Origin of the sequence: Streptomyces sp. AV19, assembly GCF_015999245.1 — a bacterium.
Taxonomy (GTDB): domain Bacteria; phylum Actinomycetota; class Actinomycetes; order Streptomycetales; family Streptomycetaceae; genus Streptomyces.
Map to the genome: position 1 here is coordinate 1 of NZ_JAEAMR010000005.1, position 56,038 is coordinate 56,038.

Below are 56,038 nucleotides of genomic sequence, written 5' to 3' on the forward strand. Positions count from 1 at the left end.
ACGCGTTACGGAACGGGGCGCGAAAGCGGCCGCGGATTAGATCTGCGTTCCGTTTCATACCGATCAAACGAAACGAAACAGAACTAAACTGGTTTTGGTTCCGTTCCGTTTTTTCTTCACGAAACACCGAGATGGGGAACGGAACGTTGGTACGCTGTGCCTCATGACGGAGACGTTCAGTTCCGAGACGAGGGACGACAGCGCAGGCGAGGGCGCCGAGCGCGGGATGCGGAAGTGTGCCCGGGACGGCTGTACGAACTTCTTCACGCCGGCGGCTACGGGGCGGCCGCGCCTGTACTGCTCGCAGGTGTGTCGTAAGAAGATGTGGGACGCGACCGAGGCCGTGAAGAACGACGGCCGGGAAGGTGGGGCCCCGGCGGCGACGGCGGACACGGTCGAGGAGCTGGTACGGCTGATTGCCGGCGCCTCGCAGCTGGTGGGGATGCTGCACCGCGAGCGGCAGGAGCTCGACCCAATGTCGGTGCGGGCCAAAGTCGCCAAGGCCGAGGCCGAGGCGGTCGAGGCGAAGGCCCGGCAGAACTCCCTGGAGGCGTCCCTGAGCGCGGCGGTCGAGTCTGCCGAGGCGGCCGAGGAGGCTCGGGCCGAGACTGAGCGCCAGGCGGACGAGGATGCTCATGCGGCGGCACGGCGGATCGAGGGGGCGGACGAACTCGCTGCGGAAGCCGAGCGGTTGCGGCGGGCCGCGCAGGCTGAACGTGACGATGCCCTGGAGACAGCGGCCGGGTTCGAGCGGGACGCGAAAGAAGCCAGGGGCGTGCGGGACACCGCGCTCAGGGGGAAGAGGGCCGCGGAGGAGGCGTTGGAGGCCGAGCGGGACCGCACGCGCGCGCTGGAGCAGGAGCGGAACCAGGCGCGGGAGGCGGCGGCCGCGGCGAAGGCGCTGCAGGAAGCAGCTACGGACGAGCGGGACCGGGCCGTCGAGGGTCTGGGGAAGGCCCGGAAGGAGCACCAGGACGAGCGCGACGCTCTGCTGAGCGAGGTACAGGCGGCCCACCACCAGCGTGACGAGGCGCGTCGAGAGCAGAAGCGGACCGCCGAGCTGCACGCCACGGCGGAGCGAGAGCGAGCCGCTATCGCGGCGGAACACGACGCACTTGTGCGCGAGATCGAAGCCGTGCGGCAGCGCCTGGCCACCGCAGAGGAGTTGCTGAAGGCCGATCAGGGTGACGGAAAGCCGGAGGGGAATACCGCCAAGCGTGCCGCCGAGGACGCGGCTGCTGAGCACATCCCGGGGCAGATGCGCGTACCGATGCCGGGCGTCGAGGGCGCCGAGGCCGAGCTGATCGAGGCGTTCGTCCAGGGTGGCAGGGGACTGTCTCGGCCCGCGTACCAAGTGTTGTTCGACCTTCAAAGGGCCCTCAAGAGCCGGTCAGACCTCGCTGACCTGTCCGGACGCCGGGATGCGGTGCTCAAACTCGCACGTCAGCGACGGCTCCGCATCCCGCACGGTCCCGAGGGTGAACGGCTGCGAGCCGCGCTGGACGCCTACGCCGCAGCGCACGCCGAACCGCCGCACGACGCCGGGTCGGGCGAGTAGCGTCGGTTCCATCAACCTACGGAGGTCACCGTGACCGCACAGCCCACCGAACACCGCCCCCTGCCTGAGCCGCCGCCCATGCGCACCCTGCGTGAGCTGCGGGCGGCCCTGCGGACCCATGGCTTCCCGGGGGATCCCGAGGCGTTCGAGCGGGAGTTGGACGCGGCCGAGCTGGACGACCTTCCCCGGGTCCGCGAGATCACGCAGGCCTACCGGCACCGTGTGCTGCTGCGGCTCGACCCCGAGGGGACGGCCGCCGTGGAGCGGACGGCCGAGGACGTCGAGGCCGAGCTGCGCCGCAAGCTCGCCGGCGGGGCGGCCGCCCGGTGACGCACGCCTTCTACGCCGACGCTGCCGAGAAGGCCCTTCTCGATCTGACCCGCGGCGAGCGTGCCGCCGTCGAGAGCGTCCGCGTCTCCCTGGAGACCGACCCCCGGCAAGGCCGCAGCCTGCCCGACACTGACTCCCGGGTGGTGGAGGTCCTGCCGGAGACCACCGGCGGCCGCGGCATCAGCGTCGTCTGCCGGTACAGTGCGGATCTTGACGCCGCCCTCATCTCCTGGTTGATCGCAGGCCCGTAGCCCCTCCGGCGACCCACTCTGCCCGGGGCGCTGCCCCCGGACCCCGCCAGCGCCCCGGCGGCGCTGGACCCGCCACGTTCGTGGGAGGGCACCTCTGGCGGTGCCTCCTACACCCCCGCTGCCGCCCGCCCTCAAGTGCTCGCGCTGCGCGCTTGAGAACGGTTGTCCTTGAACCCCGGTGTGCCGCCGTTGCCCGCAGGGCGATCGGTCGTTGACCCTGGTATGGATCGCTTGGCCGGGGCGGGGGCGCCGGGCGTCGAGGAGCTGGCCGAGACGTTGGCTGACGCCGCCTGCCACCTGCACGATGCCGTGACCGGGCCGGGCGCCTGGAGCCGTACGGCCGTCGAGGACGCGGCGGAGAGCATCGAGACCACCGCGCAGGCCCTGACGAGCGCGCACCCGGAGGCCGCAGCAATCCTCGCACCGGTGCACACAGCCCTAGCCGTCCTCCGCGAGCGGCTGGCCCTTCCCTCAGCCGACCCGAGCGCCAAGGGGAAGCCGGCTGCGGACGGAGCGGCCCGCGGCCGGGGGCGTCGGCGGGGACTCGGTCACGGGTGGCAGGGCATACGAGTGCGCGAGGGCGGTACGGTGCCGGGATGGCGGCCATGAGCACGGCCGTGACACGGTCTCGGGCCGTCACTACCGCCGCACCCGGCCGCGCGGGTTCGCGCCGTGGCGGCCGCGGCCGGCGACGCTGCGGCTGATCGAGCAGGTGCAGGCCATCCTGGACGAGTACCGGGACCATCTGCCGATGTCCGGGCGGCAGATTTTTTACCGCATGGTCGGGTTGTACGGTTATGAGAAGAAAGAGCGGGCGTACGACCGGCTGACCGAGCACCTGAACCGGGCCCGCCGGGCCGGCCTGATCCGCATGGAGGACATCCGGGACGATCGCGCCGTGGTGATAGGGCCCGGCGCCGGCTACGACGGCCCGGCCGACTTCTGGCGGTCGGTGGCCGCCGCAGCCGAGGACTACCACTGTCCGCTCGCCGAGGGCCAGCCGCGCGCGGCCGAGCTGTGGGTGGAGAGCGCCGGGATGATGCCGATGGTGGCCCGCGTGGCCGCCGGGTTCGGCGTGACCGTCTACGGCTCCGGCGGGTTCGAGTCGGTCGGCGCCAAGCACGAGGCCGCCTGCCGGATCGCCCGCCGCGCGCTCCCGACCACCGTGCTCAGCCTCGGCGACCTGGACCCGTCGGGGTGGTCGATCGTGGACGCGGCCGCGGACGACGTGGCCACGTTCGTGGAAGAGATGGACGCCGAGCCGCCCGCCGTGCGCCGGCTCGCCGTCACCGTCGAGCAGGTGGCCGCGTACGGGCTGGAGACCGTGCCGCAGAAGGAGACCGACCGGCGTGGTGAGCGCATGCCCGCCACCGTCCAGGCCGAGGCCCTGTCCCCCGACCAGCTGACCGGCATCGTCCGGGCCGGTCTCGCGGCCGTCGTCGACGAGCGGGCCCTACAGGCCGTCCGCGAGCGGTCCGAGCGCGAACGCGCGGAACTGCGCGCAGCCCTGGACGCCTACACGGCGGCGCACGCCATGGGCGACGAGGCCGACACCGTATAGTCGAACGTATGAGCGAGAATGTGCCGAGTGATTCCCTACCGCCCGATATCGAGCGGCTCCGGGTGGTTCGGGCATATCTCAGCTACGAACTCGCGCGGGTTGACGCCCGGATCCGGCGGTTGGAGGAGCAGGCCGCCGGGCGGGCCGCCGCGCCGCCCCGCGAGCGCCGTCCGGAACCGGCCCCCACCGGCTCTGCAGCCGGTGGGGAGCTGAAATGGTGGCGGTTCGTTCCGGCTCGTGGTGACCGTGGTGGCGGGATGGTGCACCGGGGGGACTGCCAGGAGGCGGCCGGTGCCCCGCTCGGGCAGACGGAGGCCCGCATGATCCTGGACGAGGACGGCGTGCAGCCCTGCCCCCGGTGTCGGCCGGAACTGCGGCTCCGGTCACCGGCACAGGACGCCGGGCGCCCGTGATCCTCGGGGCTGGGGCCGGGCTGGCAGGGCGTTGAGGAGCGGGCCGAGACGCTGGCCGACGCCGCCTGTCACCGCACTGCGCTTGGACAGGCCCACGGTCGGGTGACCTTCTCGGGGGGTGAGCGCCCGGCCCGGGAGACTGCCGGTATGGGTGACGCGTGCGACTACGAGAGGCTGATCACCCGGCTCATGCCGGTGGCCATGGACCCGGCCGCCGTGGGCCGGATCGTGACGGCCGAGAAGCTGACGGGTGCGCAGATTGGGCAGCTGATCGCCCGCCTCGGCGTCCGGTATGACGAGATCGGGATGGGCATCCGCATGTGCGACGCCATCACCGAGGTGATCCGCGACGAGAACCGGTGATGGCCGCCCCGGACGCCCACAGTGCGTCGTCACGCGCCCGGTCCGGCTGGCTCTTGATAAGTTGCCTTACCACGAGTCAGCGGCGCCGGGCGAGAAGTTGTGGTGAGCATGTCAATTTCTTCGAACCGGTATCCCGCCACCCGCTTCTGACGGGCCGGCGGCCGCCCGCCGCACCCACCCCGCCGCCGGCGGGACTACCTCCGGGAGAGCCGATGGACGCCACCACCGCACAGCGCACTGTCATCCGCTACGCGCGCCCGGACGGCGCCCCCCTCACCGACGCCGACTTCGACACCCTGCACCGCATCGCCCGCGCTCACCGCACCCCGGCCCCCGGAGGGGACCTCATGGACGACACCACCACCCCGCGCCGCGTGCTCACCGAGGAGGAATACCAGGAGGCATGCCGCCGCGCGCACACGGCCGGCCGCCTGCGCGGCGACGGCGCCGCCCACGTCGTGGCCGCCGTCCTGGCCGCCGCCGGCGTGCTCACCCCGCCGCCCCGCCCCGACGCGCTGGACCCCGACACCTGCACCGCGCTGTTCCCGGACGATCACGGCTACTGGCTCCAGTGCCAGGAGGACCCCGGACACCCCGGCCACCACAACGACGGCGAATTCGACTGGACCGACGCGCACCCCGACGCCGTCCCCCCCGCAGGGCTGAGACGCCGATGAGCACGACGGACACCCCGCCGCCGACGGCGGAAGCACCCGCCGTCGGCGGCGCCCTGGACGTCGAGCCGCTCGACGGCCCGGCGGTGCCCGCCGCCCGCTCGGGTCTGTCCGACGCCGCCCGCGAGGCGGTCGCCGCCGGCGTTCCGGAGGAGACCGCCCGAGGGTACGACGGCGACTGGCGCCGGTTCACGGCGTGGGCACTCGCCCTCGGCCGGAGCCCGAAGCCGTGCACCGGCGACACGCTTACCGAGTACGTCACCTGGCTCACCCTCACCCCCCGCCCCCGCACCGGCCGACCCTACAAACCCGCGTCCATCGACCGCGCCATGGCGTCGATCGCCGTTGCGCACCAGGCCGCCGAACTCCCGCCGCCGCACCAGAAGGGGGCCCGGCTGGTCCTGCGCGGCTACGAGCGGCGGCTGAAGGAGACCAAAGACCCCCGCGGCCGCCGGCGAAAGGCCACCGCCGCCACCCCGCCCGTCCTGCGAAAAATGGTCGGCGCCCTGGACCGCACCACCCCCATCGGCATCCGCGACGCCGCCGCCCTGCTCACCGGATTCGCGCTCGCCGCCCGCCGCGGAGAGGCCGCCCTGCTGAACTGGGAGGACCTCACCGAGGTGGAGGAGGGGTTCGAGGCCGAGCTCTACCGGCCCAAGGTGAACAAGGAGCAGCCGCCGGGCGTGCCGTACGGCAGCAACCCCGCCACCTGCCCCGTCCGCGCCCTGCGCGCGTGGCGGACCTGCCTCACCGCCCACGGCCGCACCCCCACCGGCCCCCTCTTCGTGCGCATCGACCGGCACGGCCGCATCGCCCACCCCATGACCCGCCACGGCCGGCCGATCGGCGATGCCGACGGCCGCATGACCGGCGAGGGCATCGGCGACATCGTCACCCGCGCCGCCACCCGCGCCGGCCTCACCCCGCCCGCCGACCTCCTGCCCGACCTCCCCGCCCGCTGGACCGGCCATAGCCTGCGGCGCGGGTTCGCCACCGCTGCCCGCAAGGCCGGGAAAGACATGATCGAGACGGCCCGGCACGGCGGTTGGGTGGATGGGTCGAAGGCTCTGACCTCGTACTTCGAAGAGGCCGGGCGATGGGACGAGAGCAATCCGCTGTACGGCATCGGCCTGTAACGGGGTGTGAGCGATGACCCGGCCGCGTTCAGTCTCGGCCCTCGGCCGCCGCCATGGCTCCGGCCTTCACGCCGTCCAGGAACGACCAGGCGTCGGCGAAGTGCATCGGACCGTTACAGGTCAGGCTTCGCATGCCGCGGACGGTCAGATTGAAGCGCACCGTGCCGTACACGAGCCGGTCTACGCGCTCGCCGGGGATGCCGCCGTGGTCGGTCACCTTGATACGCAAGCCGGTCGCGAGTGCAACGGCCTCGGCGTGCCACCGGAGTTGTTCGATCGGCTCCCAGCTTTCGTCGAAAGCCGGGCTGTGGCTGCCGTTCTCGTTCTTCACCACGTCCATCTTGGGCTCCTGTTCGGGGGTAAAAATTGCGAGTCGTCCGGGTATCGGGCGACGATGGGAGGCCGTGAAGGACTACCCTGGACCGCCGCCCCGCCCCCCGCCGGAGGCGCCGCTGATGGAACGGGCGCCGAGACGACCGGCATGAGCGGGCCGCGGCGGGATCCGCCGGGCACGACGTCCGGGCGGAGTGCGAGAGACTGCCTCCGTGACCACGACTCCCCCGCCCCGCGTCCTCGGTAAGGGCCTCGGCGCCATCTACTCCCACCTCGCGGCCGACGACGAGCACCAGGAGCCCGCCGCCGACATACCGCCGGAGGACCGCGGCGAAGACGAGGTGGACGCCGTGCTGGACATCCTGCGCAGCGTGGCCGTGCCGGCCGGCCTGGCCCAGGCGGCCGCGGCCCTGCTCGACCAGGCCGCCGCCGGGCGCCCGTTCACCGAGGCACGCCGCACGGCCGCGGCCACCGTCGCCGAGCAACTCCGGGCCGCCGCACGGTCCGCAGACTGAACCCCCGGCCCCCGACCCTCACCAGCGCGGGGACGGCCTCCCGGACACAGGCCGGCCGGGCCGGGGTGCGGTGCCCGCAGGCAGCTTCAGCGGGCCGGGCCGGGGACGCGGGCGGGCAGCGCGTCCGCGAGGTCCTGGAGACGCTCACCGGCCCCCGGCGCCCCGTCGGCCAGCGCGGCCGCCGCGCGGAACAGACCGCCGAGGGGCCCCGCCGTGGCGTAGACGACGACGTCCGCCGCGTCCCGGTCCGGCAGCGTCCCGGGGAGCGTGGCCAGGCCCAGCACGCCGAGCGCCGCCGCGGTGCCGCCGGACCCGGCCAGGGTGCGGCGGGTCTCGCCGGCGGTGGTGGCCAGGACGCCGTCGGCGGCGAGGACCGCGCGCAGCAACTCCGCCCCGGGGCCGGGAGCCCCCTCCGGGGCGGCGGGGTGCCGCGCGAGGGCATCGAGGTGACGGCGGGTCAGCGCGCCGCCGGCCTCGGCGACGACCTCGGCGGCCACGTACTGGCCCCGGGCCAGCGCGGCGGCCCAGTGGACCAGGCGCCGGGCGAGGACCTCCGTCGGCCGCCGGTCCGCCGCCTCCCGCCGCAGCCGCCGGACGGTGGCGTCGCCGGTGTCGCCCTCGGCCGCCGGCGGCAGCTCCTCCCCCGCCTCCCAGGTGACGGATACGAAAGTGTGCGCCTCCCCGTAATTGGTGACGTCGACGTCCACCTGGGCCACGGCGAAGGGCGGGTGGCCGGACATCTCGGCCCGGACCAGGCACCGGTCCGGCGCGGCGGGCACCTCGCCGTCGCGGGCCGTCGGCACCCAGCCGGAGAGCTGCATGTCTCCGTCGGAACCGTATGGGCGGAGCTCCGCACCGGTCAGCTCGACCGGGATCGGCCAGCGGCCGAAGAACAGGCGCGCGACGCTCGGCGTCATGACGTCCTCTCTGTCTCGTCCGGGCCGAGGGTGCACGGACGGCCGGTGCCCCCCGGCCGCGGGCATAGGTGATCGGCGGTGTGCGGGGGTGCTCAGACGGTCGGTCAGCCACCCGGGCAGGTCCAGGACCGGGGCGTCGCGGACGACGGTGTACCGGAGGCCGTTGACGACGGAGCCGGGACCGATGAGATATCCGCCGGTGCGACGGCCCGGCCCGCGGGTGTCGATCCCGGGACCGAGGCCGGCCCGTCCGCCCGACGTGCTGCCGATGATCCGCCCAGCGGGGGCCCGGAAATAGAGGTGACGGCCCCCCGGGGTCCGCACCGTCAGGGTGGCGGGGACCGGGTGGCCGCCGACGGCGCACAGGGCCGCGAAGGACGCGATACCCTCCGGGCCGTCCAGGTCGAGGCCGACCACGTCGGAGGCCCGACACCCCACGCCGATGTTGTGGCCCGGAGGCCACGATTCGCGTACGCGGGCGGCATCGTGCAGGCACCGGCCGTGCCACCCCGGACCGGCGGGACGCCGGCCGCCGGGCGGCAGCGGGAAGACCGCGACCCGGTACCGCTCGACGAGCGCGGCCACCGCGCCCGGAGTCGGGCCCGCCTCAGCACACACAGTGGTACTCGTGGTCGGCGCCGCAGTCGCAGCAGTGGAAGCCGGAGCCGTACCAGCCGCACTCGCACTCGTACTCGCGGACCTCACCGGTGGCGGCGTCCATCTCCTCCTGGTACTCGCTGTGGCGCCAGCCAGAGCACTGGTCGTTGTAGCAGCCGCAGCCGGGGCACTCGGGACAGACCATGCTGTTCGTCCAGCCGCAGGTCTCGCACAGCAACTGATTGCCGGGGTCCTCAAGGATCGCGACAGCGGCGTCCACCGTGCGCACGTCCCGGTCCTGAGCCATCACCTCTTGGATCCGGTCCCGCTCGGGGTGGTCCAGGATCGCGACGGCCACATGGTGCTTGATCCCGAGCTCTTCCTTGAGGGCCGCCAGGTCCTCCTTGCGCGCGTGCTGCCTCGGCATGTCGGCTCTTCCTGCGGGCGGCGGCGATCCCAGACTCACCGGCCCGCACGAGCGAGGCCAGAGGGTGACGGCGAAGACTTTGGTGACGGCTCGGCGCGAGGCACCTACGGCGGTGTCCGGTCTGGGCCGGATCCGTGCCGGGCCGCGAGCCGGGCCCACGGCCCACTGACCGCACGTCACACTGTAGCGCGCGGCGCGGCGGTGCCGGGGGCTTTCCGGCTGCGGGGGTGGACCGGATCTGAGCCGACTGTCGGCCCGTCCCCGAACGGGCCGTGCCGGGTCGCGGATCCCCCGGGGGTGCCTCAGCCGGCGGCGCGGTCGGTCGTGCGGCGCCACCGCGGACGGCGGGGGCGGGCGCCGTCCAGGACCGGGGTCCCGCCGGTATTGCTCCAGGATTGAACGCTAAGCTTGTTCTTTTTCTTCTGGTCTCGAACGGTGTCCCGAACACGGTCACTCACCTGGGCATTCGCCGGACATGAGGGCGGCCTTCGTCTGATCCTGTGCTCCGTCACGAGGAGAACCAGTCGAAGGCCGTTGTCATGAGTGTGGTGTGCCCGGATGCCCGGCGGGAAGCGTTCGCGGAAGCGTCACGCTTCCGGGCAGAGTTCTACGAGTGTCTGACCGCCCGGCGTGACGAAATATTCGAACTGGCCGACGCGCTGTTGTGCGTCGACGGGCCGGTCACCTCACCGGTGGACCTGACGATGGTGCCCGAGCACCGGCGTGGGCACGGCGCGTTGTACGGAGCTCTCAGCCGGGGCCGGATCGATGTCGGGAGACTGCGGACCTTGCTCGCCGGGCTGCCGTTGCCTCGGTTCGAGGGCGGGCGCCTGGTGCTGGCGGTCGACGTGTCGCCGTGGCTGCGCTCGGACGCGCCGTGCTCGGCAGACCGGCTGTTCTGCCACGTCTACGGCCGGGCGAAGTCCGCCTCCCAGTTCATCCCGGGCTGGCCGTACTCCTTCGTCGCCGTCCTCGAACCGGGAGCCACCTCGTGGACCTCGATCCTGGACGTGGTCCGGCTCGGACCCGAAGACGATGCGACCGCCATCACCGCCACCCAACTCCGAGCCGTGGCCGAACGGCTCATCTCAGCCGGCCAGTGGCGGCCCGGCGACCCGGACATCACGATCGTCATGGACGCGGGTTACGACGTCACCCGCCTGGCCTGGGTCCTGCGGGACCTTCCTGTCGAGCTGGTCGGGCGGATCCGCAGTGACCGGGTGATGCGGCTGCCGAAGCCCTCGCTCAAGGAGTACGCCCTGGCCTACCCCCAGGGCGGCAGGCCACCGAAGCACGGCAAGGAGTTCCGCTTCGCCCAACCCGAAACCTGGCCCGAGGCGGCGATCACCACCGTCACCGACACCACCAACTACGGCAAGGCCGAGACCCAGGCGTGGGACCGGGTCCATCCGAGGCTGACCCACCGCTCGGCCTGGCTGGAGCACGACGGTGAACTCCCCATTGTCGAGGGCACCTTGGTCCGGTTGAAGGTCGAGCACCTCTCCAAGGAACGCGAGGCCCCACCGGTCTGGCTGTGGTCCTCCAAGACCGGCGCTACCCCGGCAGACGTGGATCTGTGGTGGCAGGTATTCCTCAGGAGATTCGATCTTGAGCACACCTTCAGGTTCACAAAGCAGACGCTCGGCTGGACCACCCCGAAGGTCCGTACCCCCGAGGCCGCGGACCGCTGGACGTGGCTCGTGGTCGTCGCCCACACCCAGCTCCGCCTCGCCCGACCGCTGGCCGCCGACCTCCGCCGGCCCTGGGAGAAGCCGACCAAGCCCGAACGCCTCACCCCGGCCCGGGTCCGCCGGGGGTTCAGGAACATCCGAGCCCACCTGCTCTGTCCGGCCCGTGTTCCTCAACCACGCGGCACCGGCCCCGGGCGCCCGCCCGGCACCAAGAACAAGCACCGGGCACCCCGCTACGACGTCGGCAAAACCGTCAAACGCCCCGAGACCCTCAAGGCCATCGGCAGACCCGGCCGATCTTGGTAGAAAAAGAACAAGCTCAGGATGTCGATGAGGGCGACGGTGCCCCACTTCTTGCGGATCGCCTTCTTCAGCCGGCGGAGGTTCTTCGGCTCCTTCTGCGGCTCCGGCTCGGTGAACTTGATCGCCCCGCTCTTGCGCTTGCCGTCGATGGTCACCCACGGCAGCTTCGGCAGGGCCGCATCCAGGGCGGACAGGGCCTGGCGCATCTCGTGCTTGAGCTGGGCGGTGAAGACCTTGCCGTCGCGGGGCTTGTTGAGCTTCTCGTAGTACTCCGCGCGCCGGGTCTCGAAGTCGGTGGGCAGGTCCTCGTCGGGGTTGCGCCATTTGTCGGCGCCGACGACCCAGATCTCCTTGCAGCGCAGGCGGTCGCGCAGGGCCTGGAAGACGCACGCCTCGTACACCGTGCGCACGACGCGCTGGGGGCCCTTGGCGGGGGTGTGGACGGCGAACTCCCTCCAGTCCTTGCGTACGACGCCGTCGAGGGGGATGTCCGCGCCGATGGGCAGGTAGGTGGTGGAGGCGTCCTTGTGCTCCTCGATGAGCTTCAGCGCCTTGATGACGGGCTTGTGCGTGTCGTTGGAGGAGCGGAACTGAAGCACGCCGAGGAGCTTCATCAGCCCGCGCCGGTAGTGGTTGCTGTAGGAGGACTTGAACACCTCGCGCTTGGAGCGGGCGAAGGCCGCGTTGGTGGCCTTCATCTCGGCGACCAGGTCCTTGAGGGTCTTCTCCCCGCCGGCGGCCGGGAAGACCACCTCGCGTACGGAGCCGTCCGGGGCGCCCAGAGAGGCGGTGGCGATCTTTCCCAGCAGCCCGGCCTTGCCGCGCACGCGGGTGAACTCGGCGACGAATGCCTCGGTCACCTTCTTCTCCGCGCGCGCGTTGATGCGGTGCACGGTGGAGTTCAGCAGCTCTACCAGGGTGTCGGTGATCTCGCGCTGCCGCTGGAAGAGCAGCGCGGCCAGCAGTACCTGCCGCACCGCGGGGGTAAAGCGCCGCAGGTGGCTGGGCGAGGAGGCTGACGCGCGGGCCCGCCAGGCGCTCACCACCTGTACGCCGATCCCGGCGAACGCCTTCTCCGGGACAGCCACGGCGCGGACCTGCAAGAGCTTGGCGATCTCGTCCAGCAGCGAGGCGAGGCTGACGTTGCCCGGGTGGGCCTTGATCTGCGCGAGCACCGCCTCCACCGGGTCGTCCTCGTCCTGGTCCTCGTCGGTCTCGGCGAGGTCGTCCTCCGCCGCTTCTGCTCCAGGCAGGCCGGTGAAAACGAGCGCGTCCAAGCGGCGCGGGCAGCCTTCAGCCTCGGCCAGGTGGGCGGCGACCTCGGCGATGGCCCGCTCGTCGGCCTGGTGCAGCGCGGAGCGGACGATCGCGGCGGCCTGGTCGGGGGTGGGCGGCTCGATCAGCTTTTCGCGCATCTGCCGGTACAGCTCGGCCCGGACCTGCTCAGGCCGGCGCTCGTCGTGCCAGATCTCGTCGACCAGGGCAGAGGCGAGCTTGATCTGGTCGGTGACCGAGCACTCGTGCCAGCCGGTCAGCTCCCGGATCTCGGTGCGGTGCCGCTTGGCCGTACGCGAGGTGAAGTCGTACAGCGCCATGTCGGCCGCCGGGATGCCGACCTGGTTGGCCACGTGGGCGACCGCGTCCGCGGGCAGCTCGATGCGGGTCTTGGGAAAGCGGCCCCGGAAGGGCAGGAACTTCAGCTGGACGGCGAAGCCCAGGCGGGTGGCCCCGCTCTTGTTCCGCAGCCAGTCCAGCTCGTCGCCGATCAGCGTGAAGTGCTCGACCACCGCGTCCAGCCCAAGATCCCGCCCCACCGGGCCCGCCCCTCTCCGTGCCGTCCGCCGCACCCGGAGCCGGCGGCACGTTGCCGTCGGCGTGCCGTGTGCGGCGTTCACTCGTTCAGCCCAACGAGGTGATCCACTTCCGGGCAACGGGCGGACATGATCAGAGATGAAGGGGGCCTTCTTCCGGGTCGTGACCGGCCGTCCCCTACTCGGCGAGCGTGTCCGTGCTGGTCAGGGGGCCGACGGCGCTCTGTACCGGCGAGTTCGGTGTAACGCCTTCGCGGAGGGGCTTCCCCGGACCGGCGCGCGCGGTGTGCCGCGACGCGGCAGGCCGGCCGGTCGAAGATGGCGTCGCGGCGGTGTCCGCGGCCTGGCAGAAAGCGGCGGCCGCACACGGGGCAGCGCACGGCGATCGAGTCCGGGCCGTTGAGGATCATGTGCAACCCGATCGCAGCTCCCGCGCCCCACCGGCGCCGGTCACGTCGCGCCCGTCCCGCACATGAGGGGCCGCAGTACACCGCGTCCGCGCGGGCTGCCGCCCGGATCGGTTCCCGGCACCACCGGCACCGGCGCACTCGACCGGCCATGTCCTCAGCGTACGCCGGGCTGCCGGTCCCGCTCGGTGTCCAGGACGGCGGCGCAGGTCTGGGCCGGGTCGCCGGTGTAGGTGATCGCCTGCTCGTGGGGGGCCGGGGGCTCGAAGCGGGCGAAGAAGTCGTCCAGCGCCTCGGGGCTGACTATGAGCGCGTTGGCGTCCTCACGCCGGTTGCGGTCGGCCAGGCGCCGCAGGAGCTCGTCCCGGTCGACCGGCAGGTAGACAAGCCGCCACCGACCGCCGACGGCCTCGACGAGCTTCTTCCAGGCGTCGCGGTCCGCCTGGAGCCACAGGCCGTGGTCCAGGACGACGTCGTCCCCGGCCGCCAGGTGCTCGGCGAGCTGTTGGCGGATCGCGTCGACGACGGGGCGTTCGCGCTCGAAGTAGGTGTCCTCGGGGTAGTCGACGCCGTAGCGGCCGTGGAGGCGATGGACCTCCTCGTCCACGGACAACCGGACCATCCCCCGGTCGGCGAGCGCCTGGGCGAGGGAGGTCTTGCCGGAGCCGGTGATGCCCACCAGCAGCACCGCCACCGGCTCGCGCGCGATCACGTCCACCTCTCCCCTCTCAGCCGGGCCTGGCCTCCATTCTCGCCGACCAGGGCCGCCTACCGGCGGGTGTTCGCGGCAGGTGGGCGCCAGCGGGTGACGATGGTCCGGGCCTCGTCCGCCCACCCGGCCGGCAGGCCGTCGAGGGTGACGCGGCGGAAGCCGAGGCGGGGGTCGGCGACGTCGATCCGGCCGTGGTGCCGGTCGATGTGCTCCAGCAGGCGCCCGGCCTCGTCCCGTACGGCCGGGGTGTGCTCGGCCCAGGCGCCGGAGGTGAAGTTCTCCACCCTGCGCCGCAGGTCGTCCAGGACGCCCGCGCGCCACTTGAAGTGGTGCACGCAGGCGAGGGTGTCGGGGTCGGGCTTGTGGCCGGGGGCCCGGTGGTTGCCGGAGGCCACGGCGGTGCCGGACCGTGCGAGGACGATCTTGCGGGGGTCGCCGTGCAGGAGCCGGTGGGTGAGGTGTCCGCCGAGCGGGAACGCACGGTCCAGCCCGGTCACCGGCCGCCAGTGGGCCAGGCGCCCGTCGGGGGCGACGCGGTCGAGCATCAGCCCGCCCACCACCGGCCGCCCCGCCGTCTCCGCCGCGGCGATCACCTCCGTGAGTGGGGCGGGGTAGGTGTGGAGCTCGTCGGAGTCGGCGAGGAGGTGCCAGCCGGGCCCGGCCTGCTCGCGCAGGGTGTCGCGGAGGCCGGTGTTGGTGTGCTCGTGCCACGGACCGGTAGTGACCGTCGCCGGGGGGACGCCGAGCTCGTGGGCGGTCGCCAGCAGCTGGACCCGCCAGGCGGCGGGGACGTGGTCAGGGAAGTGGAAGGCGAGGCGGAAGTCGGTGATGCCGAGCGCGCGGTAGTGGGCGGTCCAGGCGGTCAGCAGGGCCGGTTCCACGGGGCCGATCACCGCGACCAACACGGGCGGGGCGGGCGTCATCGCAGCTCCTCGATGAGGCGGGTGTAGGTGGTGGTGAGGAAGGCGGCCTGCTCGGCCGCCGTGGCCATGCCCACCGCGGCCGGGGCCTCCGGCCCGGGACGCTCGGGTGGCTCGGAGGCGAGGCTGTCGAGGGCCGCGGCGAGGGCGCTGGGGCCTCCGGCCGGGAACAGCCGGGCCCACGGCTGCCCGGCGATCCTGCTGGTGAGGGCGGGGTCGTGGTCGGAGAGGATCAGGGGGACGCCGAGGCGGGCGGCGTCCATGACCAGCCCGGATTCCTTGCCGACCCCGGGGCGGCGGGTGACCAGGGCTGCGTCGGCGGCGGCGTAGACGAGGCGGAGGACCTGCTCGCCGACCGGGCCGGGCACCGTGTGCAGGCGGACCTGCGGGAGCTGGTGCCAGCGGGCCAGCGTCTCCTCGTCGAGCGGGGTGCCGGTGACCACCAGGTGCAGCGGCCGGGTGAGCCGGGCGAGGGCGGCGTCGACGGTGGCGATGTCCTTGTAGGGCCACCAGCCGCCGACCAGGCACACCGCCGCCGCGTCGTCGGGGATGCCGAACGCGGTGCGGGCGCCGTCCCGCTCGGCCCCGGTGAGCCGGTGCCCATCGTCGACCGCGAAGGCCCGTACGGCCCCGGCCAGGCCGGGGAAGGCGCCGGCGAACTGGTCCCGGACGGCCTTCGTCGGGTACAGCGCGATCACCCGCCGCTCGCCGCGGCGGGCGAGCCGCCCGAGCAGCCGCACCGGCGCGTCCTCGGTGGTGATGGCCTCGTGGATGAATCGCAGGTGGGGTTGTCCGCCGAGGAGGGCGGTGGCGCCGTGCAGGGCCTCGCTCGCCGTGAGCACCACCACCGCCCCCGGCTCCCGGACCAGATGCCGGGCGGTCCGCAGGCACGCGGCCTCGGTCAGGCACCGGGCGATCAGCGTGACCTGGTGCGGGGATCGCCGCAGCGCGAGCGGCCACCGCCGGGAGGCGAACAGCCGCTGTCCGGCCGCTGAGACAGCGCTCGCCCACTGGGCGGCGGCCAGCAGCACCGCTGCAACCAGCCCCTGGGCGCCAGTGATGAGTCGGGCGCCAACCTGGCGGAGCGGAGCGGGGTCGGCGGCGCCGTACGGGGCGATGACCACGCTGCCGCCCCGTGCGGCGGCGAGCGCGGAGAGGGTGCGCGGGTGGTGCCCGCCGAGCCGGTGGGCACCCGGCTCGATGAGCACCAGCGGCTGCTGGCCGGTCATCCGGCGACCGCCTGCTCGCCGTGCGCCGCCGTGAACCGGTCCTTCAGCCACGCGGGATCGTTGAGCGCGTCGAACCGGGCCGTGTCCCGTGCGGCCTCACGGGCGAAGGCGATGCCGTCGCGGGCGCCAGCCGCCGCGTACGAGGCGAAGTCGCCCTCGCGGCTGGTCGTCCAGGCGTCGAGGCGGGCCTGGGCGTCGGCATCGGCCATGCCGTACTCGCTGCCGCGCGCGAGCATCGCGCACTCCCTGAAACCCGCCTTCCAGGCATGGTACGGACTCTGGTTGAACCGGGTCGTTCCGGCCGTGTCCTCGCAGAACTCCACCTTGCCCGGGAGCGCGGCGAGGACGTCGACGGCCTCGCCCATCTCCCGCAGCGCGTCCCGCCGGATCAGCTTCAAGCCGCCGTAGCCGTAGGTCAGCCCGTTGACCGGGTTGACCGCCCGCCACACCCGCATCGAGATCCCGCCGCCCAGCGGCTCGACGTCGGCGGCGGGGAAGCGGGTGTCGATGGAGAAGTCGCCGTCGGCGAGGAAGAACTGCTCGGTGTCGGCCAGCTCGGCCGTCAGCCGGTAGGCCCGGCGCATGCCCCGTACGCCGTGCAGGCGCTTGACCGTGCCGCCCAGCACCCGGCCGAGCCGCCGGTGCAGGGCGTTGGCCATCGGCTCGTCGTAGGACAGCAGGACCGCGTCGAACCCGGTCATGCGATCGCCTCCAGATAGCGGGCGGCCACGGCGGCCGGGGCGAAGTCGGCGGTGGAGGCGTGGGCGCGCTTGGCGTGGACCCGGTAGAACTCCGCGTCGGTGGCCAGCCGGCGGGCGATCTGGACGGCCTGGTCGTCGGTGTCGAAGAGCAGGTCGTCGTCGATGTGCTCGGCCAGCCATCCGGTGCGCGGGGCGAGGACCGGCAGGCCCATCCCCTGGCAGTCCACCACCGACATCGACCACGGGCACCCGGGCCGGAAGGGCGCGATCCCGAAGTGGGCGCCAGCGAGCAGGTTCCGGTAGCGCACCCGGTCACCGCGGTCCGAGGCGATCGTGACGCCGTCGAGGGCGGCGAGTTCGTCGCGGTGGCGTTCGGGGCTGGGGTCGAGGCGGACGCGCTCGGGGCTGCGGTTGCCGAACAGATCCATCACCGTCAGCTCCACCGGCGCCTCGGCGGTCAGGTGCCGGGCGAGGGCGGTGAAGCGGGCGGTGCCGTAGTGCGCGTAGAGGCGGTGGTTGTAGACGCCCGTCGCGCGGCCGTCCGGCGGCAGGGTGTCGGCGGGGTCGCGGACCAGGCGCTCGTCCCTGGGGGCAGGCACGACGTGCAGCTTCTCGTCGAGGTCGACGCCCATGCGGTCGGCTGCCGCCGTGGTCCAGGACGCGGCCGTGGCGGAGTGGACGAGGACGCGGTCGCAGGCGGCGAGGCCGGCGGCGAAGGACAGCAGCACACTCCGGCCGAGGCCGCCGTCGTCGAGGGACGGGTCGAGTGCGAGGTCGCCGTCGTCGGTGAAGGAGAAGGGCAGGTAGTGGCAGTACCCGGCGATCCGCGTGTCGGTTCCGGCTTCGAGGAGGGCGGCGCGGATCGCGGGGGCGGCCTCGATCTGGTTGGCCACCACCACCTCGGGCCGGACCCGGCGGACGAGCGCGACGAGGGCGTCGAGGCCGGGGTCGAGGCGGGCCCGGTACTTCGTGGACGGCGAGAGCGTGGGGGCGAAGCCCACCCGCTCGTCCCCGGCGGGGGCCGGGGCGGCCACGGTCACGTCCACCCCGGCGTCGGCCAGGGCCGGGGTGAGCAGGTCGGCGAAGGTGAAGCCGGAGTCGGCCGAGAGCCGTCCGGGGTTGGAGATGTTCAGCAGGTACAGCAGCCGCACGGCGGTCTCCCTCCCGCAGGGCCCGGGTCGTCCAGGCCGGTTGAAGGGAAGGAAACCGGGGTCAATGACGGTGACGGGATGGTGAACTGGCCTCACTCACGGTTCACTCACGTTCGTCATCAACCAGCCAGCCGGGCGGGGGCCTTGATGGAGGAACAGCACGATGCGATGACCACAGAGCAGGCGGCCGAGGCGTTCGCGGCCGAGACCGCCTACTGGCGCGAGGTGCGGGGCCTGTCCAAGCGGGCCCTGGCCTGCGCGATGGGCTTTGATCCGTCGTACGTCAGCCATGTGGAGTCCGGGCGGCACAAGCCGACGGAGGACTTCGCCCGCCGCGCGGACGAGGCGCTGGGCGCCGGCAAGGCCATCTGGAAGCGGTGGTGCGACTACGAGGCGGCCAAGGCCCGAGGCGGCCGAGCGGCAGCGCCGCCGGCGCCGCGCGCGGTGGGCGAGCAGCCGTACGCGACCGGCTCCGCGCTCGTCGTCGAGCACGACGCCGCTCGGCTCGACTACGACGGTCGCCTGTACCGGCTGACGATGCGCCGGCTTCTGCGGAACACCGGCTCCGAGCCGGTCACCCGCTACCTCATCCGCATCAGCGTCGACCGCTACCCCGGCGAGCCCGAGCGGTCCAACGCCCACTACCGCACCCACCCACTGACCTGGGACGAGCTCGCGCTGAGTGCGACGTGCCGGGGCGAGGCGATGCGCTGGGAGGCCAAGCACGACCGCGACGCCTTCAAAGAGGTGTGGCTGCTGTTCGAAAACAACCAAGGCCGCTTCCCGCTGTACCCCGGCGAGTCGGTGTGGATCGAGTACGCCTACTCGGTGGGGGACGAGAAGTGGGGCCGGTGGTTCCAGCGGGCCGTACGGCTGCCCACCGAGCACCTGGAGGTCCAGCTCGCCTTCCCCGCCGCCCTCGACCCGGTCGTGTGGGGCACCGAGACCTCCATGACCGCCGAGGCGTCCCCGCTGCGGACCGCCCCCGTGCGGCGGGACGAGAACGGGACGCGGTTGTTCTCCTGGACGACCTCCACACCGCCCCTGCACGCTCGGTACCGTTTGGAGTGGCGCTTCCGAGCGGCCCGGCCCGAACCCCAGACGAGCGACAGGGAGCTGACGTGACGACGGTGCGGCCCAGCGAGCAGATGCGAGACCTCGGCGTCGTGCAGTACGGCGCCCCCGTCCTCGCCGACGTCGCCCGGCCCTTCGCCCTGCCCGCGGAGAAGGACACCGCCGAGCAGACCGTCGAGACGCTGTTCGCGGCGATGGAGCGGATCGCGCGCGTGCACCCCTTCGCCAAGGGCATGGGTATCGCGGCCCCGCAGATCGGCATCGGCCGGGCGGCGGCCGTCGTCCAGCCCGCCGACCCCGCCGCCGCGGCGATCGTCCTGCTCAACCCGCGCATCACCGCCCGCTCGCAGGAGATGGACGAGCAGTTCGAGGGGTGCCTGTCGTTCTTCGACGTCCGCGGCATGGTTCCTCGCCCCCTGACGATCACGGTGGTGACCACCGCCCTGGATGGCACCGAGGTGACCGCGGTGTACGAGCGCGGCCTCGCCCGGCTCGTCGCCCACGAGATCGACCACCTCGACGGCCTGCTCTACACCGCCCGCATGCGGCCCGGCGTCGAGCCGATCCCGGTGGAGGAGTACCGGCAGACCGGCCGTTCGTGGGCGTACGACCAGTAGCCCCGTCGCCCGTGCCCTGTGCCCGACTGGGCTCGTTGCACCTTTTGTGACCGACGAGCTGAGCGCCACAGCACAGCGCACCTGGTCGTTCTCCACCATCGCCACTCCGCGGATGCGGGTCGCTGAAGTCGTCCACCAGCCCGGCCCCGACGCCTACAGCGACCTCGTCCGTGACGCGCTGGCCTCCGGGTTCGCCTGGGGCAGCGGGACGATGCCCGTGGTGACCGCCGCCGTGCACGTGGTCGGCGGCTGCTTCCACGCGCTGACGCTGACCGGCACCACCACCGTGGTGGCGCCCGCCGAGCCGGTGCCGCTGTCCTCGGCCTGGCTGAAGGCCGCTCTGGACTCGCTGGAGGCGGTGGTCATGGTGGTGCCGCCCGGCACCTTCGACGAGGAGATGCCCGAGCAGGCCGACCGCACCGACGACCCCGGCGCCTGCGCCGCCCACCGCACGAAGCTCAACGCCGTACGGACCGGCGGCCACCTGCTGTGGGCCGCCGCCCGCATCCGGCTCGACCAGCCACCGGTCGGTGCGTCAGCCGCCGGGCCGGGGGTGTGACGGGCCCTGGCCCGGTTCATCCCCGCGCTCCTCGGCCTCGGCCTCGTCTCCGCCGTACGGCCCGAACGGGCCTTCCTCGCCCGGCTTCGCGCCCAGTTGCCGGGCGCCTCCCTTGGTCCGGTGATAGCCGGGGATCACCGGTTGCCGCCTTCGAGCTGGGCGGGGATGCGGCTGGCCCGCAGCTCACGCAGGTCGGGGATGTGGTTGTAGAGCGTGCCCGGGGAGACGCCGAGCATCTTGGCGATCGCGGTGATGGAGTGCTCGGGGTTGGGCAGCAGGTCCCGGGCCATGTTCAGGATCTTCTCGTCGACCACGGTGGGCCGGCCGCCGACCTTGCCGCGGGCCCGGGCGGCGGCCAGGCCCTCGCGGGTGCCGGAGACGATGAGTTCGCGGATGAACTCCGCCAGGGCGGCGAAGACGTGGAAGACGAGCCGGCCGCCGGGGGTGGTGGTGTCGAGGTTCTCGTGCAGCGAGGTGAAGCCGATCTCGCGGCGGCGGAGCTCGGCCACCATGTTGATCAGGTCCTGGAGGGAGCGGCCGTAGCGGTCGAGGGCGGGGACCACCAAGGTGTCGCCGGCGTCGAGGAAGGCGTGGCATGCCTTGAGCTCGGGGCGGAGGTCGTTCTTGCCGGACTTCTTGTCCGCGAAGATCTTCCGGCACCCGGCCGCCTTGAGGGCGTCGAGCTGCCGGTCGAGTTTCTGTCCGCCGGTGGACACGCGTGCGTATCCGATGCGGATCTCGGTGCGGACGGCAGGCTCGGCGGCCAGCAGTTCGAGAGCGTCAGGCTCAAGGGGCGTGTTCACGCCCGGAATCCTGTCAGAAAACGGTCCTCTGGGGTTCTTGAACCACCCAGGTTATTGAAGGAGTTTTTGAAGGCCCTGGGGGCCTTCCGGCGACCCGCCCGACGATCTTCATTAAACGTTGGTTTTTTGAAGGCGGAGACGGGTCTCGGGCCGCACAGTCGCACCGCGGGCGCAGGCCCGAGCATCACACTCAGCTACTTGTCACTTGGTCGGCTGCTCGTTAACGGCACCCCACGAACGCGGAGCCGTTGTCGACATAGACCGACTCGGGGACCCCGCGGGCGGCGAGCGCCGGCCGCAGGGCGGCGGCGAGGCGGACGGTGTCCTCGGCGAACCCGAACCGGTGCCCCACGATCGCGCGCGAGTGGTCGTCGATGAACGCGAACAGATAGGTTTTGCGCCCGCCGATCTTCGGCCCGTGCAGAGCGTCACCGGTCCACAATTCGTTGCCGCGGGTGGCCTCGAACCGGCCGAACACCCCCTTCTGCCCGCCCTGTTCACCGCCGGTCAGGCCGGCGGCGACGAAGTGCCGCTGCAAGGTGCGGTCGGTCGGCGACCACCCCTGCGTGGTCCGCAGGATCCGCTGGATCTGGGCGGCCGTCCGCTGCGGGTTCTCCCGCTTCAGCGCGGCCGCCAGTTCCAGCACCTCCGCCGGGGTCCGCGGGACCGCCTTGCGCGGCTCGGGCACCAGCGCGGCGAACCCGCCCCGCCGGTAGTCCCGCGTCCAGCGGTCGATCGTGCCCCGCGAGACACGCACCTGTCTGCCGAACGGATCGGTGTGCTCCCGCCCGGCCAGCTCCCTCGCGAGCCTCCCGCGCTGACGCGTACTCAGGGACGGATCCAGCAGGTCCTGGACCAGGGAATAGCGGAACAGGCCCACCTGCCGGGCCTTCTCCGCCCGGCGGCGGTCCTCTTCCTCAGGCGACGCCATCAAGCACTCACACCCCTTCTCGTCTCGACCGCCCGACCGGTCGCGGGCAGACGCGGTCAAGACTGGAGCCACCTCCCCACCCCGCCCAGAGGCGGCACGTGTTGATCAACTGGACGAAACCGGGCAGGCCAGCAGCCGTCCGGCTATCACCCGGCCGGCGAACGCCCACCGCGACACCGTGTTCACCGCCGGCCACTTCCCGGCCGCCGCCCCATGGACAGCCGTGACGGCCGCGACCGCGTCGGCCACCGGCGACCCGGACGGCTCCGGCATCACCGGGTCATCGGCGATCGCGACCAGGGCCACGGTGAAGTGCCGGCGGACGTCCTCGGCCCGCACCACGAACCGGCGGATCCAGCCCCGGACCGTGTCCTCGGCCCGGCCCAGACGCGCGGCGACCTGCCGGTGCCCCATCCCCAGGGCCGATATCTCCAGTCCCGCACCGATCACTTCGGCCGCATCCGCCCGCCGCGGCCACATCACCTCGGCCAGCAGGACATGCGTGACCCCGCACCCCGAACAACGCGTCCGGCGCGGACGGAAGAACAACCGGGCCCCCAGAACACCCCGGACGACCCGCGGCCGGCCATGCCCCCACGGCGCCAGAACCGCCCCGCACCCCGGACAAGCCAACCGGCCATCACGCAACTGCTGTTCGACCAGCAGGACATCGCAGTCCACGACGAGCACCGAGCACCTCCGCCTCGTGCACACCACGTCGTCGCGCACGAAACAAGATCAGGATGCCCAGGAAGATCACACCTCATACCCACCGCGAATGTCGCAAACCCCCACCTACATGCTCATGCAGAGAGTCGTCCAACAGGCCCCCGCCACAGTTCGTCAATGGGAGGGGTGCCATAGGTTTCCGGCGTCGACGGGTGTGACCTCCCGGCATCGCCAACGGCCGGTTCTCGCAAAGCGGTTGACTGCGAGTTATTGGGTACCCAATAATCAGTGGTGTCCCCCTCGCTCCCCTTGGAGGCCGACCCATGCAGCTCGACATCACGCCCGCCCTCGTTCATGACCTCTTGGAGTCCCCCCGGGCCGCCCTCCGACCGGAGAGCACCGGCATCGTCCTCGGCCCCGACGGCTGGACCGTCGCCGTCTGGCCCGAGCAGGCCCCCGACCCGGGACTCATCGCGTTCACCGCCGAGGACGCCCACGCGTGGGCCGACGAGGACGGCGAGTTGGACGACGACACCGTCACGGCCCTGTGCACGCCGGCGGACCCCGACGACGGGGCCGACTACCGGATCCTTGGCGAGAACGGCCGCCGTACGCCCGGCGCCGGCACCCGGTGGCAGGTCATCACCGCGACCACCGACCACGCCGACGAGGACACACCCGGCTCCGCCTCCTGGTCCGTCGCACGGCACTGGCGAGACGCCGTTTGGTTCGACCAGGACGGTGCCCGCGAACTAGTCCAAGCGGACCCGGCGGAGGCCCGGACGGACTCGCGTGACCGTACCGACGCGCTGTGGCTGACCAGCGGCGGCCGTTACCTCCTCTACCGCCGGTCCGCGTCCGTCACCGAGATGCCCGAAGAATGGGAGGAGTGCACCCTGAAGCAGGCGGTGCTGTACACCTACCGGGCCGCCGGGCACCGTGTCACCGCCGAGCTCCCCCCGGCCCTGGCCGCCGCCCGGCACGCGCGCGCTCTCGCCGACGAACTGACCGCCCCCCGGGTCCGGCTGGAGGGCGACCCCGAGCTCGCCCGCGGGGCCGCCCGCCGCGTCCTGGACGAGGCCGCTGAGACCGTGCACGCCACCAAGGCCGTCTCCGAACTCCTGCGCTCCCAGGTACTCGCCGACCTGCGGCAGCAGCGTGCCGCCACCGCCCGCGTCGTCGAGCAGGCACACGACGATCGCCAGGCCGCCGCCGACCACTTGGGCATGAGCTACCCCACCCTCTCGAACCTGATCAACTACGGCTGAGAGCCCGAAGCGCCGCGACGCTCCCGAGTACCCCACGGAGAAGACCGCGATGACCACCACCCCGCGCATCCTGACCGATGCCGAGTACGACGCCGCGTACGCGCGACTCACGGACGCCGCGTACCGCCACGGCAGCCGACTCGGCACCAACGCCGCCCACGACGTCCTCACCGAAACCCTCGCCGCGGTCGGCCTGTTCGCCCCGGCCCCCGAACCCGACCTCGACACCTGCACCGCCCAGTACCTGCCGACCGACATCGATCTGTTCGGCCCCGACCTCCTCGGCCAGTGGCAACAATGCACCGACGAGCCCGGCCACGCCGACCACCACGACAGCATCGACCTCGTATGGGGCGACGACAGCCCCGGTGCCCTGCCCGCGCGGGCCTAACAGCCCCACTCACCTCGGAGGAAAACCACCCGTGGAACCCATTGGTACGAAGCTGAGGCCCCATTCATGGGACAGCGAACAGTCCGTGGCTTACGAGGCCGCCGTAGAGGCGGCCAATGCTGTGGTCGGCGCGCTTAGCGCGCTCATCGCGCGGGAGGAAGCGAAGCCGGCGGCCGAGCGGGACGAGGGCGCGATCAGGATGTGGGAGGACGAGCAGGCCCGATGCCACCGAGTGCGTGAGCAGCTGGACCCTGCCAACACCTCCGAGGTTGCCCGCCTCCGGAGGCACTTTGCCGAGCGTGCCCAGGTGCTGCGGGGGCCGGCCGGTGACTGATCCCGAGGCCCTGCGGTACAAGCTTTCGGAGGCCGGGAGCCGCCGGATTTTCGAGCGACGCATCGTGCCTCAACTCCTGTCAGCGGCGAAGCCGCAACAAGAGCCCGTAGCCGTCTTCCTGGTAGGTCAGCCTGGTGCCGGCAAGACCCGAGTGTCGCACTTGCTGGCCGAGCGCCTCAACGAGCGTGGCGGGTTCGCCGACATCGACAGCGACTTGTACAAGCCGTATCACCCCGAGTACGCCCGCCTTCTCGCCGAAGATGACCGGCTGATGGCCCTCTACACCGGCCCCGACGGGCGGGAGTGGATGCGGCAGGCGCAACAGTACGTACGCGAGAACCGGATCAATGCCTTGGTCCAGGAGATAGCAGACCGAGGCGAAGAGTTCATGGCGGCCCAGATGCGGGCCTACCGGGAAGCTGGATTCCGGGTGGAAGTCGTCGCCTTGGCGGTCTCGGAACCTCTGTCGTTGCAAGGAATTCTGAACCGCTACCACGAGCAGGTGAAAGAGCGCGGCAGCGGACGCCTGACGGTGCCCGAGAAGGCCGCTGCCTCCTACGTCGGCATCGTGCGCACAGCTGCCATGATCGATGCCGAAGCCGCCGCCGATTACGTCGCCGTCTACCGCCGCGGCGAAGCCGAGCCCCGGTACAGTAACAGCCGGGGAACCGACGGGCAGTGGCGACGGCCGCCGCAGTTCCGACAAGCGATCGAGACGGAACGGGCCCGGCCGTGGACGCCGGTGGAAACTCGCGACTTCCTCACCGTACAGGCGAAGCTGTACCGCGAGATGAGCGCGGATTTCCGACCGCAGATCCAACGAATCGACACCCTCGCCCGGTCCTTGCTGGACGCCACAGCCTCCCGGCCAACTCACCAGGTTGACGAGCAGGCAGCGGAGGCCACCCGCCTCGCACGCCTGGCCTTCCCAGGCTCTGCTGAACAAGCGCTCCACGACCCTCCGGCTACCACGTCGCAACAGCCGCCCACAGACCGTGAAGCCCGACCGGAAATCGAGCGCTGAAACGCCGCACCTACGAGGGCGCGCACGCCGTATCTCGCGTGCCGAGCACCGGCCGGACTCGTCCAGGCCGCCCGTCGCGCGTGACGGGCGGCTGCCGCTCGGGATATACCGAAACGCACCCGCAACCACGGTGCCTACAAGCATAATCCGCTCCATGGCCCACCCACCCAACCGCTATCCGGGGCCGTGCGCCGAGTGCGGGGTACATCTGGCCGCCGGGGCCGGTGAACTCCGGCCCGTCCAGGGCCGCCGACGAGCCGTATGCCGCGATCACGACGACCGCCCCGCCACCCCGCTGGACACCGTCCCCCGCCGCGCGCACGACGAGCCCGAGCCCCCGCCGCCCACCGAAGTCCGCATCACCGGCACCGACGCCGAACGCCTCGTCGTCCTGGACGCCCTCCGCACGACCCAGGGAATCCACGTCGACCACCGCTCCCAGCCCCACCCGCGGCGCGACCCCGACGACCCCCGCGCCTCCATCTACGTCCGCCTACAGATCAGCCCTGACCTACTGGCAGTAGCCCAGCGCGACCTCACCTAAATTCACCAAGGAGGTACGAAATGCCGACGGCGCAGACCGTGGCCACCCAGCCCGTCGGGCGGCACGAGGGACTCCCGCTCTACACCGGCCGCACCGCACCCGACGACCTGTTGACGCAGCGGCAGCTGACCGCCCGGCGGCTCAGGCTCGCCGAGGGCCAGAAACCTCGGGCGTACGTGCGCGTCAGCATGCCGTACGGAGGCGGTCCGGTGGCCCTGTACCGGCCGGACGAGGCCGTCGCCATGCGACCCCTGTCGCCCCGTCAGCAGGCCGCCATGACCGCCCGCCGCACCTGCACCGTGTGCAGCACCGCCGGGACGGAGGTCCTCCCCGAGCGCCGCGGGCCCTGGCTCCCCCGGCCCGGCCGCGTCTGCCGCGACTGCGACCGTGCCCTAGAGGAGCGGTACCGCCGCACCTGCCGTCGCTGCGGCACCGAATTCCAGGACCCCAGCAGCGTCAACGCCGGCCGGTGCGGGGCGTGCGCGGAGTGGGTGTCTCGCGCCGAGGACGTCGTCCGTCGGCTGGCTCTGCGGCACTGCCCGGGATGCGCGGTGCAGACCGCCACCCGCGAGGAGATAGCCACCGCCGACCCGGCGGACGTCGCGCTCGATTTCCCGGTCACCTGCCGGGGGTGCCGTGCTGCCGAAGAGGAGCGGGAGGCGGCGGCCCGCCGCCAGGAGGAGCGTGATCGCTGGGACGAGCTGGGCCCGGTCCGCCGGTGGGCCCAGCAAGTGCTCGCCGCCCCGCACAGGTTCGCGATCGTCGATACCGAGACGACCGGGCTTGAATCGGACGCGCGAATCGTTGAGATCAGCATCACCGACGGCGCTGGCCGCACCCTGCTCGACACCTTCGTCAACCCGCAGACTCCTATCCCCGCGGACGCCACCCGCATCCACGGCATCACCGACGCCATGGTCCGTAACGCGCCGGTGTTCGGGGAAGTCCTTCCCTGCATCACCCAGGCTCTCAGCGGCCGGCGCGTCATCATCTACAACCGGGCCTATGACACGGGACGACTCGTCTGCGAGCTCGACCGGCACCACCAGGCAATCGCCCCCACGCTGCCCGGTATTTCCCTGCCCCCGGAGGAGTACCACCCAGCCGCTGTCGCGTGGATGGACGCCCAGGAGTGGGACCGGTGCGCGATGGAGGCGTACGCGGTGCACGTAGGCCAGTGGTCAGCGTATTTCGGAGGATGGCGATGGCAGCCGCTCGGCGGCGGCCACCGGGCCCTCGGCGACTGCCGCACCGTCGTCCAGCGCCTCCGGGAAATCGCCGAGGCGCCGGACCCGGTGGACTGACCCGCAGGCGTCCGGCCCGCACGTACGGTCGCGCTGAGGGGTGGGTCCCTCCGGTCGGTCGGCCCTCACGGTGCGGAGGGACGAGCGACCGGAGGGACCCACCCCGACCCCGGATCCCTGACCCCAACCACCCACCGTGGCGAGCCATATCGACGGCCTCTCTCCCCCTCTGGGAGTGAGGCCCGCCGGAGGCACTTACCCCAGAGCCACCGTTACTTGGACAACGGGCTAGACATCCGTCGACCCAGCCGCGTTCGTCTGCGGTTGCTCACTCGGGTTGTTACTGCTCTGCGCAGGTACAGAACCGCTCCCGCTGGACCTGTTGGATGTCCTCTGCCGCCTCTGCTTGGATTCGTCACGAGGCCGACCCGGTCCCCGCTTCGACGGATCCCGGAGCTTCAGGAGACGGAGTTCGCTTTTCGTCCAGACCTCCTCCAAAGCAGCCCAGGACTTGATCACATCCTTCTCCCGCTCGGCGAGAGCGGCACGGGCTTCCTCCACGGCCTTGATGTTGGCGGAGTGCTCCGCCACCAACTTCAAGCGGTCCTGCATCAGTTTCTGCGCTGCGGCCATCAGCTCTGCGTCTTGCGAGATGTCATCTGCCATGGCCGAAGGGTAGCCGGACGGCTTCCGTCCGCGCCTGACGGCGCGTGTCCGGTGCGGCTGGAGGCTGCGACGCCGGGCGGTCGTGACCAGCGGGACGAAGAGTGCGTCTGCATAGCGCGTGCCGAGGTCGTGCAGATTACCTTGCGGATTCGACAGCCAGCGGCCCGTCCGATCGCTTCTCCGTGCCCGAGGCCGCAAGCGCCCGCAAGGTAGCTCGTCCGTCCGCAGGCTCTTCCGCAAGGTGAGTCTGCAATCCGTAGCCTTCGACGTCACAGGACGGGAGCAAGGTGAGTCTGCAATCCGTAGCCTTCGACGTCACAGGACGGGAGCAAGGTGAGTCTGCAATCCGTAGCCTTCGACGTCACAGGACGGGAGCAAGCTAGGAGATCAGGTCCCCTGATCTCGCTTGACCTCTCGCCTTGCGGCGGCGAGAGGTGACACACTGTCGTGTGGTCCCCACTGCGTGGGGTCGCTTCGCTGGGAGGAGGAATCGGCCGATGGCCGAGGATTTGACGGGGCGTCTGGTGACGCCGCCCGGAGGGCGTAACAAGCGGCATTCGGGCGGGCGTCAACACAAGACCAAGGTGTTGATGAACAAGGAGGAAGCCGAGATTGTCAAGGCCCGGAGCATCGTGCTCGGTGTCAGCGCGCCACGGGTGCTACTTGAGTCGGCGATTGGTGTGCCGCCGTTCACGAAGACCGAGCGGCAGGCCCTCATCGGGGAGCTCCTGGCAGTGCGCCGGCTGTTGGCCAACATGACCAACAACGTGAACCAGATCGCGCGAGCCTTGAACATGGATGTCGAGGTTCCCGGCAGCCAGATTTCCGGTGTACTTGCCGCCTCGGCGAAGGCGGTCGCGCGAGTTGAGGACGCGGTGGATCGGCTCGCTCCGTGATCCCGAACGTGACCCGCGGCCAGGACATGGGCGACCTTGTCCGGTACCTGTTCGGACCGGGACGCGCGAACGAGCACACCGACCCGCACACCGTGGCCGTGGCGGATGGATGCTGGAGCGAAGGGTTCCCGGCGTTCGCCGACGACTCGGAATTGTCGGAGCTCATCACGGACTTGGAGGCGCCGCGGAAGCTGTTCGGTACCGAGGTCAAAGACGGGTACGTGTGGCACTGCTCGCTCGCCCTGCCTCCGGAGGACGGAGAGCTTGGTGACGAGCGCTGGGCGACCGCGGCCCGTCGGCTCGTCGAGGCTATGGGGTTCTCCGAGGGATCCGGCCGGGCGCCGTGCCGGTGGATCGCTGTGCACCACGGTAAGAGCACCGGCGGTAACGATCACGTGCACATCGCCGTCAACTTGGTCCGCGAAGACGGCACGGTCGCCAACGTGTTCCGGGACTACGCCCGCACCCAGCAGGTATGCGCCGCCCTGGAGCGCGAATTCGGCCTCCGAGTGGTCGAGGGCCGCAGGGGCCGAGGCATGCCCGGGATCAAGCGGGGCGAGCGGGAAGCGGCTGCCCGGCGGGGACGACCGGAGCCCGCCAGGTTGACCCTGGCTCGCCGCGTGCGTGCGGCAGCAGTCGCGAGCACGAGCGAGGGCGATTTCGTCGCGCATCTGCGCCGCTCCGGTGTGCTTGTCCGCCCCCGATACAAGGCCGGCGGACAGCACGAGGTGGTGGGGTATTCGGTGGCCCTGCGCGAGCGGAACGGCGATGCTCCGGTGTGGTACGGCGGCGGGAAACTCGCCAAGGACCTCACGCTGACGCAGCTGCGCGCCCAGTGGCCGGAGAACGACCCGGCGGCCGCCGTCGACGCATGGAAGTCCGGGCAGGCGGTGCGTGAGCCGGACAGTGTGTGGCTGCGGGACGAATCCGCCTGGGAGGTGGCGGCCCGTCAGGTAGCGGCCGCCCGCGAGCGACTCGCCACGGTGCCCGTCGAGGACGTCGCTCAATGGGCCCAGGCCGCCAGGGAAACCGCGGGGCTGTTCGCTGCATGGTCGCAGCGGCTGGAGGGCGACCGGCCGGGACCACTGGCCCGCGCCGCCGATGTGCTCGCCCGGTCCGCGCAGCTTCCGCGCGGTGCCCGGCACCGAGCGGAGACCGCAGGACAGCACGATGATTTGCGAGGGGTGGCACTAGTGGTGATGTACTCCCGATCGGGCGAGGCCAGCAGCTGGGGCGAATACCTGTTCCTCCGCACGCTGCGGAACACCTTGCGGGCCCTGCACGACATGCACACGGCCCGACAAGAGCTCTACGCGGCACGGCAGATCGAGGACAGCGCGCGTCATGGTCTGGCCGAGCTGGAGCGCGCCCGGCAATCGCTCATGGACAGCCCGGGGGCGCCGCTGCCCCCTCCCGGCCCGCAGATCGATCCGTACGGCCGTCCCGGCCCCGGTCCTTCTCTCGGCCGGTAGCCGAACCGCTCGCCTTTTGACCTCATGGGATGGAGTGAATGCGCGTGAGCGATCAGCGGATGACGGACGAGCTGTACGACCCGATCACGCAGGCGATAGCCGAGGCCCTGCGGCTGGCGATCACCATTGCGGCGGTGGTTGCCGACGAGATCGCGCGCGCCCGAGAGGAGCGGTACCGGCGCGAAGAGGCGGCCAGCCAGGAGCGCGCCCGGGCGCTTGCCGAGCGGCTGCGGGCGGAACGGTCCGCGGTCGAACCGCTGTTGCGCGAGGCATGGCAAGAGCGGTTCTGGCGGACGCCGGACGCGCGCCGTCTGGGCCGGTGCTGGCAGGCGGCCGCCGAGTGGGCCGGCGGAGACGAATTCGCCCGTCAAACCCTGGAGCACCTGCGCCAGCAGCTGAACAAGCGGTACGGCATCGAGGCACCTGCCTGGCCCCTGCACGGAGCCGAGATCAGCCGCATGATCGCGCTCGCCGCCCCCGAGTTCCAGCGGTTTCTGCAGCAGGGCCGTGCGGCCGCCCACGGCGTCAGCACCGTCTCCCTGGTGGTGCTCATCCGGGACACCGCCGACCCACTGACGATCGCCCACCAGGACGTGGTTGTCGTCGCCGCTGGCATGCCGCCGAGCGAGGCAGGCGCCAACGCGTTCCTACGGTGGGCCGAGCAGGCCCGCAGCCAGAACACGGACCTAGATGTGTCCCGGTTCTACATCGAGGTCCTGGAGAACACCGCCGACGGCGTACAGCAGGTACCGGCGGCCCGGTTGTACGGCCACGAGGCGGAGCGTGCCCGGCAGGAGGCCGTGCGATGGCAGCGCGCCGTAGTGTCCGGCGAGCAGGAGGCCACTCCCGCCGAGCTGCTCTACGCGCTGGAGCAGGAACGCGGACGTCTGGAGGCCGAGAAGGAGCATCGGGTTTCGCGGTTCCGTGAGTACCGCAGCCGGCTCGACGCCGAGGGGCTCAGTGACGCGGACCGGAAACGGCTCGCGGGCAATATCACCGCGATCATTGACGGGCTCCCTGTGCTGCGTCAGCAGATCGAAGAGCTACAACTGAGAATCGAGGTAGCCGGCGCGCAGGTCCGCGGCGAAGACCCCGCCCACGTCTACGGGGGCGTGCAGCTGCGCGACCTTCTTGACCAAGGGTGGTGGGAGACCGCCAACGACAGCGAAATTGCCGGTGTCTGGGACACGGTGCGCGGCTGGTCGCCGGGGCAGGCCCGCGCCGAAATGCAGGCGCATCTGCGCGAGGAGATCAACAAACATCACGGGGTTCATGTCCCGCCGGGGGACAAGCTGACCGGCGTCGACATCGCGCAGTTGCTCGGCGAGTCCACGAGGGTGGACGAGGCCATCACGGTGTCCCTGGTGAGTGAGGAACTGAGGGATGAGGGGCTGGCCGCCTACGAGGAGGCCGCCGGCCTGCACGCGCAGGCGAAGGAGAAAGACGCCGCCGCCGAGCAGACGCCGGACGCTGAGGAAGGCGCGTCGCTGCGGGCTGAGGCAGCCTCGTTGCAGCAGCACGCCATGGAGGTCAAGGGCCGGGCCGAGGCCATGATGGACCGCAGTGCGTGGGTGTCCGCCCAGGGTGTGGCCGCCGAGTTCGCCGTCCTGCACAGCGGTAACGCCCGCGCTGTCGAGCGGCTCACGGAGGAGTTCGCCCGCCGGTGGGCTCGCACCCCGGCGCCGGAGGCCATCCGGCAGTTCCTTGCGGAGACCGAGCGGGGGTTTGCCCCCACCGGCAGTCAGACGGTGCTGACCGCTGTCCCGCTCAACGAGGAGCGGACGGTGTGGCGGGCCCTGCGGCCGACGTCCGGCGCCGTGCCACAGGCGGGACCGGAGGCAGAGCGGGCACCCGAGACCGCAGTGTCCGTCCGGGAGACGGCCGAGACCGAGCGGGCAACGGCAGAAGCTGAGCGGGCAGCGCGGGAGATGCGCGACGCACGGCAGGCGGCCGCCGAGGTGGCCTTGAAGGACATGCCGGACCAGGAGGCGGCAGAGGCCGCGCGGCTGGCCGCCATGGCCTTTCCGGAGGGCCCCGAAGCGGCTGTTGCCAAGGCGCCTGTGGGCAGCCGGAAGAGCGGTTCCGCAGGGCCTTCCGCATCGCGGGAGCGCGCGGCCGAACTGGGACGCTAACTTGACCAGCCTCACCGAAAAATGTAACTATCCGGATCAAACCCGATGAGCGAACCAGCACATGTGCCAATCGCATCCTGGGGGATGAACGGCGGGCGCGTTGTCAGCTCTTGGGCGGCGCGCTGAGGGCGGGGGCGAGCCACATGGCCGGGTCCGCGGGTTCGAGCGGGAGAGGTTCGTACGCGTACCGGCTGTGGCCCTCCGGCGAACACGCCGCCAGCGGCCCGTTGTCGCCATCCATCAGGACCCGCAGGTGGGGATCGGCGTGCTGGAGCAACCAGTTTGATATGCCCAGCGCCGGGTCATGACGGAGGTGCTCCCAGGCCCGCCATACGGCGGTCATCCGGAGCAATGCCTCCGGGTGGGCCCACCACCGCGGACACCACGTCGCGCTGCCGTGGAGATTGCGCCGGATCGTGGGGGCGAAGTAGCCCTCGACGAAGTCCGCCACGGTTGGGAACACCAGCTCACGGGGCGGTTGCTTGCGGGCAGAGCGGCGGCGTTTCGCCCGCGCGGGCGCCGCCTGCTGCGGCTCCGGCGTCGTAGCGGCGCCGGTGGCGTCGTTGTCGTCGGCCCACTCGTCGGCGAAGGGGTCCATCAGATCGCCCCCGGGTCGTATTTGGCGAGTGAGGCTGAGACGGCGGGGGCGATGTGCGGTTGTTCCCACCACGGCACGGTCCGGATCAGGGTCGGTCGTGAGCCGGACGGGACGAGGAGGGCCCGGCCCGGGCTGACGCCGCCGAGGTCGCTCACGCTCACAATCTCGTCTTCCCGGCTGGACTGGCTGTTGGAGCGGGTGCTGAAGCCGAACGGGCCGTTTCCGCCCGGCTGTCGGCTCGTTGAAAAGGTCGGAGCTTCGAAACCGCCGGCCATCTTGGAGAGGTTGCCGAGGAAGTTGGGCGAGGCGCCGCCGCCGCCGTAAACGCGGATGTTCGCGGACCCCCACAACTTGGCCATGCCGTGTTCGCCCCAGACTTCCACCCCTTGCTCCCAGCTCTGGAGGATCGTCATGACGGGCATGCCGCGCGATCCGTAGTGGGAGTATTTGTCGGGCAAGTCGGCCCACCGGCATACGTTGGCCGCTTCGTCGAGGACGCCGAGCATGGCGGCGGGGTGACGGCCGTGCGGGGAGCCGGAGGCCAGGCGTTCGCCCGCCTCGCAGACGGCGACGGTCAGGGCGGTGACAAGGGCGCCGGCGGAGTCGGTTCCCTCCCGGCTGATCATGTACAGGGTGTCGGTGCCGGCGACGTAGGCGTCCGGGTCGAACTCGGGCAGACCACGGCCGTTGTCGGTCACCCACCGCGTGACCTTCGGGTCCACCAGGCACGAGGCCATCTGCAAGGCCGTGCCGTAGATGCCGCCCCGCTGCTTTTCTGGAGCGTTGAGAACGGACTTGACCGCGTCCGCGGGAAGAAGGAATTCCGGCCCGGCGGCGCGGAGGATGCGTTCGGGCTCGCCGTCGCGGCTGTTGGACAGCCACCGGTACGCCTGCGTGATGGGCCGCTTGTCGAGGGCCGCGGCCAGGAAGAAGTACGCGAGGAGGTCTTGACCCGCCGGCTCGAAGTACGCGTCCGTGGTGGCGGTGGGCTTGCGCCGGTCGCTGGCGAAGTGGGAGGCGAGGCGCCGGGCGGCGGCCACGTCCTCGATGTGGCCCAGGGGGTTCCACCACCAGGAAACCGCCTCCCCGATAAGCCCTTGGAGGTCGAAGACGAAGATGCGGCCGAACTGTGCGCGGACTCCCCTTGTCGCGTCGACGACGTCCCGCTTGTTGCTGGTGACGTAGACGGGCCGGCGGCCCGCCCGGCAGACGGCAGGGATCGCGCGGCGTGTAGTTTTTCCTGTCCGCGGTCCCCACACATCCACGTGCATGTCTTCGAGCGACCCGTACAACGGCCGGTCGCCGATGACGGATCGGCCGATGAACACCCCCGGGTCTGCCTGGATCCCGTCGGATGGGTCGGGCGCGGGGACGCCCCACCGGTCGGCCTGTTGGGTCACCGTGTTCCAGGTGAGTTTGTCGAGTTCGCGGCCCTTGGCCAGATGTGGGGCGGCGGCGTCGATCCGGTGCCTTCGGCGCCGGGCGGCCAGGACGGCCCGCGCGACGAGGCCGCCCGCGACGGCCAGGACCAGGACTTCGGCGACGAGGACGGCGGTGGCCCAGGCGCCGGGCCACCGGTAGGTGCCGTGCGCGAGCGCGAACGGCAGCGCGAACGGGCCGGGGGGTGCCTCGGCGTCGCCGAGCGCGGCGCCGAGGCTGGCGGCGGCCCAGGCGGCGGCGCCCAGGACGACGAGGAGGAGCAGGGCGCCGAGCAGGACGTAGGGGCCTGCCTCGTCGCCGGGACCGCGCCGCTTGGTGGTCGAGCTCACCGGGGCCCGCCCTCCTTCCAGATGCGGTTGGTGTCGTTGATCGCGAGCTCTGCCGTGGTGAGGTCCACGTGCACCGGGATGCCGGGCCTCCCGCCGACTTTGATCAGGAAGTTTCCGCGGCCGGGCGGGTCCGCTTCCTTGCCGAGGTCGGAGTCCCATGTGGGGGGTGTCGCCCAGCCGTCGAGGAGGGTCTGTTCCACGCTCGACAGGCCCACCACCTGGGACAGTGACGGCATTTCTTTCCGGGGCAGGCCGCCGCAGATGACCATGCCCGCCCTCTCGACGAAACCCGTGGCTTTGGCGCGGTCCTCGGGGTGGGGCAGGGCGAGCAGGTCGTCCATGGTGTGGGTGATCATCGCCATGCCCACGCCCCGGGCCCGGTTGAGTCTGGTGAGTGCGTCGACGCGGTCCACCAGGCCGCGGCCGGCCCGGAGGACCCTCCAGAGCTCATCGAGGATCACGAAGTAGCGGCGGCGGGGCTCCAATCCGGCCTCCGCAAGGGCTTGCGCCGCTTCGACGGCCTGGAACCCGGCCGACCAGCAGGCCAGCAGGGCCGCCGCCTGTAGCTGGACTTCGCCGTCATCGATGTCCGAGACATCGAAGACCACCGGCCGGTCATGTCGCATGTTCTCGCTGGTCGGGCGCGCGAACAGCTCCCCGAGCCGCCCCTGTCCCAACAGGGCCATCAGCGAGGCTTCCAGAGGCTCCGTCACGTCGCGGTAGCGGTCCATGTCGCCACGGTCGAGGGCGACCACCCGCAGTTCCGGCGGAGCCTCGTGGATGATGCGGACCAGATCGGACAGGACAGGGACCCCGTCGTGCCGCTCGGCCAGCAGCAGGAGGGCGGACGACAGGATCGTCTCCTCCCGGTCGCTGGGCGGGGCCCCGCGCAGGATCGTCACCAGCGCGGAGACGGTGTTCAGGCGGCGGCCGTGCGCCTCGGCGTCCAGGGCCCGGCGGGCGTCCCCGGTCAGCCGGGCCGCGGCCGCCCCGGCCGCTCCGGGGTCGAGGACGTTGAGATAGCCGCGCCCCCGCCCCAGGGTGATCACCTGCCCGCCGAGCGCCCGCACCAGGTCCACGTAGTCCGGCCGCAGGTCTCCGAAGATCAGCGGCATGACGCCGTAGCCGGACAGTCCCAGCGCCATGCGGCGCACAATCGTTGACTTGCCCAGGCCGGGTCGCCCGAGAACGAAGGCCGACGGGTTGTGGATCAGCGCGGCCCGCTGAAACCAGCTGATGGGGTCGCAGCAGACGGTGGCGCCGGAGGTGAGGTTCCGGCCGAGCGGGACGCCGATCGTCGGGGTGCCGGAGCCAGCCCCGTACGGCCAGAGGCCGCACACCTGCACGGCCGTCCCGCGCCATTCGGCGACGGGGTCCAGGTAGTTGACGGCGCCCCCGCCGCGTCCGCGCCACCCCCGGTGCCCCGGGCGGCGGACAGCGGGTTTGGTCGTACGGGACATCAGGGCCTCCCCTTCGGTCGGCTGACGGCGGGAACGTCACAGCGCATCGCGCACCACCTCCGGCAACGCGAGGTGAGCCGGCAGGACGAGGCCGATCGGCAGCGCGGCCGCGAACGCGGACGCCTGCGCGGCCCGGATCCGACGCAGCCGGATCCGGGCCCCGGCCGAGAGGTTGTCCATGGCCGCCTCGGCGAGCGGCAACGACGCCTCGTCGGTCACGGTCGCGGTGGCCAGCAGGCCGAAACGGACCACGCCGGCACCGGTCGCTTCCTCCCGGGCGGTCTGCTCGGCCGCCTGCAACGCGACATCATCGCGCGCGCTGCCCTGCGCTTTCTGCTGCGCGAGGAACCGGGCGTCCCGTACGTCGTTCTGCACGATCTTCGCCCCCGTGGCCGCGTCGTGCGGCCGGTACAGGAGCGTGACCCGTTTGCGGGCGATGTCCGGGTGCGGGAGCAGGAAATTCGTCAGGACGTTGGAGAAGACCTCTCCGCGGGGGGCGGCCGACATGGACCAGGTGATGGAGTACGCCCCGTCGTGCCAGTAGGCGGCGCGGTGGTCGTCGGCCTCCGCCGGCCCGGCGTCGTCCCAGGTGAGGCCGGTGCCTTCCCCGCTGGTCCGGGCCCGCTCCACGATGACGGCGGCCGTCGGGTCGTAGGCGACGCGCACGGCCTCGGCGAGCTGTTCGCCGGTCATGGGGCGGGCGGGGCCCGCCCCCGTGGTGGCCAGGCCCGCCGCCAGGCCGGGCAGCCGGTTGCCGAGTTCGACGGCCATCTCCTGCGCCGTGCGCCGGGGCCGGCCGTCACGGGCGGCGCCCGAGTAGGTCAGGGCGATGCGGGTGGACATCAGCGCCGAGCCTGCCGGGTAGCTCTCGACCACCTCGGCGAGGACCTGCGCGGCGAGCGCGGGGGCGTCCGGCGACAGGTTGGCCTCCACCTCGTGCCGCAGCCGGATCCCGGTGTCCGGGGCCGCCTCCACCGTCACCGACACCCCCACGAGCCCGGGTTCGTTGGCGAGCTGGGCCAGCCAGTGCCCCCAGTAGGCCACCCACGTGTCCACCTGCGCTTGGTCCACGAGCGCGGCCCCGTCCGCGTCCGTGCTCAGAACCACCGCATGGTGGTTGGTGCTGGGGTAGCTGATGAGCGCGAACGGGCGGCCGTACGCATCCTTGGCCTCCGTGATCGTGGAGCGGGCCGCGAGGCCCGGCAGCTGGCAGGTGCCATATCCAGTACGGCCCAGCGGCCCCGAGCGGTACAGGTTGCTGCCGGTACGGCGGGCCCGCCGGAAGGCGGCGCGCGCCAACAGGCTTTGCGCAAGCATGCGATCGTGCTTGTCCCGCAGGGCGACCGGAACCATGGCCAGGACCAGGAGCACACCGAAACCGATGGCCAGCCAGATACTGACCAGGGTCAGGACGACGACCACGAGCAGGCCGGAGACGAACAGGACCGTGGTCCCGAGACGGAGCCCGGGCAGGCCCCCGCTCTGCGGGCGGCGCCAATTGCCGTAGGTGGGCTGGCGGGTGAGCGGGTCAGTTTCCGACACGGGGGCCTCCCTGGGGGGTGGTCGGGCGGTGGCCGCCGGCGCCGGACGGCGGCGGGCCCCCGGCGGACCCGCGCGCCGGAGGCGCCGTCTGCGGCTGGGGCGGGACGGCCGCTGTCCCCTGCGGGCCCGCGGTCTGGCCACGTCCCGCACCGGGGGTTCCGGTGGTCTGCGCGCCGGGCGTGCCCTGCGGGCCGGTGTGGCCGCCGGGGGCGCCCTGCGGTCCCTGCTGCTGCCCGGGGGTACCGCCGCCCTGCGGGCCGGACGGGCCCTGTTGTCCGGGGGCGAGTCCGCCGCCGTGGTGCCCTCCCCCGTGATGGCCGCCGCCGTGCGACGGGACCTTGTGGGCGCCCGTGCCGCCGTCGGCCCCCTTCTTCGCCTTCGAGGCCATGGCCATGGCCCGGACCTCGGGTACGGCCTTGGCTCCGGTGGCCACCACCTTGCCCATGAAGGCGACGGCCGCGGCGCCGCCGCGGCCGGTGGCCACCTGCTGCACCATCGGCGTCACAAAACGCAACAGAGCAGGCAACGTGAAGGCCGCCATCAACAGCAGTACGACGCCGTGAAGTACCGTCAAAAGGTCACCGGTCTTGTTCGTCCCCATGCTTTGGAAAGCGGCCGCATAAACAATGGCCGATACGGGTTTGAACAGGGCGAACGCGCCGAGCCAGCCGCAGGACTTCCGGAACCACGCTTTCCCGGATTCAGTCGTCGCCCCGGCGGCGGCGAGCGGTAGCGTCCCGCCCAGCAAAATGATCATGGCGCCACTGATGAACATGTGGATGATCTGGATGAACGACGCGAGGATCAGGAATCCGGACAGCAGCAGGAGCAGAGCGGCACCGGTGCCCTCCCCCACCATGGCCATGGCGCGAATCCGGTCGTTGTACTGGTCCGTGCACGCGAACTCCGGAACCGTCCCCGGATTCAGGTGTGTGGGGCACTTCAGGGACTCGTCCACGATCCACACGGAGAAGATGTCACCCGCGGCCACCACGAGGTTGAGGATGGCCACACTGGCAGGGGCCACGATGACGAGGAGGAAGATGCCGCGGGCGGCGTCCACGGCGGGCGTCGAGCGGCGGGTGAGAGCCATGCGGCCCGCCGCTATCAGCAGCGACAGGACAGCAATCCACATGACCAGCCAGTGCGTCTTTTCCTGGAGGAAATGGATCGGCCCTGTATCGGAGTCGATGTCGGGGTGTTTAAGGTTCAGCCAACCCGCCGTCGTCGCTTTCAGGAATTTGCCTGCTGCTTCGGCGAAACTGTGCGCGATCTTGTCGAAGGCCGAACCGGCCAGATCACTTACAGCCTTGCCGGGGTTGGTGGCCGCTCTGCATGCGCCGGTCAACGGACTGCCGAGCCCCAGAGGATCGGTGATGACTTTGCATTTGTCGGGCATCACACCCCCCCGAACGGGATATAGCCGTCGAGCGTCTGCACGTAGGTGGCCGGCGGAACCGACTGCGGGATGGTCAGCCGCCAATCCCCGTCCACCCAGGTGACGGTCACCGTCCCGACCTGCATCGCGGCATCCGGGAACTTGTTGACGAGCTGGACGACGGCCGCGTCCGGCGTAAAACTGACGATTTTGTATCCGGCGAGCTGACCATGCCCGCTGTCGCTGTCCTCGTCCGGGCCGGTGTTCGGGCTCGCCTTCGCGCTCGCCTCGGCCTTCTTCCGCAGCGCGAGGTAAGCGTCCTTGCCGTCGCCCACCGTCTGCTGCTCGGTGACCTCCCGCCAGTGCGGGGCGAAGAAGTAGCGGGTGCCGATCTGCATCGCTGCCATCAGGGCGCCGGTGGGCGTGCGCGCGTAGCAGCGGGCCACGTCGCCGTCCACGACGGCAGGGCCGGCGCTCTTCGACGTCGGCAGCGCCACCGTCTCGAACAGCGACCACTCCACATCGGACGGCGCCTTGTCCGGGATGCCCTGGCCGGTGTCGGCCAGCTTCGGGCACGACCCGCCGGCCACCGCCGGAGCGGACGGCGCCGGAGCGGACGACGGGCCATGGGTCGCCGACGCGGACCCGCCCGCGCGGGCGGGCGGAGTGCTGCCGGAGTCGTCGCCGTCCGTCACGACCAGGACCGCGAGCAGGACGACCAGCACCACGAAACCCGCCGACCCGATGAACCCCACCCGCGTCCACGGGCTGGGGCCTGGGCTCTGGTTGCTGTTCTCCCCGGATGCGCCGGGATCGCTGTGGGCCATGTTGCCCCCCTTCAGGGATGTGACGGACGGTCAGATGAGGGCCCCGACGATGCCGGATGCCGTGCCGGCGATGATGCAGGCCCCCATGACCATGGCCAGTCCCTTGGCGTGCTCGCCTCCCTCCCCGTTGCGGTGCGAGAGCGCCATCTTGCCCGCGACCCCGAGGACCCCCGCGACGCAGGCGCCGCTGACCGTCCAGGCCGCCCACTTGAGGATCGTCAGCAACTTGTCCCCGAACGGTGGCTTCTCGCCGCCGCCAGGGTTGGGCACGTCGGCGAGGGTGACGGTGTGGTGGTGCAGGCTGTCCGCCGAGGCGGCAACGAGGTCATACAGGGACACCGTGATCTCCGATCAGTCGGGACAGGTCGGCGCCGAGTGCGGCGAGCTGTTTGGGCAAGGAGGCGCCCGCGCCGGCGCCGCAGCGCCACGCCTCCCACCAGGGCACATCCCAGGTACGGGGGACGCCACCGGTCACGAGGTGGTGTAGGTCGCGCAACGGGCGGGGCAGGCGCCCGGGGGTGTCCGCGACGAGGACCAGGCCCAGAAGGACGGCGCCGGGCACAGCACCGGCCGCCCACTGCCGGGCCGCTTGTTGAGCGGCCGTCAGGCCATGGAAGGACGTCCGGGCGACCAGGACGACCCGCGCGGGCGCGTGGCCGGGCAGCTGGGGCCACGCGCGGTTCGCGTCGAGCCCGCCGGGGACGGCCTGTGTCAGCATGCTGACCCCGGCACCCCCGTGGCAGCCCAGCCACCACCAGCCGGTGCCGGGGTCATGCGGCCACGGCAGGACCGGCAGGCCGCCGGACGGCGGGGGCACCGCGCCCGGTTGCGGCGCGGACGGCCCCGTCATCTCCGGCGCCACCCGCCTACCGGGGGCGGGATCAGGATGCGCTGCGGGCGCCGACGGCGAACCGGCAGATGTGGCCCACCGGTTGACCGGTCTCTCACTGGACAACGGACGTCCCCCCTTCCTCTGGCCCCCGGTTGAGCAAGAGAGTACCTAAGAGTAGTCATCTGAACACATAGGTTTGCTACGGTCGCAACCGTCGCCCGCAGTCGCAACGGCCGCTATGGGCGCTTATGAAACGGTGGGGGGTCCGGGGTGAGAACGACGTGGACGAGCCGCGACGGCAACGGTGAAGGGCGGGGCGGGCGTGCTGGAAACGTATCCCGAGGTACTGACAGCGGACGAAGTCGCCGAGGTGTGCCGGGTCGAGACCCGAGTCGTGCGACGGCTCGCCGCCGCTGGGGAGTTACCCGGGTTCAAAGTGGGCAAGGAGTGGCGTTTCCACCGCGTCGACGTGGCCACGTTCATAACCCCCGAAGGCAGGAGCAAGCCGCCGGGGTGACGGTGTGAGCGCCGCCAGCAGCGCGGCGAAGGCCGCCGGCGCCGCCGTCATCGGCATAGCCTTCCTCGGCATCGCGTTCCTCGCCGTCATCGGCGCAGCCGTCCAGGACGACGAGCGACCCGGGATCAGCCAAGTGGGCCTGTCCGGCGGGAAGCTGAACGAAAAGAACGTACCGCGCGAATACCTCCCCTGGGTCCTCAAAGCGGGGGCGATGTGCCCGGAGGCCCCACCGCCGATCATCGCCGCCCAGATCGAGGCCGAAAGCAACTGGGACCCGACAGTGACCAGCCCCGTCGGCGCCATGGGCATCTCGCAGTTCATGCCGGGCACATGGCGGGACTGGGGCGTCGACGCCGACGGCGACGGGAAGAAGGACGCGTACACGGCGGCGGACGGCATCATGTCCCAGGGCCGCTACGACTGCCACGTAGCGGAGAAGGTCAAAAGCTACGGCATCACCGGCGTGGACCCGGTCCGCATGATGCTGGGCGGGTACAACGCGGGCCCGGAGGCGGTCCGTCTGGCCCGCGGGATCCCCCGCAACTCGGAAACCCAGGGCTACGTCCGCGACATCATGAAGCTCGCCGCCACCAAGTACACCGCCCCCGGCAGCACGACGACGGGCGGCCCTTTGCCCGCCGGCGGGGACTTCGGACAGAAGGTCATCAGTCAGGCATCCCTCGGCCTCGGCATCCCGTACGCCTGGGGCGGAGGCACCGTCAACGGGCCTAGCAGGGGCTTTGCCCAGGGCGCGGGCACAGTCGGCTTCGACTGCTCGTCGTTCGTCCAATGGGCCGTTTACCAGGCGTCCAAGGGGAAGATCACCGTCCCCCGGACCACCGAGGACCAGGCCAGGGCCGGGCAGGAGATCAAACCGGAGGACATGAGGTCGGGCGACGTGGTGGTCTTCTCCCTGCACGGCGGGGGCTACGACCACGTGGGGATCTACGTCGGGGGCACCACCATGATCCACGCACCCAAGACCGGCGATGTAGTGAAATTCGCTGATATGAGCGATCCGTACTACGGGTCGAAATCCCGGACGATCCGGAGGTACTGGTGACCCGTCACCCTCGACGAGCAGCCCTCACGGCGACCATGGCCGCCGTGCTCCTCGCAGCCGGCTGCGGATTCGGCAGCGGCAGCGACCCCAAACCGCCCGCCAGCCGTCCCGCCACCGGAACCGGGCCCTACCCGACGCCGCCGCACGCCTCACCCGCCGCCCCCCTGCCCAGCACGACGAACACCGCGACACCGAAGGGCGGCGTGCCCACCCCCGGCAGCGTGGACCAACGCGACGCCACCGCAGTCAGCCGCGCCGCCCTGACCGTCATGCTGACCTCGGACACCACCACCGACATCACCCCCCATGACGCCAACCTCCGCGCCGTACGAGCCGGATGGTGCACAGAGGACTTCGCTCGGCAGATCCGCGACACCCCGCCCCGCTCCGCCCCCGGCGCCACCTGGACGACATGGACCCGCCACCGCGCCTACACCACCGTGAACCTCCGGCCCGCCCAGGACGCCGGACGGCCTGGCGACGACGCCACCCACGCCCTGCGCCAGTGGAGCGTCACCACCACTGCCCGCGGCCGCGACGGGTGGAACGGACCGCCCGACATCGTCGCCGCGTTCGTCGAGCTCAGCCGCCCCGCCGACGGTGACCCCTGGCGCGTCGCAGGCGTCAGCCTCCAGTGAAAGCAGAACCCGCGATGACCGTTCCCGCCTGGCCGCACTACCACCTCGTCCAGCACGACGACGGCACCGTCACCATGACCGGCCCCCACAGCCTTCCGAGACCTCGGATTCGACTCACTCACCGCCATCGAACTCCGCAACGGGCTCCATACCGACACAGGGCTACGCCTCCCCTCCACCCTCGCCTTCGACCACCCCACCTCTTCCGCTCTCTCCGCACACCTGCTTCGCGAGCTGCTTGAGGACGATGGCAGTCTCGCCCCCGGCTCCGGACCGGGTCTCGCGGATGTCGAGCAACTGGAGGTGGCGCTTTCCCGGGCGACGCTCGGCGTCGCCCAGCGCGCGGTCCTGGCGAAGAGGCTGCGGGTGCTGGCTGGGCGGCTGACGGGGCCGGGGGCCGGGGGCGGTGCCCATGACCTCGGCACGGAGCTGGAAACGGCCTCGGACGAGGAGATGTTCGAGCTGATCGACAACATCGACGACATTGACAACGTTGACAACATCGACACGGAGGCTGGTGGCAGCGACGGCTCCTGACAGACGTCGGGCGACGGAAGCCAAAGCAGCATCTGGGGATAGACCGTGTGCCCTATGGGTCCGCCAGTAAGCGGCACCGGCAGAATCCGGTCCTCCGACGTCGTCATCACTGCGGCACCCACGTTGATCCCCGCGGTGATGTGGTCGGCTGCCCGCACGGGTGGGGCATGGGATGGGCGTTATCGTGGCGATCGATATGCCATACGACGACGCGCCCTTCACGACGCCATGTGCGAGCGAGAGTCCGGTTGGGGCGGACGTCGCCCCGGTGTACTGGTGGAAGACGGCTGACCCGGGTGCCACGGTGCCCGAATTTCCCGCGGGTACCGACGCCCGGGTGTTCGTGCCGTCCGGTGAGCGGTTCGGGGAACTGCGGGATCGGCTTGCCGCGCGGGGTGCGCAGGTCCGCACCGTCAAGTACTGGAGGGAGGAGGAGCTCCTCAGCAACATCGGTCCGGACGGCATGGTGGGTGAGCTATGGGCCCGTACCGGTACCGCGCTGCCCGAGGCACGCCGCCGGGGAAGGACGGTGCGACGCACCGGCCCTTCCGCCACTGTGGCCCGGTACGCCTTTGAAGCTCTGTGGGAGGCCCAGGAAGCCGGGCGCGAGATTCCGCCGTCGGAGGAGCCGAACGATCTGGTGCCCCCGTCATGGCTGCCTTTCCTGCCGTACCCGACGCTCAACCCGGCCCAGGCGCAGGCGGCTCCTCATGTGTTGCGCAGGGACGAGCACACCCTGGTCGTTGCGCCGACCGGCGCCGGCAAGACCACGATAGGCATGCTCGCGGCCCTGCGGGCCATCCTGGGCGAGGGGCGCAAAGCCGCGTGGCTGGTGCCTCAGCGGTCCCTCACCGATGAACTGGACCGTGAGCTCGAGGGGTGGCGGCGGCGCGGCTTGCGGGTGGAACGCCTCTCGGGTGAGTACAGCATCGATACGCGGCGCGTGCGGGAGGCGGATCTGTGGGTCACCACCACGGAGAAGTTCGAAGTGCTGTGCCGGACGTCTTCCCTGCGCGACCGGCTGGCCGAGGTGGGCTGCCTCATCGTGGACGAGGTGCACCTGCTGGGTGACCCGGAGCGTGGGGCTGTGCTCGAGGCAGTGCTCACCCGGGTCCGGAACGAGGCCTCGCGCATGCGGGTGGTCGGCCTCTCCGCCACCGTGTCCAACGCGGAGCAGATCGCGGGCTGGCTGGGCGCACGGCTGATACGGATCGCTTGGCGGCCCGGCCGGCTGACGTGGCAACTGCCTTCCGTACCAGCTGTTGCCGACCGGAACGCCGCTCAGGCGGCCCGGACGCGGGTGACCAACGCGATCGTGGCCGATGTGACCGGGGACGGTGGCAGTGTGCTGGTGTTCTGCGGCAGCAAGTACGGTGTGCGCAGTACGGCGCTGGCGATCGCCAACAGCCGTGGTGTGTCGACGGCGGGGGTGAGACCGGACGACCTGGAGGGTCTTCGGCGGGTGTGCGATGCGGCCGGGGTGGGGCTGCACTACAAGGGCTGGGAGTACAAACGAGATGCCGAACGGGATTTTCGTGAACGGCGGACGGACGTGCTGGTGGCCACGTCGACTGTGGCAGCCGGTGTGAACCTGCCCGCCCGTGCGGTCGTGGTGCGCGATACCCGGATCGGTATGCGGGAAGCGGACGTCGCGACCGTCCAGCAGATGTTCGGGAGGGCAGGGCGGCTTGGAACCGGTGAGAGCGCCGGCTGGGCCTTCATGATCGTGGACGAGGCCGAACTGGCGGATTGGCAACAGAGGTTGGTGGGCGGGTACACCGTGGACTCGCAGATCAGCACCAGCTTGCCGGACCACGTGCTGGCAGAGGTTGTCCAGGGCCGGATCCGTACGGTGCGGCAGGCCGAGGAATGGTGGCTGCAGACGTTCGCCCATCACCAGGGGAGCCGCAGCACCGAGTCGGTGCGCGAGGCCCTGGAGTTTCTCGTGGCTGCGGAGTACTGCCGCACGGAGAGCGAGACCGGAGGGGACACCCTCATCGCCCCGACCGAGCTGGGAGCGCTGACCACACGGGTCATGGTTCCCGCCCGGGTTGGCTACCACCTGCGTACGGCGCTGGCCCGCTGCCCGGTGCCGACTGATGCGGACGAAGCCGAAGAGACCCTCATCGGGTTGGTGAGCACCTCGGTACCGAAGCTGGCGAAGGCTGCCCTCGATGAAAATCTCAAGTCGGCGGTAGGGCTGTTGCTCCATGTCCGCGGACAGCTGGGCCGATTCGCCGATGACGGACGGATCAGTGGAGAGGAATTCCAGATTCCCTACGCCGATGGGGACCTCGCACGCGCCGCGTTGCTGACGGTCGCGAACAGCCCGACGGCCTTCCGCTCAGGGGAGCGTGACATCGTAGGCCTGCCGCGAGCGGCGATGCGTCCGGTGCTGGAGGACGCTCCTCGCTATCTGCACTGGCTCGCGTCCCAGGGATTTCTGGGCACCTTGCATCCCTGGATCGCTGTAGTGGCGGCTGACCTGAACCGACGTATCCGTTGGCGCCGTTGCGGGGCGCCCCGCGGGAGTGGGCGACTGCTGTGGATGTGTGAGCGGATGACCACGCCCCAGCATGCCGATGACGAAGTCCCGGCCATGTGGCACGCGGCTCGTGACCGGGGCCTGAGAGACCCTGACTGGCAAACCCCGACGGCCCCCAGAGGAAACCGGCTTGACGCACCGTCCTATGCGAACCTGCTCCGCGAACGTGTTGCCCAAGGCGAGCTGACAGGCCGGGATGCCCCCGCAGGGCGTCCGCAACCGGCTCGGGGGCGGGTCGTGGCTGTGTGGAGCGGTCGTGACTACCGAGCCGAAGCCGCACGGCGAGGGGGACAGCCGTACACGTTCCCGGCATCAGGGGAAGGGCTTGAGGAGCTTGAGGAGACGGGCCGGACGGGTATCGCCGTGTTCTCGTGGAGTGGTGACTACCGGGCGAACGGTTGGCTGGCGGAGTATTCCGCGGTCGGGGGCTGACCTGCGTACTCGGCGACAGCTCGGTGTGGCGCTGCGCCGGTGAGAAGCCGCCGTGCGCGAGCGGTGTGTTGACGGGTTCGGCTGTGGAGAGCTCACGTTCACGGCGTGAGGCGGCTGCGCTCCCGCTGCCGTGCCATGTCGACCTCCAGGGGCATCGTGTCCGTGCCCTGGGAAGAATCCCGTCTCCGGCCTTCGTCGCCATGAGTGAGGTATCGGGCTCTCGGTCGGCTGTTGTGGTCCGATTCGCCATGCGGGCAAATGATGGAAAGTCAGGTGTTCAGAGAGTGGCGATCGTGGTCTCGGTGGCCGGTTCTCCGGCGCGATGCTGACGAACTGCTGGGCGGGCTACCATCACAGCGCCTCTGGCCTGTGTAAACGCCGATCATTGCAGAGTTGTGGACCATCTTGACGAAGTGGTCGGCGGGGTCGGGCCGATGTGCGTTCAGCAAGGGGCCGGGGGCCTTGTGGGACTCGTCCGATCCGCGTCGGGCGTGATGGACGGCCCGTGGGGGCACCTTCCTCGCCGCTGCTGATCCTGGTTCCGGCGCACGCGATCGTACGCACCCTCATCTGCCACGGCCGGCTCACCCATCGAGACGGCGGTCAAAGGATGTCCGGGAACAGCAGAGGTCTCCTGACGTCTTCCCGATTGAGTGCAACTCCCCAGCAGCGGCTAGGCTTTGGTCGTTCTTGAGAAGGGGCACTGATGGGTACCAGGTTTATTGAGGTAGACGAATCGCGGCAAGGTGAGCCGGGTGTGCAGAAGGGAGGCAGGACATTGACGGTAGGAGACCAGTCCATCACCCAGGATACGTGGGTGAAGGTTGAAGCTTACGATGATCTCGATCCGACCGTGACCGGGGACGTCCATCTGCACACGTTCGCAGTCCCGGGTATGGAAGTGCGGGTCGGGGCCGCGAAGAATGATGAGGACGGAAGCGGCGAATTCGAAACCAGGTTGGTCCCGTCCGTCCAGTATTACCAGATCGAGCTCGGGCCCGACTCGCTGAATAAGCTCCATGACGCGCTCAAGCCCTTCATCGCGGCCGCGAAGGAATGCGAGCCGCCAAAGGGCCGCAAGGTGCGCGCCAAGTAGTCCACAATGCCCCCTCCCGCGAGGGGGCATTGATGCATATTGCAGACGGCGGGGCCTGTCTCGTCGGAACAGTCACCGGACTTTCCTCACATGCGGGGTCGCTCGACGGCCGGCTGAAGGGGCGCGCCGCAGCGTGACCTCGGTTCCCGCCCGAGATCGCGCGCGGCTGCGCCCGGGGCCGTGCTCCGGGGGTCGCCGACTCCGCCGACCGGGCGCTCGCCGGGCATCAGGCGTCCTGCGGGTACCAGCGCAGTTCCACGGTGTTGCCGTCCGGGTCCTGCACGTAGAGGGATACCGCGGTGCCCCGGGCGCCGAAGCGCTCGCCGGGGCCGTCCACCACCGTGAAGACACCGGAATCGATGACCTGCTGCCAGTCGAGCGGTTCCACGACCAGGCAGATGTGGTCGACGTTGGACCCCTCCGGCTGCCCGTCGGCGACCTTGACGAGGTCGATGATGGTGGTGGGGCTGACCCGTACGGACGGGAAGGGAACCTTGCCGGCCCGCCACTCCTCCACCCGCACCGGCTCCAGCCCCAGCGGGCCGGTGTAGAAGGCGAGCGAGCGCTCGATGTCGGCGGTGTTCAGGACGAGGTGGTCGAAGGCGATCACGCGCATGGGTGTCTCCGTGGGGTCGGGGCGCCGGGGCGCCGGTGGTGGTACGGCGGGCCGGGCCTCGCGGGCCCGGGCGGTGGCCGGTCGCTGACTGCCGTGGCCCGCCGTTGGCTTCAGCATCGCCGAACACCCATCCATCGGTCCAAGACATGTTTGTCATCCCATCCATTGTGTTTCACGATGGATGAATGGATCTTCAGCAGATGCGCTACGTCCTCGCGGTGGCGGAGACCGCGAACTTCACCCGTGCCGCCGAGCGGTGCCATGTCGTCCAGTCCGCGCTCAGTCATCAAGTCGCCCGGCTGGAGCAGGAATTGGGGGCGCGGCTGTTCGAGCGGACCAGTCGCCGGGTGCGGTTGACCATCGCGGGAGAGGCGTTCCTGCCCGCCGCCCGCCAGGCCCTGGAAGCGGCCGAGCGGGCCCGGGCGGAGGTGGCTGCGGCCACCGGCGAGGTACGGGGACGGCTGACCGTCGGATCCATCCCCACCGTGACGGCCGTCGATCTCCCGGTCGTGCTGCGGGACTACCGTCGGCGCTACCCCCGCGTGCGGATCAGCCTGCGGGCCGGCTCCAGCGAGCGGCTGGTCGAGCAGGTGCGTGAGGGCGGGCTGGACGCGGCGTTCCTCGGCGTACCGCCGGGATTCCGGCCGCAGGGCGTCCGCGACCGGGAACTCGCCCACGGGCGGCACGTCGCCGTGGTCGACCCGGGCCACCCGCTGGCGCAGGAGCACAAGGTGGACCTCCGGCAGCTCGTCGACGAGGTCTTCGTGGACTTCGCCGACGAAAGCGCCGCCCGTGCCCAGTCGGACGAGGCGTTCGCCGCGGCCGGACTGCGCCGCGAAGTCGCCTTCGAGGTGTCCGGCGTGGAGCTCATGGCCCGGATGATCCGTCAGGGACTGGGCATCGCCCTGCTTCCCGCGGCCTTCGCCGCCGAACTGCACGGCCTGCGGAGCGTGCCGGTCACCGACGGGCCGATGAGGGTGGAACGCCTCGTCTGGAGCCGGTTCACCCCGTCACCCGCGGCCTCCGCCTTCCTCGCCCTGCTGGACGCCGGCACGTCGTCCCCCGGAGCATGACCGCTCCGTCCGGACCGGTGCACCGAGGTCCGGCCGGGGCGGGCACCCGTGCGGGCCGCAGCACGTCTCCGGCGCCTGCACCACTGCCCGAGGGCCCGAGGGGGTGTGCGGTGGCTCTCCGCGACATCCACGGCGACCCGCCGGACACCCCCTGACCGTCAGGTCTCCGGGGTCTCCGGCAGGAGCGGTGGCGCGGAGAGCGGGGCGGGCACGGGGCTGAAGAGGACGGCCCGGAGGACCTTCGGGGCGAAGAACTTCGTGTTCGGGGCCGCGAGGGAGCCGACCTCCCGGAAGGCGTCGCCGACGACGGGGTTGCCGGGGACGCGCTGGATGACGCGGTTGAGGTACCAGGCGATGGGACGGTCGATCGCGCGGGGCCGCACCGCGTTGCCGGTGACGCCGGGGACGGCGCGGTCGCCCCCGGTGGAGATGTCCCACGCCTGCCGGGCGACGGCGGCCAGGGCGCGCTGCACGCGCCGCGTGGTGGGGGTGCGGCGGGGATCGTCCAGGGTGTCGCGCAGGGCGACGGCGCACAGTGCTGCCACCGACATGCCCTGCCCGTAGACGGGGTTGAAGGCGCACAGCGCCTCGCCGGTGGCGAGGAAGCCCGCCGGGCGGCGGCCCGGGAGGTCGTAGCGGCGGCGGACGTTGGCCGCCTTGCGGAAGCCGTGGATGGGGGTGAGGGGTTCGGCCTTCTCCAGCCACTCACGGATCATCGGGTGCGGGAGGCTGGCGGCGAAGTCGAGGTATCCCGCCTCGTCCGTGGGCGGTTCGTTCCCTCTGAAGCCCGACAGGAGCGCGATCCACCGGTCGCCCTCGACGGGCGCCAGGATCCCGCCGCGCGGCTGTGTGCCGTCGATCGCCATGTAGACGGCCCGGTAGGTCAGTTCACCGGTGCCCGGTCCGGCCCGGTAGAAGCGCGTGGCGTAGGCGAGGCCCGCGTCGATCGTCTCCTCGTGCGGCGGCTCGGCGCCGATCGCCCGCAGCCAGGCGGGGGCCCGCGAGGAGCGGCCGGAGGCGTCGAGGACCAGGTCGGCGGTGAGCGTGCGGGTCTCCTGGCCGGCGCCGCGGGCCCGGACCTGCACGCCGCGTATGCGCGCGGCGTCACCGACGAGGCCGGTCACCTCGGTGCCCTCCAGGACGGTGATCCTGGGGTCGGCGAGAACGCGGCGGCGGACCAGCCAGTCGGCCAACGGGCGGGAGCCGGTGAGGACATGGGTGCTGGCGGGAGTGCGCCGGATCCAGCCGTTCTCGTGCCGCTGCAGGATGTCGGTGGGCATGCCGAGGCGTGGGGCGCCGTGCTCGAGCAGTTCCTCCGGCAGGCCGGGCAGCAGTTCCTCCAGCGCGTCCGCCCCGCCCTTGAGAAAGAGGTGGGCGTGCCGGTCCTGGGGCACGCCGGGGCGGTGCTCGGGGCCGTCGGGGTAGCGGTCGCGCTCGACGACGGTCACGGAGCCCGCGTGGTCCTTGAGGACGTGGGCCGCCAGAAGCCCGGCGAGGCTTCCTCCGATGACGACCACGTGCCGCTTCGCTCGGTCGGATTCCTGGGCGCGCTCGGCGCGCGGCGAACCGATTCCCATGGGTCGATCCTCTCTCCGGCCCGCCTCCCCCCTGGTGGCGGTCCCTGTTGCCGGACGCGATCACCTTACGGATTGATCACTAACTTCCACGGGGCAGGTGGTTTCCTTGTCAGGTCCGGGGGACGATGACACCGAAATCCGAACTCGTCCTTCCATCTCCGCCCGAAGGCACAGGGATCGGTGCAGCAGAGCGCGGCCGAATCGGTCAGCAGGGGGAGTTGACGTCCCAGGGCGTGCAGGAGCAGTCGACGGCCGTCCAGTCGAACGCACGCTCGTCCGGTCCCCTCAGGCGGGAGGCTGCGGGATTTGGCGGCCGGACGACTTGGTCCGCTGCCGGGCCTGGAGCCCCGCGCAGAACGGGAGTTCAGGGCAGGGGGCGGAACGAGCGCAGGACAGGCTCGCCGAACAGGTCCACCACAGGCCCGTCGATCCGGAAGCGTTCGAGATTCACCAGGTGGTACTGGACTCCGAACCACAGCGGAAACAGAGGGAGTTCGGCACAGATTCTGGCCTCGGCCTCGTGGTAGAGGGAACGCCGTTCTTCGGCGTCGGCGGTGGCGCGGGCCTTGTCGATGAGGCCGTCCACGTCCGCGTTGCGGGGGAGGCCAGGCCGACGGGACGGCCGCGTCCGTCCTCCAGCGTGATGTGGCGCAGCAGGCCGCCCGAGGACGCCTCGCAGTAGCGCAGCCACGCGGGCGAGTCGTACAGCGTTCCCGAGGCGAAGAGCGGTGCGAGCGCGTCCCGCGGAAGGTCGTCCACGCTGTGGTGGACCCGAGTGGTGAACGGGCCTGCCGAGGTCATGGGAGCATCAGCCTTCCGGAGAGCAGGGGCGTGACTTCGCCGCCCAGCAGCACCGCGCCGTCGTCCTGGACGCGCAGCAGCAGATGGCCTTGCCGGGCGGGATCCCGGGGTCCCTGGCAGACGCGCACGTCACCACGGAATCCGTCCAGCGCCGCCAGCGCTCCGAGGCCCAGAACGGCCCCTCCGGTCGCGTTGTCCTCCGCGCCCGACAGGGACGTGGTGAAGACCCGCACGCGCCACTCACCGGCGCTGTCGGGCGCGGACAGCACCAGACCGCTGGTCCGTGTCCTGGCGCACAGCTCCAGGACGGCCTCCGCCTCGACCGTGGCGGCCATGAGCTGAGCGGCGTCCGCGCAACGCAGATGGAGCCGGCTGCGGGACTGACGGGTGATCACCGGCGGTGCCGAGTCCGCCGGGTCCGCGCGGACGAAGTCCGGCCAGCCGGCCTCCTCCAGCTCCAGCGCTCCGGCGTCCTCGTGCCGGGCCCAGGTGACCGGCCCCTCGCGGTGCACCACCAACTGCTCGCCGCGCTCGTGCCGTACGCGCCACGGCGCGCGGTCCGGTGCGTCCAGGGCGGTCAGTACGGCGAGCGACGTCTGCAGGCACTGCGCGAGCTCCTCGACGGGCGAGAAGGTGCGCAGCACCACGTCGCCGTCGGCGGCCGCGGTGACGAACGCCGTGTCCGGGACGCCCAGCAGCGCGGCGGCGGCCGCCGGGTCGGTGACGGGCTGCCCGGGCGGCACCACCACGGTGTGGTTGCCGCCCGTCGCTCCGCGTCCGAAGACCCGGCCCCGCCACGTCGCCCCGTGCGCCGTGCCGGCGGACCGGTCGTCCCTCCCGTGGGTCACCGGTCGCTCCCCGTGGAGTCCGCTTCCGCCGTCAGGGCCTCGCCCAGAACGGAGACGGAACGCAGCAGTTCGTCCTCGGGGATCGTCAGCGGCGGTGTCCACTTGACGACCGCGCCGTCCGTGCCGCCCCGCAGGGCGATCACGCCGAGGTCCCGCATCCGGCGGACCACGGACCGGGTGAAGGCCGCGCGGTCGCCGCCCGGTGCCGCCGCGATCCGGACCCCGGTCATGAGACCGCGGCCGATCGTCTCCAGGCGTACGCCCGGTACGGCGAGTTCGGTCACGGCCCGCACCAGGACGTCACCCAACCCGGCCGCGCGCTGCGGCAGTTGCTCGCCGAGCAGCGTGTCGACGGTCACCGAACCCGCGGCGCGGCGACGGGGTTCGCGGAGAACGTGCTGGTCTGGCGCAGCGGCGGGACGGCCGCCAGCAGCTCGCGGGGGCCGGCGGCCAGTGAGACCGGGAGTCCGCCGCCCAGTGCCTTGCCCAGGACGGCGAGGTCCGGCACCCACGTCCTCGTACCGGAAGCCGACTCCTCGGCCGCCCGCAGGACACCGGCGTACGGCAGGGCGTCCATGCTGCCGCGGGGGTCGCCGTCCGTGCGGTCGAGCAGGAGACGCCCGGGCGGACGGACGGGCCGAGGTGCAGGAGGTGTGGGAGCAACGTGCCTGTGATGCCGGGCAGTTGCAGTCACTCGGCGAGCTTCCTCATCTGAGCCGGCGGGCTTCCCCGTTCGGGAAGGAACGCCGGTCAAGCCGCCGGTGACCTCGACACCGTTCTCCCGCAAACGCTTCCTGAGGCGCCATGGAAGCGCGTGGGCGTACGTCACGATCGGCACGGGAAGAAGCAGTGTGAAGGTGACCAGAAGAATCAGCGCCAACGTGGACTCCCTCCCCGTCCGTACGCCCGATCATATCGGTGTGCTTGTTGACGATCTACGCTGCCGGGCCAACAAGTCACCCCGTGGTGGAGGCGGTTGAGGAACACGTGGGGAATTGCACGCATGATGGGGGCAGTTGACGCCGACGCCGCACCCCGCATCTCGGTTCTGCCCAGGTTGCCGGCCGTCGCGAATGTCCCAGCTCGACAGGGTGCCATGCGGACCACGGCGGGTGGCATCCGGTGATGTCCGGACGGGAAATGCTGTCGGCTCTGCCGGTGCCGGGGAACTCACCCTCCCGGGCCGGGGGTGCCGAGCCGTTCGAACACGATGTGCGCCTCGGCCAGGCACGCCTGGCCGCGGTCGTGCTGGCCGAGATCGAGAAGCGCGTGGCCGAGGGCTGTGAGTGCGTTGGCCCGGCGGTGTTCCAGGCCGACCTCCTTGGCGATGACCAGCGCCTGTTCGGCCGCTTCCACCGCCTGGGACGGGTGTCCGGCGGCGCGGCAGGACTCGGCCAGGCCCACCAGCACGCCCGGCATCCGGTCCCAGGACTCCAGCGCGCGCAGGACCGCCAGGCAGTCGCGGTAGGCCTCGCACGCCGGCCCGAACCGGCCGAGGCCGTGCAGTGCCGTCGCCCGGGCGTAGATCATGTGGATCTGGCCGACGCGGTCCCCGAGGTCCTGGAACGTCGCCAGGCTCCGCTCGGCCCGGTGCCGCGCCGACTCCAGTCGTCCGATGGCCACGTCGGCCAGCGCCGCCATTCCCTCGACGAACGCGCGTGAGGACCGGTTGTCCAGTTCGGCGGCCCGCGTGGCGGCCTCGTCGCACCAGGCCACGACTTCCTCGTCGCTGTGGTGGCGGATGCCGGTCAGGGCGAGCGCGGAGAGTGCGGGGGCCAACAGGGCGGCTTGCCCGGTCCGTCGGCACAGTGCGATCACCCGCTCGGCCTCGGCCCGGGCCTGCCGGGTGCGCAGCATCTCCCGCAGCGCCCACACCAGCGTGTAGCGGGCGTACGCCTCGCTGCGCGGCAGGCCCGCGGCGCGCGCGGCCTCGGCGACGCGTCCGGCCAACTCGCACAACTCCGGCACCGCCATGCCCAGATCGATCAGCTGGATCAGCACCAGCGTCAGATCCGCCAGGACCATCACCGGCCCGTCGGGATCCCGGGAGGCCTGCGCGGCCACGGCCAGTACGGCGGTGATCTCCTGCCCGGCCCAGCGCAGGCCCTCGGACAGGCTGTCGAACTTCGGCTCGGCAACCCTCGGCGTCACCAGGTCGGGGAAGGGGTAGCCGGGCCGGACCACCCGGTACAGGTCGGCCACCGTTACCAGGTAATGCCGCAGCAGCCGCTCCAGGGCGGCTCGTTCGGCGACGGGGCCTTGCTCCTCGCGAAGCAGCTGGCGCGCGAACAGCCGCAGCAGGTCGTGGTAGTGGTAGCGGCCGGGGTGCGGGCAGGACAGCAGTCCCAGGTCGGTCAGCGACTCGGCCAGCCGCTCGGCCTCCTGCTCCGGCAGTTCCAGCAGCGCCGCGGCGGCCGCCGACGACACCCCCGGTCCGTCGGGCAGGGCCAGCAGCCGGAACGCGCGTGCGGTCTCGGTGTCGAGTTGGTCGTAGCTGAGCCGGAACGACGCGGCGACCGCCAGCTCGCCGGTCGCCAGCTCGGCCAGGCGGCGGCGCTCGGAGGCCAGCCGTTCGGCCATGTGCGACAACCGCCAGGCCGGGCGGGCGGCCAGCCGGGATGCCGCGGTCCGCACCGCCAGCGGCAGGAACCCGCAGGCCTCCGCCACCTGCCGGGCCGCGTCGGGTTCGGCGGCCACGCGCGGCTCCCCGGCGATCGCGGCGACCAGCCGCACCGTCTCCTCGCACGACAGCGGCTCCAGGCCCACCAGCCGCGACATCGGCATGCCCGTCAGCCACACCCGGCTGGTCACCAGCACCGCGCAGGACGGACTGCCGGGCTGCAGCGGACCGACCTGGGCGGCGTCGCGGGCGTCGTCCAGCAGCACCAGCACCCGCAGGTTCGCCAGCCGCGACCGGAACAGGGCCGCCCGCTCCGTGGTCTCCCGGGGGATCGCGGCGTCGGCCACGCCCAGCGCGCCGAGGAAGGCGGCGAGGACGTCGGCGGGGTCGGCGGGGAGGCCGCCGGCCCCGCGCAGGTTGACGTACAGCTGTCCGTCGGGGAACCGGTCGCGCACGGCGTGGGCGACATGCACGGCGAGCGTGGACTTGCCCACCCCGCCCATGCCCGACACCCCCACCAACGGCATGGCCGGGCCACCGGAGGCCAGGTCGGCGCACAGGTCCCGCACGAGGTCTTCACGACCGGTGAAGTCGGCGATGTCGGCGGGCAGTTGCGCCGGAGGGAACGAGGCCGAACCGGCCTGC

The 56,038-nt window shown here is 71.6% G+C and carries 58 protein-coding genes (1 of these 58 cut by a window edge); 30 read left to right on the forward strand and 28 right to left on the reverse strand.

Going from position 1 to position 56,038, the window contains the following annotated elements:
- Positions 1-163 precede the first annotated feature (163 nt).
- The 9 genes from I5Q34_RS07270 (at position 164) to I5Q34_RS07305 (ending at position 6,286) form a co-directional block, all read left to right on the forward strand.
- The gene (locus I5Q34_RS07270) at positions 164-1,558 is read left to right on the forward strand and encodes a hypothetical protein (RefSeq protein ID WP_199891351.1); all 1,395 of its coding nucleotides are present in this window, start codon (positions 164-166) and stop codon (positions 1,556-1,558) included.
- 30 nt (positions 1,559-1,588) lie between these two features.
- On the forward strand, positions 1,589-1,888 hold the full coding sequence (locus I5Q34_RS07275) for a hypothetical protein (protein WP_277965800.1): 300 nt from the start codon (positions 1,589-1,591) through the stop codon (positions 1,886-1,888).
- Positions 1,885-2,139: a hypothetical protein gene (locus I5Q34_RS07280; RefSeq protein WP_199891352.1), complete on the forward strand. Its 255-nt coding sequence runs from the start codon at positions 1,885-1,887 to the stop codon at positions 2,137-2,139. The genes I5Q34_RS07275 and I5Q34_RS07280 overlap by 4 nt, the downstream gene beginning before the upstream one ends.
- 222 nt (positions 2,140-2,361) lie before the next feature.
- Entirely contained in the window at positions 2,362-2,748 is a 387-nt protein-coding gene (locus I5Q34_RS07285) for a hypothetical protein (protein ID WP_199891353.1), read from the forward strand.
- Between the two features lie 103 nt (positions 2,749-2,851).
- Entirely contained in the window at positions 2,852-3,700 is an 849-nt protein-coding gene (locus I5Q34_RS07290; RefSeq protein WP_277965799.1) for a hypothetical protein, read from the forward strand.
- Between the two features lie 8 nt (positions 3,701-3,708).
- Positions 3,709-4,113, forward strand: coding sequence for a DUF6233 domain-containing protein (locus tag I5Q34_RS35975; protein ID WP_374192986.1), 405 nt, complete (start codon positions 3,709-3,711; stop codon positions 4,111-4,113).
- Positions 4,114-4,260: 147 nt separating this feature from the next.
- Positions 4,261-4,476, forward strand: coding sequence for a hypothetical protein (locus tag I5Q34_RS07295; protein ID WP_199891354.1), 216 nt, complete (start codon positions 4,261-4,263; stop codon positions 4,474-4,476).
- A gap of 212 nt (positions 4,477-4,688) precedes the next feature.
- Positions 4,689-5,153: a hypothetical protein gene (locus I5Q34_RS07300; RefSeq protein ID WP_199891355.1), complete on the forward strand. Its 465-nt coding sequence runs from the start codon at positions 4,689-4,691 to the stop codon at positions 5,151-5,153.
- Positions 5,150-6,286: an integrase gene (locus I5Q34_RS07305; RefSeq protein ID WP_199891356.1), complete on the forward strand. Its 1,137-nt coding sequence runs from the start codon at positions 5,150-5,152 to the stop codon at positions 6,284-6,286. Before I5Q34_RS07300 ends, I5Q34_RS07305 begins: the two co-directional genes overlap by 4 nt.
- Positions 6,287-6,314: 28 nt before the next feature.
- On the opposite strand, the gene I5Q34_RS07310 is transcribed toward I5Q34_RS07305, so the two are convergent.
- A complete protein-coding gene (locus I5Q34_RS07310) occupies positions 6,315-6,626 on the reverse strand; it encodes a hypothetical protein (RefSeq protein ID WP_199891357.1) in 312 nt (103 codons plus the stop codon).
- Positions 6,627-6,831: 205 nt separating this feature from the next.
- Here I5Q34_RS07310 and I5Q34_RS07315 point away from each other — a divergent pair, with 205 nt between their 5' ends.
- Positions 6,832-7,134 (forward strand): hypothetical protein, encoded by a 303-nt coding sequence (locus I5Q34_RS07315; RefSeq protein WP_199891358.1) that lies wholly within the window; start codon positions 6,832-6,834, stop codon positions 7,132-7,134.
- 86 nt (positions 7,135-7,220) lie between these two features.
- On the opposite strand, the gene I5Q34_RS07320 is transcribed toward I5Q34_RS07315, so the two are convergent.
- The gene (locus tag I5Q34_RS07320; RefSeq protein ID WP_199891359.1) at positions 7,221-8,669 is read right to left on the reverse strand and encodes a bifunctional DNA primase/polymerase; all 1,449 of its coding nucleotides are present in this window, start codon (positions 8,667-8,669) and stop codon (positions 7,221-7,223) included.
- Positions 8,659-9,075 (reverse strand): hypothetical protein, encoded by a 417-nt coding sequence (locus I5Q34_RS07325; RefSeq protein ID WP_199891360.1) that lies wholly within the window; start codon positions 9,073-9,075, stop codon positions 8,659-8,661. The genes I5Q34_RS07320 and I5Q34_RS07325 overlap by 11 nt, the downstream gene beginning before the upstream one ends.
- Before the next feature lie 539 nt (positions 9,076-9,614).
- On the opposite strand from I5Q34_RS07325, the gene I5Q34_RS07330 reads away from it, so the two are divergent.
- Positions 9,615-11,072, forward strand: coding sequence for an NF041680 family putative transposase (locus I5Q34_RS07330; RefSeq protein ID WP_199891361.1), 1,458 nt, complete (start codon positions 9,615-9,617; stop codon positions 11,070-11,072).
- On the opposite strand, the gene I5Q34_RS07335 is transcribed toward I5Q34_RS07330, so the two are convergent.
- From I5Q34_RS07335 to I5Q34_RS07360, 6 genes are all read right to left on the reverse strand, one after another.
- Positions 11,000-12,883, reverse strand: coding sequence for a DUF4158 domain-containing protein (locus I5Q34_RS07335; RefSeq protein ID WP_199891362.1), 1,884 nt, complete (start codon positions 12,881-12,883; stop codon positions 11,000-11,002). The two genes, I5Q34_RS07330 and I5Q34_RS07335, sit on opposite strands and share 73 nt — an antisense overlap.
- A 561-nt stretch (positions 12,884-13,444) precedes the next feature.
- Positions 13,445-13,999: an ATP-binding protein gene (locus I5Q34_RS07340; RefSeq protein WP_277965798.1), complete on the reverse strand. Its 555-nt coding sequence runs from the start codon at positions 13,997-13,999 to the stop codon at positions 13,445-13,447.
- A gap of 56 nt (positions 14,000-14,055) precedes the next feature.
- Positions 14,056-14,922, reverse strand: a complete 867-nt coding sequence (locus I5Q34_RS07345) for a hypothetical protein (protein WP_199891363.1) — start codon at positions 14,920-14,922, stop codon at positions 14,056-14,058.
- Positions 14,919-16,148 carry a hypothetical protein gene (locus I5Q34_RS07350; RefSeq protein ID WP_199891364.1) on the reverse strand — a complete coding sequence of 410 codons (1,230 nt, stop codon included), beginning with the start codon at positions 16,146-16,148 and terminating at the stop codon, positions 14,919-14,921. The genes I5Q34_RS07345 and I5Q34_RS07350 overlap by 4 nt, the downstream gene beginning before the upstream one ends.
- The gene (locus tag I5Q34_RS07355; RefSeq protein WP_199891365.1) at positions 16,145-16,849 is read right to left on the reverse strand and encodes a hypothetical protein; all 705 of its coding nucleotides are present in this window, start codon (positions 16,847-16,849) and stop codon (positions 16,145-16,147) included. The genes I5Q34_RS07350 and I5Q34_RS07355 overlap by 4 nt, the downstream gene beginning before the upstream one ends.
- The gene (locus I5Q34_RS07360; protein ID WP_199891366.1) at positions 16,846-18,000 is read right to left on the reverse strand and encodes a glycosyltransferase; all 1,155 of its coding nucleotides are present in this window, start codon (positions 17,998-18,000) and stop codon (positions 16,846-16,848) included. The genes I5Q34_RS07355 and I5Q34_RS07360 overlap by 4 nt, the downstream gene beginning before the upstream one ends.
- A gap of 168 nt (positions 18,001-18,168) precedes the next feature.
- Here I5Q34_RS07360 and I5Q34_RS07365 point away from each other — a divergent pair, with 168 nt between their 5' ends.
- From I5Q34_RS07365 to I5Q34_RS07375, 3 genes are read left to right on the forward strand one after another with little or no spacing between them, the layout of a single operon-like run.
- Positions 18,169-19,125: a helix-turn-helix transcriptional regulator gene (locus tag I5Q34_RS07365; RefSeq protein WP_234428576.1), complete on the forward strand. Its 957-nt coding sequence runs from the start codon at positions 18,169-18,171 to the stop codon at positions 19,123-19,125.
- Entirely contained in the window at positions 19,122-19,691 is a 570-nt protein-coding gene (locus I5Q34_RS07370) for a peptide deformylase (RefSeq protein WP_199891368.1), read from the forward strand. Before I5Q34_RS07365 ends, I5Q34_RS07370 begins: the two co-directional genes overlap by 4 nt.
- A 46-nt stretch (positions 19,692-19,737) precedes the next feature.
- Positions 19,738-20,250, forward strand: coding sequence for a hypothetical protein (locus I5Q34_RS07375; protein ID WP_199891369.1), 513 nt, complete (start codon positions 19,738-19,740; stop codon positions 20,248-20,250).
- A gap of 134 nt (positions 20,251-20,384) precedes the next feature.
- Here I5Q34_RS07375 and I5Q34_RS07380 read toward each other — a convergent pair whose 3' ends face one another.
- The 3 genes from I5Q34_RS07380 to I5Q34_RS07390 all read right to left on the reverse strand — a co-directional run bounded on the left by I5Q34_RS07380 (position 20,385) and on the right by I5Q34_RS07390 (position 22,713).
- Positions 20,385-21,053 carry a recombinase family protein gene (locus tag I5Q34_RS07380; RefSeq protein WP_199891370.1) on the reverse strand — a complete coding sequence of 223 codons (669 nt, stop codon included), beginning with the start codon at positions 21,051-21,053 and terminating at the stop codon, positions 20,385-20,387.
- 220 nt (positions 21,054-21,273) lie between these two features.
- Entirely contained in the window at positions 21,274-21,984 is a 711-nt protein-coding gene (locus I5Q34_RS07385; RefSeq protein WP_199891371.1) for a DDE-type integrase/transposase/recombinase, read from the reverse strand.
- Between the two features lie 105 nt (positions 21,985-22,089).
- On the reverse strand, positions 22,090-22,713 hold the full coding sequence (locus I5Q34_RS07390) for a DUF6431 domain-containing protein (RefSeq protein ID WP_307811648.1): 624 nt from the start codon (positions 22,711-22,713) through the stop codon (positions 22,090-22,092).
- A 263-nt stretch (positions 22,714-22,976) separates the two neighbouring features.
- Between I5Q34_RS07390 and I5Q34_RS07395 the strand changes: the two genes are divergently transcribed.
- The 6 genes from I5Q34_RS07395 (at position 22,977) to I5Q34_RS35465 (ending at position 27,518) form a co-directional block, all read left to right on the forward strand.
- Entirely contained in the window at positions 22,977-23,921 is a 945-nt protein-coding gene (locus tag I5Q34_RS07395; protein ID WP_199891373.1) for a hypothetical protein, read from the forward strand.
- A gap of 49 nt (positions 23,922-23,970) precedes the next feature.
- Positions 23,971-24,312: a hypothetical protein gene (locus I5Q34_RS07400; RefSeq protein ID WP_199891374.1), complete on the forward strand. Its 342-nt coding sequence runs from the start codon at positions 23,971-23,973 to the stop codon at positions 24,310-24,312.
- An 85-nt stretch (positions 24,313-24,397) separates the two neighbouring features.
- On the forward strand, positions 24,398-24,646 hold the full coding sequence (locus tag I5Q34_RS35730) for a hypothetical protein (RefSeq protein WP_199891375.1): 249 nt from the start codon (positions 24,398-24,400) through the stop codon (positions 24,644-24,646).
- Positions 24,639-25,670 carry a zeta toxin family protein gene (locus tag I5Q34_RS07410; protein WP_199891376.1) on the forward strand — a complete coding sequence of 344 codons (1,032 nt, stop codon included), beginning with the start codon at positions 24,639-24,641 and terminating at the stop codon, positions 25,668-25,670. Before I5Q34_RS35730 ends, I5Q34_RS07410 begins: the two co-directional genes overlap by 8 nt.
- Positions 25,671-25,824: 154 nt before the next feature.
- Positions 25,825-26,214, forward strand: coding sequence for a hypothetical protein (locus tag I5Q34_RS07415; RefSeq protein WP_199891377.1), 390 nt, complete (start codon positions 25,825-25,827; stop codon positions 26,212-26,214).
- Positions 26,215-26,234: 20 nt separating this feature from the next.
- Complete coding sequence (locus I5Q34_RS35465; protein ID WP_199891378.1) at positions 26,235-27,518, forward strand: 3'-5' exonuclease; 1,284 nt, start codon at positions 26,235-26,237, stop codon at positions 27,516-27,518.
- A 228-nt stretch (positions 27,519-27,746) separates the two neighbouring features.
- Here the strand turns inward: I5Q34_RS35465 and I5Q34_RS07425 are convergent, their stop codons facing one another.
- Entirely contained in the window at positions 27,747-28,124 is a 378-nt protein-coding gene (locus I5Q34_RS07425; RefSeq protein WP_199891379.1) for a hypothetical protein, read from the reverse strand.
- A gap of 497 nt (positions 28,125-28,621) precedes the next feature.
- Here I5Q34_RS07425 and I5Q34_RS07430 point away from each other — a divergent pair, with 497 nt between their 5' ends.
- Genes I5Q34_RS07430 through I5Q34_RS07440 form a run of 3 tightly spaced genes read left to right on the forward strand, consistent with a single transcriptional unit; the run spans position 28,622 to position 32,624 of the window.
- A complete protein-coding gene (locus I5Q34_RS07430) occupies positions 28,622-29,020 on the forward strand; it encodes a plasmid mobilization relaxosome protein MobC (protein ID WP_199891380.1) in 399 nt (132 codons plus the stop codon).
- Positions 29,017-30,492: a relaxase/mobilization nuclease domain-containing protein gene (locus tag I5Q34_RS07435; RefSeq protein ID WP_199891381.1), complete on the forward strand. Its 1,476-nt coding sequence runs from the start codon at positions 29,017-29,019 to the stop codon at positions 30,490-30,492. The genes I5Q34_RS07430 and I5Q34_RS07435 overlap by 4 nt, the downstream gene beginning before the upstream one ends.
- Positions 30,493-30,536: 44 nt before the next feature.
- The gene (locus I5Q34_RS07440; protein WP_199891382.1) at positions 30,537-32,624 is read left to right on the forward strand and encodes a hypothetical protein; all 2,088 of its coding nucleotides are present in this window, start codon (positions 30,537-30,539) and stop codon (positions 32,622-32,624) included.
- Positions 32,625-32,727: 103 nt separating this feature from the next.
- Here the strand turns inward: I5Q34_RS07440 and I5Q34_RS07445 are convergent, their stop codons facing one another.
- The 8 genes from I5Q34_RS07445 to I5Q34_RS07480 are packed head-to-tail and all read right to left on the reverse strand — an operon-like array spanning position 32,728 to position 41,048.
- Positions 32,728-33,222, reverse strand: a complete 495-nt coding sequence (locus tag I5Q34_RS07445; RefSeq protein ID WP_199891383.1) for a DUF4913 domain-containing protein — start codon at positions 33,220-33,222, stop codon at positions 32,728-32,730.
- Positions 33,222-34,991 carry a type IV secretory system conjugative DNA transfer family protein gene (locus I5Q34_RS07450; RefSeq protein ID WP_199891384.1) on the reverse strand — a complete coding sequence of 590 codons (1,770 nt, stop codon included), beginning with the start codon at positions 34,989-34,991 and terminating at the stop codon, positions 33,222-33,224. Before I5Q34_RS07450 ends, I5Q34_RS07445 begins: the two co-directional genes overlap by 1 nt.
- The gene (locus I5Q34_RS07455) at positions 34,988-36,451 is read right to left on the reverse strand and encodes an ATP/GTP-binding protein (protein WP_199891385.1); all 1,464 of its coding nucleotides are present in this window, start codon (positions 36,449-36,451) and stop codon (positions 34,988-34,990) included. The genes I5Q34_RS07450 and I5Q34_RS07455 overlap by 4 nt, the downstream gene beginning before the upstream one ends.
- Positions 36,452-36,487: 36 nt before the next feature.
- Positions 36,488-37,993, reverse strand: a complete 1,506-nt coding sequence (locus I5Q34_RS07460; protein ID WP_199891386.1) for an SCO6880 family protein — start codon at positions 37,991-37,993, stop codon at positions 36,488-36,490.
- Entirely contained in the window at positions 37,980-39,392 is a 1,413-nt protein-coding gene (locus I5Q34_RS07465) for a hypothetical protein (RefSeq protein WP_199891387.1), read from the reverse strand. Before I5Q34_RS07465 ends, I5Q34_RS07460 begins: the two co-directional genes overlap by 14 nt.
- Entirely contained in the window at positions 39,392-40,198 is an 807-nt protein-coding gene (locus tag I5Q34_RS07470) for a hypothetical protein (protein ID WP_199891388.1), read from the reverse strand. Before I5Q34_RS07470 ends, I5Q34_RS07465 begins: the two co-directional genes overlap by 1 nt.
- Positions 40,199-40,228: 30 nt before the next feature.
- A complete protein-coding gene (locus I5Q34_RS07475) occupies positions 40,229-40,537 on the reverse strand; it encodes a hypothetical protein (protein ID WP_199891389.1) in 309 nt (102 codons plus the stop codon).
- Positions 40,524-41,048: a DUF6668 family protein gene (locus tag I5Q34_RS07480; protein WP_199891390.1), complete on the reverse strand. Its 525-nt coding sequence runs from the start codon at positions 41,046-41,048 to the stop codon at positions 40,524-40,526. The genes I5Q34_RS07475 and I5Q34_RS07480 overlap by 14 nt, the downstream gene beginning before the upstream one ends.
- Before the next feature lie 304 nt (positions 41,049-41,352).
- On the opposite strand from I5Q34_RS07480, the gene I5Q34_RS07485 reads away from it, so the two are divergent.
- The 6 genes from I5Q34_RS07485 to I5Q34_RS07510 all read left to right on the forward strand — a co-directional run bounded on the left by I5Q34_RS07485 (position 41,353) and on the right by I5Q34_RS07510 (position 47,858).
- A complete protein-coding gene (locus I5Q34_RS07485; protein ID WP_199891391.1) occupies positions 41,353-41,547 on the forward strand; it encodes a helix-turn-helix domain-containing protein in 195 nt (64 codons plus the stop codon).
- Positions 41,548-41,551: 4 nt separating this feature from the next.
- On the forward strand, positions 41,552-42,610 hold the full coding sequence (locus I5Q34_RS07490) for an NlpC/P60 family protein (protein ID WP_199891392.1): 1,059 nt from the start codon (positions 41,552-41,554) through the stop codon (positions 42,608-42,610).
- A 44-nt stretch (positions 42,611-42,654) separates the two neighbouring features.
- Entirely contained in the window at positions 42,655-43,248 is a 594-nt protein-coding gene (locus tag I5Q34_RS07495) for a hypothetical protein (RefSeq protein WP_199891393.1), read from the forward strand.
- Between the two features lie 303 nt (positions 43,249-43,551).
- Positions 43,552-43,785, forward strand: a complete 234-nt coding sequence (locus I5Q34_RS34450) for a hypothetical protein (protein ID WP_234428578.1) — start codon at positions 43,552-43,554, stop codon at positions 43,783-43,785.
- Positions 43,786-43,957: 172 nt separating this feature from the next.
- On the forward strand, positions 43,958-46,762 hold the full coding sequence (locus tag I5Q34_RS07505) for a DEAD/DEAH box helicase (protein ID WP_234428579.1): 2,805 nt from the start codon (positions 43,958-43,960) through the stop codon (positions 46,760-46,762).
- 706 nt (positions 46,763-47,468) lie between these two features.
- The gene (locus I5Q34_RS07510) at positions 47,469-47,858 is read left to right on the forward strand and encodes a hypothetical protein (protein WP_199891394.1); all 390 of its coding nucleotides are present in this window, start codon (positions 47,469-47,471) and stop codon (positions 47,856-47,858) included.
- A gap of 226 nt (positions 47,859-48,084) precedes the next feature.
- Here I5Q34_RS07510 and I5Q34_RS07515 read toward each other — a convergent pair whose 3' ends face one another.
- Positions 48,085-48,474 carry a VOC family protein gene (locus I5Q34_RS07515; protein ID WP_199891395.1) on the reverse strand — a complete coding sequence of 130 codons (390 nt, stop codon included), beginning with the start codon at positions 48,472-48,474 and terminating at the stop codon, positions 48,085-48,087.
- A 185-nt stretch (positions 48,475-48,659) separates the two neighbouring features.
- Between I5Q34_RS07515 and I5Q34_RS07520 the strand changes: the two genes are divergently transcribed.
- Complete coding sequence (locus I5Q34_RS07520) at positions 48,660-49,547, forward strand: LysR family transcriptional regulator (RefSeq protein ID WP_199891396.1); 888 nt, start codon at positions 48,660-48,662, stop codon at positions 49,545-49,547.
- 158 nt (positions 49,548-49,705) lie between these two features.
- Here I5Q34_RS07520 and I5Q34_RS07525 read toward each other — a convergent pair whose 3' ends face one another.
- The 6 genes from I5Q34_RS07525 to I5Q34_RS07550 all read right to left on the reverse strand — a co-directional run.
- The gene (locus tag I5Q34_RS07525) at positions 49,706-51,124 is read right to left on the reverse strand and encodes an NAD(P)/FAD-dependent oxidoreductase (RefSeq protein WP_199891397.1); all 1,419 of its coding nucleotides are present in this window, start codon (positions 51,122-51,124) and stop codon (positions 49,706-49,708) included.
- A 364-nt stretch (positions 51,125-51,488) separates the two neighbouring features.
- Entirely contained in the window at positions 51,489-51,710 is a 222-nt protein-coding gene (locus I5Q34_RS07530) for a hypothetical protein (protein ID WP_199891398.1), read from the reverse strand.
- Between the two features lie 211 nt (positions 51,711-51,921).
- Positions 51,922-52,773 carry a PhzF family phenazine biosynthesis protein gene (locus tag I5Q34_RS07535; RefSeq protein WP_199891399.1) on the reverse strand — a complete coding sequence of 284 codons (852 nt, stop codon included), beginning with the start codon at positions 52,771-52,773 and terminating at the stop codon, positions 51,922-51,924.
- A complete protein-coding gene (locus tag I5Q34_RS07540) occupies positions 52,770-53,132 on the reverse strand; it encodes a hypothetical protein (protein ID WP_199891400.1) in 363 nt (120 codons plus the stop codon). Before I5Q34_RS07540 ends, I5Q34_RS07535 begins: the two co-directional genes overlap by 4 nt.
- The gene (locus tag I5Q34_RS07545) at positions 53,129-53,350 is read right to left on the reverse strand and encodes an aminotransferase class III-fold pyridoxal phosphate-dependent enzyme (RefSeq protein WP_199891401.1); all 222 of its coding nucleotides are present in this window, start codon (positions 53,348-53,350) and stop codon (positions 53,129-53,131) included. Before I5Q34_RS07545 ends, I5Q34_RS07540 begins: the two co-directional genes overlap by 4 nt.
- A 593-nt stretch (positions 53,351-53,943) precedes the next feature.
- A protein-coding gene (locus I5Q34_RS07550; protein ID WP_199891402.1) for an AfsR/SARP family transcriptional regulator crosses the window boundary here: on the reverse strand, positions 53,944-56,038 show its 3' portion. The gene runs 836 nt beyond the window's last position; the window shows 2,095 of its 2,931 coding nt (coding positions 837-2,931); its start codon lies beyond the right edge, outside the window — the gene reads right to left on this strand; its stop codon occupies positions 53,944-53,946.

Coding starts and splice junctions, on each gene's coding strand:
- I5Q34_RS07285 (WP_199891353.1), top strand. CDS start 2,362: ATGGATCGCTTGGCCGGGGCGGGGGCGCCGGGCGTCGAGGAGCTGGCC.
- I5Q34_RS07425 (WP_199891379.1), bottom strand. CDS start 28,124: ATGGCAGATGACATCTCGCAAGACGCAGAGCTGATGGCCGCAGCGCAG.
- I5Q34_RS07415 (WP_199891377.1), top strand. CDS start 25,825: ATGGCCCACCCACCCAACCGCTATCCGGGGCCGTGCGCCGAGTGCGGG.
- I5Q34_RS07385 (WP_199891371.1), bottom strand. CDS start 21,984: ATGGCGTCGCCTGAGGAAGAGGACCGCCGCCGGGCGGAGAAGGCCCGG.
- I5Q34_RS07505 (WP_234428579.1), top strand. CDS start 43,958: ATGGGCGTTATCGTGGCGATCGATATGCCATACGACGACGCGCCCTTC.
- I5Q34_RS07365 (WP_234428576.1), top strand. CDS start 18,169: ATGACCACAGAGCAGGCGGCCGAGGCGTTCGCGGCCGAGACCGCCTAC.
- I5Q34_RS07300 (WP_199891355.1), top strand. CDS start 4,689: ATGGACGCCACCACCGCACAGCGCACTGTCATCCGCTACGCGCGCCCG.
- I5Q34_RS07465 (WP_199891387.1), bottom strand. CDS start 39,392: ATGCCCGACAAATGCAAAGTCATCACCGATCCTCTGGGGCTCGGCAGT.
- I5Q34_RS35975 (WP_374192986.1), top strand. CDS start 3,709: ATGAGCGAGAATGTGCCGAGTGATTCCCTACCGCCCGATATCGAGCGG.
- I5Q34_RS07350 (WP_199891364.1), bottom strand. CDS start 16,148: ATGACCGGCCAGCAGCCGCTGGTGCTCATCGAGCCGGGTGCCCACCGG.
- I5Q34_RS07520 (WP_199891396.1), top strand. CDS start 48,660: ATGGATCTTCAGCAGATGCGCTACGTCCTCGCGGTGGCGGAGACCGCG.
- I5Q34_RS07305 (WP_199891356.1), top strand. CDS start 5,150: ATGAGCACGACGGACACCCCGCCGCCGACGGCGGAAGCACCCGCCGTC.
- I5Q34_RS07355 (WP_199891365.1), bottom strand. CDS start 16,849: ATGACCGGGTTCGACGCGGTCCTGCTGTCCTACGACGAGCCGATGGCC.
- I5Q34_RS07345 (WP_199891363.1), bottom strand. CDS start 14,922: ATGACGCCCGCCCCGCCCGTGTTGGTCGCGGTGATCGGCCCCGTGGAA.
- I5Q34_RS07310 (WP_199891357.1), bottom strand. CDS start 6,626: ATGGACGTGGTGAAGAACGAGAACGGCAGCCACAGCCCGGCTTTCGAC.
- I5Q34_RS07430 (WP_199891380.1), top strand. CDS start 28,622: ATGGCCGAGGATTTGACGGGGCGTCTGGTGACGCCGCCCGGAGGGCGT.
- I5Q34_RS07455 (WP_199891385.1), bottom strand. CDS start 36,451: ATGTCCCGTACGACCAAACCCGCTGTCCGCCGCCCGGGGCACCGGGGG.
- I5Q34_RS07470 (WP_199891388.1), bottom strand. CDS start 40,198: ATGGCCCACAGCGATCCCGGCGCATCCGGGGAGAACAGCAACCAGAGC.
- I5Q34_RS07515 (WP_199891395.1), bottom strand. CDS start 48,474: ATGCGCGTGATCGCCTTCGACCACCTCGTCCTGAACACCGCCGACATC.
- I5Q34_RS07395 (WP_199891373.1), top strand. CDS start 22,977: ATGCAGCTCGACATCACGCCCGCCCTCGTTCATGACCTCTTGGAGTCC.
- I5Q34_RS07330 (WP_199891361.1), top strand. CDS start 9,615: ATGAGTGTGGTGTGCCCGGATGCCCGGCGGGAAGCGTTCGCGGAAGCG.
- I5Q34_RS07480 (WP_199891390.1), bottom strand. CDS start 41,048: ATGACGGGGCCGTCCGCGCCGCAACCGGGCGCGGTGCCCCCGCCGTCC.
- I5Q34_RS07525 (WP_199891397.1), bottom strand. CDS start 51,124: ATGGGAATCGGTTCGCCGCGCGCCGAGCGCGCCCAGGAATCCGACCGA.
- I5Q34_RS07510 (WP_199891394.1), top strand. CDS start 47,469: ATGGGTACCAGGTTTATTGAGGTAGACGAATCGCGGCAAGGTGAGCCG.
- I5Q34_RS07295 (WP_199891354.1), top strand. CDS start 4,261: ATGGGTGACGCGTGCGACTACGAGAGGCTGATCACCCGGCTCATGCCG.
- I5Q34_RS35465 (WP_199891378.1), top strand. CDS start 26,235: ATGCCGACGGCGCAGACCGTGGCCACCCAGCCCGTCGGGCGGCACGAG.
- I5Q34_RS07325 (WP_199891360.1), bottom strand. CDS start 9,075: ATGCCGAGGCAGCACGCGCGCAAGGAGGACCTGGCGGCCCTCAAGGAA.
- I5Q34_RS07445 (WP_199891383.1), bottom strand. CDS start 33,222: ATGGACCCCTTCGCCGACGAGTGGGCCGACGACAACGACGCCACCGGC.
- I5Q34_RS07545 (WP_199891401.1), bottom strand. CDS start 53,350: ATGGACGCCCTGCCGTACGCCGGTGTCCTGCGGGCGGCCGAGGAGTCG.
- I5Q34_RS07270 (WP_199891351.1), top strand. CDS start 164: ATGACGGAGACGTTCAGTTCCGAGACGAGGGACGACAGCGCAGGCGAG.
- I5Q34_RS07400 (WP_199891374.1), top strand. CDS start 23,971: ATGACCACCACCCCGCGCATCCTGACCGATGCCGAGTACGACGCCGCG.